Source organism: Micromonospora sp. NPDC085948, assembly GCF_040686315.1.
Taxonomy (GTDB): domain Bacteria; phylum Actinomycetota; class Actinomycetes; order Mycobacteriales; family Micromonosporaceae; genus Micromonospora.
Map to the genome: position 1 here is coordinate 1 of NZ_JBFBJW010000024.1, position 47,820 is coordinate 47,820.

General features: G+C 71.5%; 41 protein-coding genes, 1 tRNA gene and 2 pseudogenes. 14 read left to right on the forward strand and 30 right to left on the reverse strand.

The annotated features are described in order from the left end of the window. Positions 1 to 759 precede the first annotated feature (759 nt). A complete protein-coding gene (locus tag AB0O48_RS33835; RefSeq protein WP_357255797.1) occupies positions 760 to 1,473 on the forward strand; it encodes a hypothetical protein in 714 nt (237 codons plus the stop codon). Here AB0O48_RS33835 and AB0O48_RS33840 read toward each other — a convergent pair. After that, complete coding sequence (locus AB0O48_RS33840; RefSeq protein WP_357255799.1) at positions 1,417 to 2,733, reverse strand: ISL3 family transposase; 1,317 nt, start codon at positions 2,731 to 2,733, stop codon at positions 1,417 to 1,419. The two genes, AB0O48_RS33835 and AB0O48_RS33840, sit on opposite strands and share 57 nt — an antisense overlap. A 272-nt stretch (positions 2,734 to 3,005) precedes the next feature. On the opposite strand from AB0O48_RS33840, the gene AB0O48_RS33845 reads away from it, so the two are divergent. Next, positions 3,006 to 3,611 carry an SGNH/GDSL hydrolase family protein gene (locus AB0O48_RS33845; protein WP_357255801.1) on the forward strand — a complete coding sequence of 202 codons (606 nt, stop codon included), beginning with the start codon at positions 3,006 to 3,008 and terminating at the stop codon, positions 3,609 to 3,611. A gap of 616 nt (positions 3,612 to 4,227) precedes the next feature. Here AB0O48_RS33845 and AB0O48_RS33850 read toward each other — a convergent pair. Further along, on the reverse strand, positions 4,228 to 4,812 hold the full coding sequence (locus AB0O48_RS33850) for a hypothetical protein (protein WP_357255803.1): 585 nt from the start codon (positions 4,810 to 4,812) through the stop codon (positions 4,228 to 4,230). A gap of 159 nt (positions 4,813 to 4,971) precedes the next feature. Between AB0O48_RS33850 and AB0O48_RS33855 the strand changes: the two genes are divergently transcribed. Next, entirely contained in the window at positions 4,972 to 5,970 is a 999-nt protein-coding gene (locus AB0O48_RS33855) for an IS481 family transposase (RefSeq protein WP_365069998.1), read from the forward strand. 141 nt (positions 5,971 to 6,111) lie between these two features. Here the strand turns inward: AB0O48_RS33855 and AB0O48_RS33860 are convergent. Next, a pseudogene (locus tag AB0O48_RS33860) lies at positions 6,112 to 7,303 on the reverse strand (helix-turn-helix transcriptional regulator). A gap of 338 nt (positions 7,304 to 7,641) precedes the next feature. Here AB0O48_RS33860 and AB0O48_RS33865 point away from each other — a divergent pair. From AB0O48_RS33865 to AB0O48_RS33885, 5 genes are all read left to right on the forward strand, one after another. Beyond that, complete coding sequence (locus AB0O48_RS33865; protein ID WP_357255807.1) at positions 7,642 to 8,097, forward strand: nuclear transport factor 2 family protein; 456 nt, start codon at positions 7,642 to 7,644, stop codon at positions 8,095 to 8,097. Between the two features lie 42 nt (positions 8,098 to 8,139). Continuing rightward, complete coding sequence (locus AB0O48_RS33870) at positions 8,140 to 8,625, forward strand: hypothetical protein (protein WP_357255809.1); 486 nt, start codon at positions 8,140 to 8,142, stop codon at positions 8,623 to 8,625. Positions 8,626 to 8,739: 114 nt separating this feature from the next. Continuing rightward, the gene (locus AB0O48_RS33875) at positions 8,740 to 9,348 is read left to right on the forward strand and encodes a hypothetical protein (RefSeq protein ID WP_357255811.1); all 609 of its coding nucleotides are present in this window, start codon (positions 8,740 to 8,742) and stop codon (positions 9,346 to 9,348) included. After that, a complete protein-coding gene (locus tag AB0O48_RS33880) occupies positions 9,288 to 9,950 on the forward strand; it encodes a hypothetical protein (protein ID WP_357255813.1) in 663 nt (220 codons plus the stop codon). Before AB0O48_RS33875 ends, AB0O48_RS33880 begins: the two co-directional genes overlap by 61 nt. Before the next feature lie 74 nt (positions 9,951 to 10,024). Beyond that, complete coding sequence (locus AB0O48_RS33885; protein ID WP_357255815.1) at positions 10,025 to 10,444, forward strand: DUF6334 family protein; 420 nt, start codon at positions 10,025 to 10,027, stop codon at positions 10,442 to 10,444. Positions 10,445 to 10,578: 134 nt separating this feature from the next. Here AB0O48_RS33885 and AB0O48_RS33890 read toward each other — a convergent pair whose 3' ends face one another. Continuing rightward, complete coding sequence (locus tag AB0O48_RS33890) at positions 10,579 to 11,034, reverse strand: hypothetical protein (RefSeq protein ID WP_357255817.1); 456 nt, start codon at positions 11,032 to 11,034, stop codon at positions 10,579 to 10,581. 185 nt (positions 11,035 to 11,219) lie between these two features. Continuing rightward, positions 11,220 to 11,381: a hypothetical protein gene (locus tag AB0O48_RS33895; protein WP_357255819.1), complete on the reverse strand. Its 162-nt coding sequence runs from the start codon at positions 11,379 to 11,381 to the stop codon at positions 11,220 to 11,222. Positions 11,382 to 11,446: 65 nt separating this feature from the next. Between AB0O48_RS33895 and AB0O48_RS33900 the strand changes: the two are divergent. The 4 genes and pseudogenes from AB0O48_RS33900 (at position 11,447) to AB0O48_RS33915 (ending at position 14,784) form a co-directional block, all read left to right on the forward strand. Further along, positions 11,447 to 12,104: pseudogene (locus AB0O48_RS33900) on the forward strand (hypothetical protein). Continuing rightward, positions 12,097 to 13,341 (forward strand): DNA methyltransferase, encoded by a 1,245-nt coding sequence (locus AB0O48_RS33905; protein WP_357255820.1) that lies wholly within the window; start codon positions 12,097 to 12,099, stop codon positions 13,339 to 13,341. Before AB0O48_RS33900 ends, AB0O48_RS33905 begins: the two are co-directional and overlap by 8 nt. Beyond that, on the forward strand, positions 13,338 to 13,547 hold the full coding sequence (locus tag AB0O48_RS33910) for a helix-turn-helix domain-containing protein (RefSeq protein WP_357255822.1): 210 nt from the start codon (positions 13,338 to 13,340) through the stop codon (positions 13,545 to 13,547). Before AB0O48_RS33905 ends, AB0O48_RS33910 begins: the two co-directional genes overlap by 4 nt. A gap of 4 nt (positions 13,548 to 13,551) precedes the next feature. Continuing rightward, a complete protein-coding gene (locus tag AB0O48_RS33915; protein ID WP_357255824.1) occupies positions 13,552 to 14,784 on the forward strand; it encodes a tyrosine-type recombinase/integrase in 1,233 nt (410 codons plus the stop codon). An 87-nt stretch (positions 14,785 to 14,871) separates the two neighbouring features. On the opposite strand, the gene AB0O48_RS33920 is transcribed toward AB0O48_RS33915, so the two are convergent. From AB0O48_RS33920 to recN, 18 genes are all read right to left on the reverse strand, one after another. Beyond that, positions 14,872 to 14,945, reverse strand: a tRNA-Pro gene (locus AB0O48_RS33920). Between the two features lie 194 nt (positions 14,946 to 15,139). Then, positions 15,140 to 16,516, reverse strand: coding sequence for a ribosome biogenesis GTPase Der (der, locus tag AB0O48_RS33925; RefSeq protein ID WP_357255867.1), 1,377 nt, complete (start codon positions 16,514 to 16,516; stop codon positions 15,140 to 15,142). Positions 16,517 to 16,592: 76 nt separating this feature from the next. Next, the gene (gene cmk / locus AB0O48_RS33930) at positions 16,593 to 17,273 is read right to left on the reverse strand and encodes a (d)CMP kinase (RefSeq protein WP_357255826.1); all 681 of its coding nucleotides are present in this window, start codon (positions 17,271 to 17,273) and stop codon (positions 16,593 to 16,595) included. A 195-nt stretch (positions 17,274 to 17,468) separates the two neighbouring features. Further along, entirely contained in the window at positions 17,469 to 18,239 is a 771-nt protein-coding gene (locus AB0O48_RS33935) for a pseudouridine synthase (protein ID WP_357255828.1), read from the reverse strand. After that, positions 18,226 to 19,125 (reverse strand): SMC-Scp complex subunit ScpB, encoded by a 900-nt coding sequence (gene scpB / locus AB0O48_RS33940; protein ID WP_365070010.1) that lies wholly within the window; start codon positions 19,123 to 19,125, stop codon positions 18,226 to 18,228. The genes AB0O48_RS33935 and scpB overlap by 14 nt, the downstream gene beginning before the upstream one ends. Continuing rightward, complete coding sequence (locus AB0O48_RS33945; RefSeq protein ID WP_357255832.1) at positions 19,118 to 20,170, reverse strand: segregation/condensation protein A; 1,053 nt, start codon at positions 20,168 to 20,170, stop codon at positions 19,118 to 19,120. Before AB0O48_RS33945 ends, scpB begins: the two co-directional genes overlap by 8 nt. A gap of 41 nt (positions 20,171 to 20,211) precedes the next feature. After that, complete coding sequence (locus tag AB0O48_RS33950; protein WP_030487987.1) at positions 20,212 to 21,135, reverse strand: AAA family ATPase; 924 nt, start codon at positions 21,133 to 21,135, stop codon at positions 20,212 to 20,214. A gap of 181 nt (positions 21,136 to 21,316) precedes the next feature. Beyond that, positions 21,317 to 22,282, reverse strand: coding sequence for a site-specific tyrosine recombinase XerD (locus AB0O48_RS33955; RefSeq protein ID WP_365070015.1), 966 nt, complete (start codon positions 22,280 to 22,282; stop codon positions 21,317 to 21,319). 38 nt (positions 22,283 to 22,320) lie between these two features. Further along, the gene (gene ald / locus AB0O48_RS33960; RefSeq protein ID WP_357255836.1) at positions 22,321 to 23,436 is read right to left on the reverse strand and encodes an alanine dehydrogenase; all 1,116 of its coding nucleotides are present in this window, start codon (positions 23,434 to 23,436) and stop codon (positions 22,321 to 22,323) included. Between the two features lie 340 nt (positions 23,437 to 23,776). Then, on the reverse strand, positions 23,777 to 24,382 hold the full coding sequence (locus tag AB0O48_RS33965) for an NUDIX hydrolase (protein ID WP_365070019.1): 606 nt from the start codon (positions 24,380 to 24,382) through the stop codon (positions 23,777 to 23,779). Beyond that, entirely contained in the window at positions 24,379 to 26,130 is a 1,752-nt protein-coding gene (locus tag AB0O48_RS33970; protein WP_365070022.1) for a CTP synthase, read from the reverse strand. The genes AB0O48_RS33965 and AB0O48_RS33970 overlap by 4 nt, the downstream gene beginning before the upstream one ends. Positions 26,131 to 26,285: 155 nt before the next feature. Then, positions 26,286 to 28,739 carry a hypothetical protein gene (locus tag AB0O48_RS33975; protein WP_365070025.1) on the reverse strand — a complete coding sequence of 818 codons (2,454 nt, stop codon included), beginning with the start codon at positions 28,737 to 28,739 and terminating at the stop codon, positions 26,286 to 26,288. After that, on the reverse strand, positions 28,739 to 29,908 hold the full coding sequence (locus AB0O48_RS33980; RefSeq protein ID WP_357570686.1) for a glycosyltransferase family 4 protein: 1,170 nt from the start codon (positions 29,906 to 29,908) through the stop codon (positions 28,739 to 28,741). Before AB0O48_RS33980 ends, AB0O48_RS33975 begins: the two co-directional genes overlap by 1 nt. Then, entirely contained in the window at positions 29,905 to 31,584 is a 1,680-nt protein-coding gene (locus tag AB0O48_RS33985; protein WP_365070029.1) for a lipid II flippase MurJ, read from the reverse strand. The genes AB0O48_RS33980 and AB0O48_RS33985 overlap by 4 nt, the downstream gene beginning before the upstream one ends. A gap of 1 nt (position 31,585) precedes the next feature. Next, a complete protein-coding gene (locus AB0O48_RS33990; RefSeq protein ID WP_357570688.1) occupies positions 31,586 to 32,452 on the reverse strand; it encodes a hypothetical protein in 867 nt (288 codons plus the stop codon). A gap of 67 nt (positions 32,453 to 32,519) precedes the next feature. Further along, the gene (locus tag AB0O48_RS33995; protein ID WP_357255849.1) at positions 32,520 to 33,464 is read right to left on the reverse strand and encodes a copper transporter; all 945 of its coding nucleotides are present in this window, start codon (positions 33,462 to 33,464) and stop codon (positions 32,520 to 32,522) included. Positions 33,465 to 33,491: 27 nt separating this feature from the next. Then, positions 33,492 to 34,670: a putative cytokinetic ring protein SteA gene (steA, locus tag AB0O48_RS34000; RefSeq protein WP_357255851.1), complete on the reverse strand. Its 1,179-nt coding sequence runs from the start codon at positions 34,668 to 34,670 to the stop codon at positions 33,492 to 33,494. A gap of 119 nt (positions 34,671 to 34,789) precedes the next feature. Beyond that, complete coding sequence (gene recN / locus AB0O48_RS34005; protein ID WP_357255852.1) at positions 34,790 to 36,547, reverse strand: DNA repair protein RecN; 1,758 nt, start codon at positions 36,545 to 36,547, stop codon at positions 34,790 to 34,792. A gap of 89 nt (positions 36,548 to 36,636) precedes the next feature. Between recN and AB0O48_RS34010 the strand changes: the two genes are divergently transcribed. Beyond that, entirely contained in the window at positions 36,637 to 37,656 is a 1,020-nt protein-coding gene (locus tag AB0O48_RS34010) for a helix-turn-helix domain-containing protein (protein ID WP_357255854.1), read from the forward strand. Between the two features lie 76 nt (positions 37,657 to 37,732). Here the strand turns inward: AB0O48_RS34010 and AB0O48_RS34015 are convergent, their stop codons facing one another. The 5 genes from AB0O48_RS34015 to AB0O48_RS34035 all read right to left on the reverse strand — a co-directional run bounded on the left by AB0O48_RS34015 (position 37,733) and on the right by AB0O48_RS34035 (position 44,525). Further along, complete coding sequence (locus AB0O48_RS34015) at positions 37,733 to 41,455, reverse strand: S8 family serine peptidase (protein ID WP_365070034.1); 3,723 nt, start codon at positions 41,453 to 41,455, stop codon at positions 37,733 to 37,735. A 191-nt stretch (positions 41,456 to 41,646) separates the two neighbouring features. Then, positions 41,647 to 42,531, reverse strand: a complete 885-nt coding sequence (locus tag AB0O48_RS34020) for an NAD kinase (protein WP_357255858.1) — start codon at positions 42,529 to 42,531, stop codon at positions 41,647 to 41,649. A gap of 103 nt (positions 42,532 to 42,634) precedes the next feature. After that, positions 42,635 to 43,492, reverse strand: a complete 858-nt coding sequence (locus AB0O48_RS34025) for a TlyA family RNA methyltransferase (protein ID WP_357570690.1) — start codon at positions 43,490 to 43,492, stop codon at positions 42,635 to 42,637. Between the two features lie 38 nt (positions 43,493 to 43,530). Continuing rightward, the gene (locus AB0O48_RS34030; protein ID WP_357570691.1) at positions 43,531 to 43,866 is read right to left on the reverse strand and encodes a hypothetical protein; all 336 of its coding nucleotides are present in this window, start codon (positions 43,864 to 43,866) and stop codon (positions 43,531 to 43,533) included. Continuing rightward, positions 43,863 to 44,525 (reverse strand): hypothetical protein, encoded by a 663-nt coding sequence (locus tag AB0O48_RS34035; RefSeq protein ID WP_365070039.1) that lies wholly within the window; start codon positions 44,523 to 44,525, stop codon positions 43,863 to 43,865. The genes AB0O48_RS34030 and AB0O48_RS34035 overlap by 4 nt, the downstream gene beginning before the upstream one ends. Before the next feature lie 111 nt (positions 44,526 to 44,636). Between AB0O48_RS34035 and AB0O48_RS34040 the strand changes: the two genes are divergently transcribed. Further along, positions 44,637 to 44,975, forward strand: a complete 339-nt coding sequence (locus AB0O48_RS34040; RefSeq protein WP_088947517.1) for an SCP2 sterol-binding domain-containing protein — start codon at positions 44,637 to 44,639, stop codon at positions 44,973 to 44,975. Positions 44,976 to 45,007: 32 nt separating this feature from the next. Here AB0O48_RS34040 and AB0O48_RS34045 read toward each other — a convergent pair whose 3' ends face one another. Both AB0O48_RS34045 and AB0O48_RS34050 read right to left on the reverse strand, forming a co-directional pair. Continuing rightward, complete coding sequence (locus AB0O48_RS34045) at positions 45,008 to 46,039, reverse strand: HAD-IIA family hydrolase (RefSeq protein WP_365070043.1); 1,032 nt, start codon at positions 46,037 to 46,039, stop codon at positions 45,008 to 45,010. Beyond that, complete coding sequence (locus tag AB0O48_RS34050) at positions 46,036 to 47,067, reverse strand: hypothetical protein (protein ID WP_365070050.1); 1,032 nt, start codon at positions 47,065 to 47,067, stop codon at positions 46,036 to 46,038. Before AB0O48_RS34050 ends, AB0O48_RS34045 begins: the two co-directional genes overlap by 4 nt. Positions 47,068 to 47,820: the final 753 nt, after the last annotated feature.

Sequence of the window (47,820 nt, forward strand, 5' to 3'; positions counted from 1 at the left end):
TCCGAGACCACGTAGATGCTGGCGCCGAGGGCGAGAACCAGCACGGTCCCCGCGGCGGCCATCAGGCGACGCAAGCGTCTCTTCACATTCATCGGGTCCTCTCGGCGGTGAGGTGGAGCGTGGTGGTGGCGGGTTGAGCCTGTGTTGCCGGACCGATCCAGTTCGATACGGTTGGTGCCGTGGGCGGCGGTGGTTCGAGCCTCGTCTACCGACGCAGACCGACGTCACACGTCATACCTGTTTACATTAATGCCCGTCCATTCGTCGCGCCACCGGGTGCGGCCGTCGCATCCAACCCGGTCGACGCCCCACTGGCCGGGAACTTGCTGCCTCGGGGCTTGGGGCCAGGTGGATCGCTGGAATCGTCAGTGCGTTGCTGGCTGCGGTCGGCACGGTTGCCACCATCCTGGCGCTGCGCAGCGGACCGCCGGCCGACCGGCCCGGACCAACCTCGAACGGTCTTCTCAAGCACGTTGGGCGGGTACAAGATCATTGCAGGCGCTTAGAGTTCGGGGATGGTTCCCGCTCTCACTTACCAGGGCGCGCTGCGTCTTCTAGGCCGGCACGATTCGAAGGCGCTGACCCTTCTGGACAGTCTGCTCGGCGGCGTGATCCTAGCGGCAGGGCCGGCAGTGTTCGGCGGGGCGCAGGCCGCGGTGTTTCTGTCAGAAGAACGAGGCGGTTCGGCTACTACGCGGACTGGTTGCGGCCGGCGCCGGGCGGCTGTCGGGGGCGACCGGTCGCGACAGGTTCGAGCTGTTGCAGGCAGCGCACACGGCGATCGTGGGGGCAGCGCTGTTCGAGGCATGGCAAGCGCGGTTAGGTCCGGTGTGGGCAGAGCTGGAGGTCACCCGTGAAGAGCGGATCCGGCTGCTGACCGATCGGGACGGCGAAGACCTGGTGCAGGTGCTGGCCCGGTCGGAGATTCCAATGCCGACCGGGTTCGCGGGTCGGTCCGAACTGAAGCCGTACCTGAGCCGCGCAGTCGCCGCCGGTCACTCATTCTTCGCCGGGCTGGCCGTCGGCGAGCGGCGCACCTGGCTGGCTGCCCCGGAACTGGCTGACGAAGTGGTGGTAGACGCGCTCGACCGGTACCGCACGCTGTATCTCCAGCTCGCGGCAGACGTCAGGGAGTTCCTGATCTGGGCAATCCTGGCCGGGCAGGACTCGCTGCGCGCCGACCTCGCCCGTCAGGCCGGTGAGCAGTCGTCCGGGCTGGCGCGACTCACCGCCCTGCTGATGCCGCCCGAGCCCGGCCCGGGCCCGGCCGGACAGTCGGTCCTGTTGCACCAGGCGAACCTGGCCGTTCTGCGTCGGCCCCCGATCACCGCCGACACCCTGCGGTACGTGGAGGGTTTGCGCTTCCCGTCGATCGACGATGGCTACGTCACGCCGCACTATCGTGGCTCTTCGAAGTTAAGCGGGGTTGAGGTGTCCGCGGTGGCGTCGGGTGGTCGCGGTACGGGTCCGTAGCCGCTGATTCTCCGGATTCCGGAAGCCGTAGGCGTCGCGGGCGACGGTTTTGATGACGCGGTTGGTTCCTTCGGAGCCGGCGTTGGTGATCCCGGTGGTCAGGAACGCGTTGATTTGCGGCCACCAGGTCTCGATCGTGGTGGCGAGCCGGTGCAGTTCGGGCAGGTCAGAGGCGGCGCAGCGGTTGTAGAAGCGGCGCAACAGTCCGTGGACGAGTTCTCGGTCGGGCCGGGTGCGGGCGGTCGCGAGCAGGTCGAGCAGGTCTTCTTTCGCGTTCCACGCGGTCAGGATCGGAGCGCCGATCTTGGCCGGTAAGTTGTCGAGGATGTCGGCGAGACGGTCGACGTGTTTGCCGCTCATCCGGGCCGCCGAGCGAGTCAGCCGGTTACGGATGCGCCATTCGGAATCGGTGCTGCGGCCACGACGTCCGCGCTGGGTGAGGGTGACCCGGCGGCAGACCTCGGTGACGGCCCGATTGGCCAGTTGCACGACGTGGAAGTGGTCGACGACCAGCAGCGCGTGCGGCAACACCTGGCGGATCGCGGCCTTGAACACGGTGCACATGTCGATCGCGACCGCGGTGACCTGCTCGCGCCAGGCCGGTGAACGTGCGGCGAGCCAGCCGGTGACCGTAGCGGTGGTGCGGCCTTCGACCTGGGCCAGCAAACCTTGACCACCGGACAGGTCGCAGAAGCCGACATGCCACCGATCAGCGGTGACCGTCCACGATCCGGCCCGCTCGTCCCAGATCCAATGCGGCTTGCCGCGGCGGACCTCGTCGATGCCGAGGACCGCGACCGGCTCCGGCTCGGTCGGCAACACCGCGGCGGCATGGGCGGTGAACGCGGCGGCGACGATCGACCAGGAGACGCCGTGATCGCGGGCGGCTTGCACGATCGTGCGGCCGCGGTCGGCGACCGCCGCCCCGGCCGCCTGCCGCAACCGGGCGGTCAGCCGCGAGCGGGCTGGGACCTGGGCCACCTGCTCGGTGAACGACTTGCGAGGGCAGGCGAGTGTCGCGCAGTACCAGCGGCGTTTACGCCAGCGCAGCCGCACCGCCCTGCCGGCGACCGTCAGGTCACGCGGGCGGGTCGTGGTCCACTGCTTCACGCGTACCGCCCGCTGACCGCACTGCGGGCAGCATCGTGCCTGTTCACAACCGGTGGACAGGTCCACCACGGGAACGCCCGCGGCGTCCAGCTCGACCCGCTCGGCGACCAGGCCGTCCAGGCCCAGCAGCCGGGTCGTATCGTTGACCATGCTCGCAGCTCTTCACTTGTGACTGTCCGATCTAGACACTCAGATGATCACCGATGGGCTGCGAGCTCCTATATCCGGGTCGCCGTCAGCCGCGAACCCCGCTCAACTTCGAAGTTCCGCGATTCGCCGCCCTCCGAGGAGACGATATTGTGAACCCGCTTCTACTGCCCGTCGTCGCCGCTGAGGCGTTGTGGGTACGCCTTGTGACCAGAGGGGCACCCCCAGCTGCCGGCCCAACCACGGGAACTGTGGGGGACGCCTCGGGACCGCTGGTGCGCATCGGTGTCCTGGGCGAGTCGCCCGCAGCTGGCTGCGGAGTTGACACACATGACAACGGGTTCCCAGGCTGCTTCGCGCGTGAACTCGTCGCACGCACAGGCCGGCCGGTCCAGTGGGAAGTGGTCGGGCAGGACGCTGCGACCGCCCGCCGCATCCGCTACCGACTCCTACCACAGCTCGGCGATGACCTGACTCTTGCTGTGCTCATCGCGGGCACTAACGACGTCCTCGCCCGACGCGCCCCCGAACAGTGGGGCGATGATCTCGCTGCCATCGTTGACGATCTAACAGAGCGCGCGGAGCACGTTGTCGTGACCGGGGTCCCACCCTTCGAGGCTTTCCCGTCGCTACCGACCACCCTGGGTCGTTACCTCGCCCAGCGCGGGGCCGCAATCGATGAGGCCTCTCAGCAGATCTGTGCGGAGCGGCCGCGGGCAACGTGGATCAGCTCGGCGGATTTCCCCCCTGAAGGCCCGGATTTCCCGCCTGCAGGACCGGACTACTTCGCTGAAGACCGTTTCCACCTCTCGGCCTTCGGTTACCGTCATTGGGCGCGATATGTCGCAGGCCACCTCGCCCTCGGCGAGCTTTGCTCCTGATCATTCAATGTGGCCAAAACGAGGAGGAGACCTGCCCCTCGTGCGCCCAGAACTGGACAGTGATGGACAACGACCTTCCGTTCATCGACGAACATCGCCTGCTCGTGTCAGCCCCCGCGCTTGCGGTATGGCGTTCTCTCGCCACAGTGCTCCCAGGTCCTTCAGGCCTGAGCACGGGAATCTTCGCCTGTCTGCTAGGCGCAGCGCCGCGCCAAGCCGCTGGGACGCCTCTCGACGAAGGCGCGACCTGGCCCGGATTCGAGGTCTCACAAGCCACGCGCGCGTCTCGTGCGGCTCACCGGGCGTCATCGATTCTCGCGGTACGCCTTGGTTTTGACCCTGGATCCACAGCCTGAAGGAATGATGCTCAGCGCTCGAACGTACGCGAGATTTCCAGGAGTCCACGGATGGGTCTATCAGCAATTGGTCATAGGTTCAGGCGCCCATCGTATCGTGGTGGCGCGCCTGCTCCGCAAGGTACGTCGCCGGGCTGAGACCCACGGCGGACACTGAGCCATTCCACGCAACGCGTTGAATCAGCGGCTACGGACCCGCACCGCGGCCACCCGACGCCACCTCGGACACCTCAACCCCGCTTAACTTCGAAGAGCCCCTATTACGCGATTCGACCATCAACCGGTGGAGGGAAGCGGATCGGCTGGGTGGGCACATCGATCTCTTTGACCTCGACTGGAACAATCCAGGGCTCGTGGGTGCCGAACCGGCATTCCAGGACTAACTTGATTGGCGGCCGATGATGCGGCTTGGCCGTGACCCATGTGTCCGACATCTCGACCCCCAACCCGCGCCGCTCAGAGTGGAACCAATTCCGCCCGATTTGCTGCCAGGTATCCCCATGAAGTAGGCGGTACGGCTCGCCCGGATCCTCAACGCCAAAACGCGGCCAAAGGCGGACGACCACTTCATCGAGACAATGAAGGGCAAGCGGCCCGACCAATTCCAAACTGACGAAAACCATGTTGGAGCGAGCCGGAGGAATTTTCACTAGCCTCGCCGTCGCTTGAAATTGCGGCCGGAGTTCCGCGTGTAAGCGAGTCTCCTCGATCTTGGTTAGCGTCGATGTCGCATCAGCTGAACTCTTCGCGGTCCTGTATGCGAAGTACGCGACGAATGCAGTGGGAATCGCTAGGACTGCGCCGGCCACCTGGCCGATCGCGCTGGCGACTGCGGGTACATCCACGAGACCAACATAGCCATGACAGTCCAACATGGCCGCCCCCACGTTGACCGCTAGCTGTACTGACCACGGACGTTGGTGACGGGGAGATCTTGAAATAGGTGAGGGCCTTCGGGTTCGGTGTGGATTGCGACGTCCTACCCCGAACCAGCGGAGGCCCTCATGCCCCACCGTAATGCACCCTTGTCCGAGACCGGCCGGCTGCGGCTGGCTCGCTGTGTCGTTGACGACGACTGGCCGCTGCGCCGGGCTGCGGAACGGTTCCAGGTCAGCCCTACCACCGCGAAACGGTGGGCCGACCGTTATCGCGTCGAGGGCGTGGCAGGGATGGCTGACCGACCCTCACGCCCGCACCACAGCCCGACACAGACCCCGACGCGCACCGAACGACGCATCATCAAAGTGCGGATTCTGCGCCGATGGGGACCAGCGCGCATTGCTTATCTGCTCGGGCTGAACCTGGCCACCGTGCACCGAGTCCTGACCCGTTACCGGCTGGCCCGTCTGACACATCTGGACCGGGCCACCGGCCGCAACGTGCGCCGCTACGAGCACGACGCCCCCGGCGACCTGGTCCACGTCGACATTAAGAAACTCGGCAACATCCCTGACGGCGGCGGCCATCGCGTCCACGGCCGCGCCGACGGCAGCCGCAACCGTTCAGCCCACCGCGATCCGACCCGCCCCCGCAAACTGACCAACCGACCAAACCTCGGCTACCAATACCTGCACAACGCCGTGGACGACCACTCCCGGCTCGCCTACACCGAAATCCTGCCCGACGGGACCCGCGAGAGCGCCGCGGCGTTCTGGCAACGCGCGCACGCGTTCTTCACCAACGCCGGCATCACCGTCAAACGCGTACTCACCGACAACGGCGCCTGCTACCGCTCCCATCTCTGGCGCGACACCCTCGCCCACGCCAGGATTACCCACAAGCGCACACGGCCCTACCGACCCCAGACCAACGGCAAAGTCGAACGGTTCAACCGCACCCTGCTCGACGAATGGGCCTACGCACAGCCCTACACCAGCGAGACCGAACGCCGACAAGCCCTCCCCGGCTGGATCCACTCCTACAATCACCACCGCGGACACACCGCACTCAACGGCCTACCACCCGCAAGCCGCGTCCCCAACCTCACGGGTCAGTACAGCTAGCTATCCACGTGTCTGCCTTCGCGGCCATCGACGCAAGGGCCTGCACCCGCGACGACTGGGACCCCGCCAGAAGTGCACTCACATGGCCGCAATGCGCGCTGAACAAGCAGGCGGGTGTCCGCTGGTCGGGCGTGCCGTCCGCTATCGAGTCACGGGTCGGTACGCCTCGTACACCTCGCGGAACGCCGCGACCTCCGCCGTCCCGGTGTGCTCGACCCGCCGGAGCACCTCCCGCGCCCGCCACCAGTTCGAGGACACCACCCGCCCCGACCGAACGGCGTCGGCGGCGGCGGCGACGCTGGCCTCGTCCGGCTGGTCGGCGGCCGACAGGGCCATCGCGAGATCCAGACGGGCGGAAGCAGAGCGCCGTGGCCGCTCACCGCCATCGCCGCGCGGATCCAGATCCGCCAAGGCACTCCGGGCCATCTGCTCGGCAGCCGGGGTCCCCCGCCCATGCCAGCGTGGTGGCCGTGTACGCCAATGCCTTCGTCGGGTCGTACCGGTAATGGTGCTCGGCCCGCTCCGGCACCGGCAGGTTCGCCGTCAACCGCTCCAGACGATCCAGCGCCGCACGTGTCCGCCGCACGTCAGCCAACCGCGCCCACACCCGCGCCTCCTGGGCGGTCGCCTGGATGTACGCCGAACCACCCCGAGGAGCCACCCGCTGCGCCTGCCGCGACAGGTCCAGCACTCGCCGGTAGTCGCCCCGGGTGAGCGAGTCCCACGCCTGCGTCTCCAGACACCACGCCTGGATCTCCTGATGCTCAGCATGCTCGGCAAGAGCCATTGCCGTACACAGATGAGCGCCTGCGGCGGGCTGTTGCAGCAGATCAATGTGCACCGTCGCCCGCAGCACCGTCAGCCAACCACCGGCGACGACGAGCCGTCGGCGCTGCGCCAGTGTCCCGCGACCGTCGAGCAGCCGCCCCACATAGGCCAGCTGGCGACGCACGAGCGGCAGCAGATCATCCGGCAGCATCGTTGCGTACGTGCTTGCCAGGTCATCCACCCCCGCCTCGATCCGAGCGAGCGTCTCGGCACTGACATCGCTGCCCCGCACCCGAGCCAGCAACTCCCCGGCCTCGGTGTCGTGGTCGACGGGCTCGTCCACCAGACGGGCGAGTGCCCCGCCGGCTCGCAGCAGGTCGTCGAGGTGGCTTGCCGTTTCGGGGGTGGGGGCCTTCGCACCGGTCTCCAGATCGTGCAGATGGCTCTTGCCTCGGTGAGCAAGTCGGCCCAGCGCCCGCAACGACAGCCCACGTTCGGCCCGAAGCGCACGCAGTTGCACACCGAAGCGCGGATCAACATGCGACACGGCGACGCCCCAATCCACCACCCAGACACAGCTCACGCCGAATCCGAAACCCACTGCTACGGACGGTACATCGAGCAATCACAGTTCGTGCCGACCGCTCATCGTCGCCGCCGCACCTGGGGCCAGGACACGTCGCCCAGGCCCCGCCGGTGCCGCCCCGCCGGCGGGGCCTGCTGGCACGTCGCTGCACACGCTCATGGCCGATGCCAACGCACTCGATACGGCCGACGGAGCGCTTCGGGGCAGTCAGATCGGGGCTGCGGTCGGTAGGGTGCCGGCGATGGGATGCCGGCCATTCCCCGATGGAGTCCTCGGCATGCCACAGGTGACATCCACCGATTCGAAGGAAGCCCGGCATGAGCAGCCCACGCGAAACCTTCCTCCGGCTGGTGAACGGTGTCTGCGACGGTCCGTACGAAGACTTGGCTGACCTGTACGCCGAAGAAACCCATGTCACGCATCCGTTCCACCCGCTCGACCCGCCTGCGCTGCTCAGCCGCAGTGAGCTGCACGAGCACTTCACCGCGCCGCCTCCGGTCGCCCGGACGCTGAAGCGTCAGCCGGTCGACGTGACGATTCATGAGACCGCCGACCCAGAGGTGATCGTCGCCGAGTTCGCCTATCAGGGGCGGGTCGACGAGACAGGCGAGACGTTCCGAGTGCCGTGTGTCTTCGTGCTGCGTATCCGCGACGGGCTCATCATCGAGTCCCGTGACTACATCGACCACATCTCCAGTGCGCGGGCCTGGGGTCAACTCGACAGTCTGCTGACCGCGCTTTGTCCGCAGGAAAGCACCACCATGCCCGAGTGAGTGGGCAGCCTCGGCGATTCCATCCACTGTCAACGGAGAGCGATGATCACGGGTTCCGACACTGTGTTCGTCACCGGCGCACCAGTGGCGGCCGCCGTCCGGATGATGCTGGACGATCTTCATCGCCGCTGGCCCGACATGGTGGTGGCTATGACTGGGGCGGACGGGGAGCGTTTCCTGCCCTGGCCGGCGGTGCGCACGAACGTGCCGATCGGCATGGGTGAGATCCTCGTCGCTCGCGACACCCGGATGGAAGAGCGATGGGACGAGGTCGGCTACCGCCTCATGGAGCACGAAGAGGGACCATTCGCGATCCTGTATCGGCCCGCCGCTCGACCCGTGGTCGAGATCCAGCTCAAAGGCGATCCCTACGGCGGCGAGTTCGGCTTCCGCCCGTATCCGGCCACGTTGGTCGCTGCCGGGCTTTCCCTCGTCACGGCCGTCACGCCCGACCTTGAGAGTGCCTTCAGTAAGAAACTCCTCGAAGGACTCGGGCAGGCGCTGGTCGACCAGGCACAGCCCAGCTGACACGTACTCGCACAGGTACGTGATTCCGGCGTGCATGACGACGAGTTCTTGGCGTCCAGCCGCTCCGGCACAAACAGCTGGTTACCCCGCAGCCTGCCGGCTTAATGTGCACGCGTGACACTGACCGACGCGGATTGGTGGTCGAAGCTCCGGGCGCTGGACGAGCCGGTTGCGCCGGTGACGGCCCTCATCGGGCCGGAGTCGATCCTGCGGGCCTTGGTGGAGGGGGCCATGCCGGAGCCGATGCGGGTGGCGTTGGACGAGCGGGTGGCGCGAGGTGAAGGTGATGGCATCGAGGTGCCACGGCACTTCGACCACGCTGCGGCCCAGGCCCGGTTCGACCGGCTCGCCGAGCGGTTGAGCGAGGCCTACGGTTGCCCGTGCGATTCGGGGCTGGCCCAGGACTCCGCCTGTTTCGGCAGCATCTGGATTCCCGCCGAGGCCAGCCGCAGCCGCACGAAGCGCACACGGATCCCGCTGTCCGCGACCGTGAGTGTGAGCAAGTTCGGTGACCTCGCCACCTACGGGTCTTCCAGCCCGCACGGTCAGAAGCCTCACCTGCACCCCGACGACCGGCAGCGGATCGAGCCGGCGCTCACCGGGCTCGGCTACCTCATCGTGCCCGAGCACATCCTCGCCACGCCGTATGACGGGCCCAACGGATGGGTCTTCGTCTCGACGGACGACGCGACCTGGTCGACTCGATTCTTCGACTATCTGTGAGAGCGATGAAGCCCGCCTCCCACCGTGACGACGCGGTGCAATCAAAACGTGTGGAGCCGCCCGGCGTCGTGTGGGACCGTCCGGTGGTGGGGCAGATCGGACGGTACCGCTACGTTGGTCCGGCGGAGCTGAATGGCCAGGGGACCGCGGCCGTGGACGCCGTTGCCGTCGACACAACTGCCTCGCTCGACGGCTGGCTCGCCCAGCGGGATCGCGAAGACGTCATCGAGCCCTTCACGTTCGTCGTTGCTCTCGACGGCATGCTCAGGCTGGCGCCTCGTCGAAGCGAACACGTCGCCCTTGCCGAGGGTCAGGATGTCCTCGCCGCCGGGGAGACAAGGTTCGCTCCCGCAGAGACCGGCTGGCGCGTCGCCGAGGTGACAAATCAGTCGACTGGCTACTGCCCCGACCCGGACTCCTGGCCCGCAGTGGCCAGGGCACTCGACCGCCTGGACGTACCGCATCCCGGCACCTTCACCGACCAGGTCATCTTCCGTCGATGCCCCGCCTGCGGCGAGCGGAACATCGTGCGGGACGACGACTTCACCTGCGCCCTGTGCGACGGCCGCCTACCCGTGCGGTGGAACTTTCCGCCGGGCTGATCAGCACGTCGATGCACACACTCATGCCGAATTGCGGATACCTCGGCCGGCGCCGTCGATGTCATGATCGCCCTGTGGCGCATGACGTGTTTCCTTGCGGGCCTTCCGTGTTGACCGATCTGGCTGAGGTCGTCCATATGGCGCACATGGACGACCCTGCCTGGCTCGTGGGGGTCCAATTCCGCTTCCACGAGGGATACCTCCAGGTGGAAGTTGATCCGGACGACGACTCGGTCGAGATTTCCTTCGATCCGCAGCAACGGCCGCAGCTTCGTCACTGGGTGTCGGATGCGGTGCCCACCCGAATGGATCAGCATTACGCCGACCTGCTCGGCATGGCCTGCGCCTGGCGGTGGGTGCTTCGCAATCAGCAGGGATACGAGGACGCGTTCCAGATCGAGCTGGGCACACGGTCGTCAACCACGACGTTGCAGTACCTCGCGATGGCCTCGCGCCTCCACGTCCGCCAGGCGAAAGACGTGCCGGTCCCGTAGACGGCTTGGTCCTGAGACGCACCCACATGCCGCCGATCGCGCGCTACGCAGTGTCACGACAACCGGATCAAGCCGGCGCCCGGTCGGTCTCGTGGCCGAGGTAGAGCCAGAAGCGCAGGCCCGGGCTCATGCCATCAATCGAGGCAGTGGACGTGGACGACGATGTGCTGTGGCTGACCGCCTGTGTCTCGGTGTAGGACCTCAAGCTTGACCCGGTGCCGGTCCTCTGAGACGGGGTCGTCCTTCTCGCCGGCCAGGCAGGTTGGATAGGTACCGTCGTTGTGCAGTGTCCCGCTCACGTCCTGCCAGCTTTCGGCGATTACTGAGTAGATCGTGTCGCCATCGAGAGGGCCCCGTAAGGTCTCGTCTTCCTCAAAGGCGATGGACCTGATCTGGTCGTTCGACCAGGTGACCGTCCCAACGAGCAGCTCCGGCTTGGCGGTGTGCGGATCGTCGGCAAGCTTGGCCGCCCCGAAGCCGCCGACCAGCCCTACGGCGACCAGCGCTAGGGAGAACGCAATCGTTGCGAGGCGACGATTTGGCGGGGTAGCGACCGCAGCTTGCAGTGCGTCGGCGGATGCCACTGGCATGCCTGCAAGGTACGCGATCGGCGCCCACAGGGCTGGCCCGAAAGCGCACTCTCATGCCGCGATGCGCGCTGCGGCTCATGCGCCGAACAGTCACCCTCAGTTATCACGATCTTGGCTCGGCTCGGACAGCCGAGCGTCGCCGAAGCTGATGCCAGATCGACGGCAGGATGGCGGACCTGTGCACGTTAGGCCGTACCCAGTTGGGCACGTTGGCCCGTACGCCGACGGATGTCGTCGACAGTCGGCGTCTCGACGGGTCTGACCTGCGCGTTCAACTCGTTGAAGATCTTGTTCAACTGGGCGGCGTCGAGCGGAGCGCCCGGCTCGGCGGCGAGCGCGGTTTCCAATCCGAGGCTCGGATTTGTAATCCCCCTAGTGTCAGCGCTTGTCGGCGGACGTGGCCCACACGCCCATGCCGAAGCCCAACTCCACCGCCCCCGGTGACCGGCCTCAGCCGGCACCGGCCGGGCTGCTCCTTCCCCGAACCCGCCTCCCGAGCACGCCCCATGCGGGAGTGCCAGACTGGCACGGGCTATCCCCGAGCCACCTCGCCTACCTCATCCGCCGCTACACCCAAGCCGGCGACGTGGTGCTCGACCTCGACGCGCACCCCGCCGCCATCGCTGCGACCGCCTACCTGGACCGGATATCGGCCCGGCTGGTCACCGGTCGCCATGGCCTGCACGTGCGGCTCCTGCCGCACACCCCCGAACACCGGACCCGCCACGCCATGCGGCGCCCCGGCCCACGTGCCGACCTGATCCTGGCGGCCTCTGCTACGCCCCGGCGGGTTCCTGCTTGTCGGACTCACCGCCTCGCAGCCTCAGCGGGGTGAGTTCAGCCGCCGCGCCACGGTCATCGCCGCAGCCCGCGGCGTCGGTTTCTTCTACCAACAGCACATTCCCACTGTTGTCGTCCCACTGCCCGAGCACGAGCCACGCACCGCCCCGGAACACCCCGACGAGGCCGACAACGGCCGCCGCCTGCTCGCTGGCCGCCACCTTCCGACGTTCCGGGATCTGGTCGTGCTCGGGACCACCGCCACCGGCGAGGAGAGCGCCCATGCCTGAGTCCCGTCCGCCGTCCCACATCGGCGACCCCCACGACTCCGAAACGCCGCACCCCAGCGCGTCCCACCTGGCAGCACTGCTCGCCGAGGGCTACCTCGGTTCGGTCTGGCTCACCGGTCAAACCGCGTCGCGGGACCTGCGGCGCGGCCGATACACCCCGGAGTCGTTGACGCACCCCGGCAAGATGCTGCCGACCATTGCCCGCTACGCCATCCGCACCTACACCAACCCCGGTGACGTGGTCCTCGACCCCATGGCCGGCATCGGCACCACCATCATCGAAGCCATGCACCTCGGCCGCCACGGCGTCGGCGTCGAGTACGAAGCCGAATGGGTCGCCAAGGCCGCCGACAACATCCGCCACACCCTTCAGGCCGGGGCGCCGGGCCGGGGCGAGATCTACCACGGGGACGCGACCGCGCTTCCGGCACTGCTGCCGGCCAGCCTGCACGGCCAGGTCTCCCTCGTGATCACCTCGCCGCCCTACGGGTCGTCCACCCACGGTCACGTCCGCACCCCTGGCGCGAGACGCGGCAAGGTCCGCAAGATCAACCACAAGTACGGCGGCGTCGACAACCTCGCCTACCGCAGCCACGGCCAACTCGCCGACGGATTCACCGCGATCCTTGCCGGCTGCCGGGCTCTGCTACGGCGCGGCGGGCATGTCGTCGTCACCGCCCGGCCCTACCGCCGCCACGGCGAACTCATCGACATCCCCGGCCTGGTCGCCGCCGCCGGCATCAACGCCGGCCTCGAACTGGTCGAGGAGTGCATCGCCCTCATATGCGGCGTCCGCGAAGGCGTGATCATCCCTCGGGCCTCGTTCTTTCAGCAGAAGAACGTCCGCGACGCCATCGCCAGCGGTGACCCGCAATGGCTCGTCCAGCACGAGGACGTGCTGGTCCTGAGAGCCCCGGCGATCTCCGTCCCACACGACGCCGAGAGCAGGTCAGCGCGCACCACGGCGCACGCTGACCGGCTTGATGACTTCGCCCCGCACCGCGTGGATCGACGTGCACAAGTGATGCCCCCCGGAAACGCCAGTCCTGGCGGCAGCGCCATCGATCCCCGGTCCCACCCGGACCGGGATGGTGAAAGGACATCCGATCCGTGCCCGCCCTATCCGCACCCCACGCCAGGGGACGTACGGCCCGACCCCACCGCCCACCGGCGGTCAAGCGACCCCGACGGGCCACGCCCACCACTCGGTTCACCTACTGCTCCGGGCCGGCAATGAACACCCCGACGGCAGCCGAGTGGCGACCCGACCCTCTCCTGACCATCGATGACGTCGCGACCTGGTTGGGCAAGCCGAAGAACACCCTCTACGCCTGGCACAGCCGAGGCAAGGGACCCCGCGCCATCCGCGTCGGCAACACCCTGCGCTACCGGCGCAGCGAAGTCGAACGCTGGCTCGACGACCACACCGACGCGGAGCGCTGACCCCATGGCCCGACCTGAATTGCCCCTCGGCACCTGGGGCAAGATCCGCACCCAGAAACTCGGACCCAATCGGTTCCGCGCACGAGCACGGTTCCGCGACTACGACGGCAAGACCCGCGACATCGAGGCCACCGGCACCACCGACCCGGCCGCCGAACGAGCGCTGAAGGTCAAGCTACGTGACCGTGCCACCCCCAACGACGACGAGATCACCCGCGAGACCCACATCAACAAACTCACCGACCTGTGGATCGAAGAGATCACCGCCGAGGAGCGGATCGCACCACAGACCATCCAGCGATACCAGACCAGCATTCGGAACGCGATCCTGCCCGCCCTGGGAAACCTCCGAATTAGAGAAGTCAGCGTCGGGCGCCTGGATCGGTTCCTGCGCGACATCGCCAAGGACCATCCCTCGGCAGCCAAAGGCGCGAAAGTCGTCCTGAGCCAGATGTTCGCCCTGGCCGTTCGCCACGGCGCGATCCCCACCAACCCCGTACGCGACACCAGCCGGCTCCGCAAACCCCGCCGCACGGTCGTCGCCCTCACCGACGAGAACCTCCAGGCCGTCCGCACGGCCATCCGCGACTGGCAGCGACCGATCCCCGGAAAGCCTGGACCACGGCACAGCGGCGATCTGGCGGACATCGTCGACCTGATGCTCGCCGCCGGCGCCCGCATCGGCGAGATCCTTGCCCTGCGATGGGAGGACCTCGACCTCGCCGCCGAACGCCCCACCCTCACCATCTGCGGCACGCTCGTCTTCATCAAAGGCCAGGGCTTCTTCCGCCAACCCTGGACCAAGAGCGACGCCGGCTGGCGGATGGTCGTCCTGCCCAGCTTCGCCGTCGGAATGATCATGGCCCGCAAACTCGTCGCCGCCGACAACCCCCACGACGCGATCTTCACCTCCCGACGCGGCACCTGGCTATCCCCCAACAACGTCCGCCGTCAGTGGCGTGAGGCACGCGCCGACACCGACCTCGCCCGGGTCACCCCCCACACCTTCCGCAAGACCGTCGCCACCCTCATCAAGGAAGAGACCGACACGAAAAGCGCCGCAGCACAGCTTGGACACTCCAGCGAGGAGGTCACCGCCACGTACTACATCGCCAAGCCCGCCCAAGCCCCAGACGTCTCCGACATCCTCGAGCGACTCGGCACCGACCGCGAACGACGTCCCACACCCGCACTGCCGACGCGCAGGGATGACGAACCTGGTTGCCGACCCCGGTAAATGGGGAGTTTTCGGGGACGGTTCAAAACCCCATAGACAAACTTAAAGCCCTGACCAACGTTTCCGCTGGTCAGGGCTTTTTGTCTGTCGGGACGGCCGGATTCGAACCGACGACCCCTTGACCCCCAGTCAAGTGCGCTACCAAGCTGCGCTACGTCCCGCCCCCGCGCGGTTTCCCCCGCGGCAGCCGGTACAGCTTAGCGCAGCTGCCCCAGGCCCTCCGCACAGGCCCCACCCGCGTTGCGAGGTGACCGAACCACCGCACAACCCCTACAGCGTCCTAGGAGGGTGGGGTGGAAGAAATGCCGGATGGGCGAGTACCACCCATCCGGCATTTCGGGAGAACAAGAACGGGTCAGCCGTGCGCCTTGCCTCGGCCGCCGGGGCCGAGCTTCTTGCGCGGGCGGACCGAGATCTCGATGGGGCTGCCCTCGTACCCGAACTCCTCGCGGAGCTTGCGCTCGACGAAGCGCTGGTAGCCGGCGTCGAGCGGGCCGGTGGTGAAGAGCACGAACCGCGGTGGCGCCACGCCGGCCTGCGTCGCGAACAGGATCCGCGGCGCGCGACCGCCACGCACCGGGTGCGGGGTGGCCTGCACCAGCGCGGTCAACCACTGGTTGAGCTGCGCGGTCGGCACCCGGGTTTCCCAGCTGGCCAGCGCCTTGTTCAGGGCCGGGGCCAGCTTGTCCACGGCACGGCCGGTCATCGCGGACAGGTTCAGGCGGATCGCCCAGGGGATGCGACGCAGTTCCCGGTCGATCTCCTTGTCCAGGTAGTACCGGCGGTCGGCGTCGACCAGGTCCCACTTGTTGAACGCGATGACCATCGCCCGACCGGCTTCGGTGACCATCGACAGGATCCGCTGGTCCTGCTCACTGATCGGCTCGCTGGAGTCCAGCAACACCACGGCCACCTCGGCGGCCTCGATCGCGCCGGCGGTGCGCAGGCTGGCGTAGTACTCGGTGCCGCTGGCCTTACCGACCCGCTTGCGCAGCCCGGCCGTGTCGACCAGTTGCCAGGTCTGACCGCCGATCTCGACCAGGCTGTCCACCGGGTCCACAGTGGTGCCCGCCACCGAGTCGACGACCGCCCGGTCCTCGCCGGAGAACCGGTTGAGCAGGCTCGACTTGCCCACGTTCGGCCGCCCGACAAGTGCCACCCGGCGGGGTCCACGCGGCCGGTTCTCCACGATCGCCGGGGCTTCCGGCAGCGCGGCGAGGATGGCGTCCAGCAGGTCGCCGGAGCCGCGCCCGTGCAGCGCGGAGATCGGGAACGGCTCACCGAGGCCGAGTGACCACAGCGACGTGGCCTCCATCTCGATGGCGGTGTTGTCGGCCTTGTTCGCGATCAGGATCACCGGCTTGGCGCTGCGCCGCAGCATCTTCACCGCGGCCTCGTCCACGTCGGTGGAGCCCACCATCGCGTCGACCACGAAGAGCACCACGTCGGCGGTGACGACGGCGGTCTCGGCCTGCGCCGCGATGGCCGCGGCGCGGTCCTTCGCGTCCGGTTCCCAGCCACCGGTGTCCACCACGGTGAACGCCCGGCCGTTCCACTGCGCGTCGTACGGCACCCGGTCGCGGGTCACGCCCGGGACGTCCTCGACGACCGCCTGCCGGCGGCCGATGATCCGGTTGACAAGTGTCGACTTGCCCACGTTGGGGCGGCCGACCACGGCCACCACCGGCTGCGGGCCGCTCGGTTCCTCGACGGCGACGTCGGGCTCACGCAGCTCGACCCATCCCGCACCCTCGCTCACGCCGCTCCTCCGCTGCGCTCCGGACCGACCTGAGACCCAATCGCGCTACTCATGCCACGCCCCGCTCCGTGAGCAGCTCGCGCAACCGCGCCACGACCTCGTCGATGCCCAGCTCGGTGGTGTCCAGCACCACCGCGTCGGGTGCCTGCGCCAGCGGATTGACCTTGCGGGTCGAGTCGAGCCGATCCCGACGGGCCAGGTCGGCCGCGGTGGCCGCCAGGTCAGCGGCGTCCTCGGCGCTGCGCCGGGCGGCACGGGCCGCCTCGGAGGCGGTCAGGAACACCTTCAGGTCCGCGTCCGGCGCGACGACCGAGCCGATGTCCCGACCCTCGACGACGATCCGGCCAACGTTGGCGATCATCTCGCGCTGCCGGGTGACGAGCAGCTCACGGACAGCCGGCACGGCGGCGACGGCCGAAACCGCGCCGGTCACCTCCGGGCCGCGGATGTCGGCGTCCACGCCCACGCCGTCGACGGTCACGGCGTACCCCTGCGGGTGGGTGCCGATGTGCAGCTTGACGTCGCCGGCGACCTTGGCCACCGACGCGGCGTCGGTGAGGTCCACGCCGGAGCGCAGCACGGCCAACGTGATCGCCCGGTACATCGCTCCGGTGTCCAGGTAGCGCGCACCGATCGCGACGGCGAGCCGCCGCGACACGGTGGACTTACCCGAACCGGACGGCCCGTCCACAGCGACCACACATCGCCTGGCCCGTACGTTTTCCTCCACCGTGTCCTCCTCAGCCCGTACCTCACGGATCGCCCGGTGATCTGGCGCCGCAAGCGGTTGGTCAATCGTCATCAATCATGCCCGCGGTCCGTGGCGGACCCGCGCGCGACGCCGCCGGAGGCGACCCACGCCACCCCGGCGGCCGCGTCCCGGCCGTTGTGGAGCCTACCGGCAGCCGTACCCCGAACCCGGGGGTCAGTCACCCACCGCGGTGAACAGGGCGGCGACCTCGGCGTTCGTCAACCGCCGGATCCGCCCGGTCCGCAGGTCACCGAGCCGGATCGGCCCGATCGAGGTACGCACCAGCCGGGTGACCGGGTGGCCGACCTCCTCCATCAGCCGCCGGACGATGTGCTTGCGCCCCTCGTGCAGGCTCAGCTCCACCTGGGCGGATTTGCCCAGCGTGTCCACCACCTTGAACGAGTCGACCTTGACCGGCCCGTCCTCCAGCTCGACCCCGGCCAGCAACCGCTTGCTTAGGTTGCGCGGGATCGGCCCGACCACCTCCGCGAGGTAGGTCTTCAGCACCTGGTACGAGGGGTGCATGAGCTTGTGCGCGAGCGTGCCGTCGTTGGTGAGCAGCAGCAGGCCCTCGCTGTCCGCGTCGAGCCGCCCGACGTGGTAGACCCGCTGCTCCAGCCGGGCGCCGATGAAGTCGGACAGCTCGTTGCGTCCCTTTTCGTCCGCCATGGTGGTGACCACCCCGCGCGGCTTGTTCATCGCCACGTAGACCAGGCGGACGTCGACCTGGAGGCGCTCGCCGTCCACGTGGATCACGGCGATGGCCGGGTCGACCTTGTCGCCGAGCTTGGCGACCCGCCCGTCCACGGTGACCCGGCGGCGGAAGATCAGGTCCTCGCAGGCACGCCGGGAACCCACGCCGGCGGCGGCGAGCACCTTCTGCAGGCGCTCAGCCCCCTCGAAGACAGGGGCGTCGGGTTTGGGGGAACGGTTATCGGGTCGCATCAGCAAGCTCTTCTACGTCGTCGGGCAGGAAAGGTGCGAGGGGCGGCAGCTCGGCAACGGTGTTCAACCCGAGCTTCTCCAGGAACAACGTGGTGGTCCGGTAGAGGAACGCCCCGCTGTCCGTTTCGGTGCCACACTCCTCGACGAGGCCGCGGGTGACCAGCGTACGGATGACCCCGTCGACGTTCACACCCCGGATGGCTGAGATTCGCGAACGGGTCACCGGCTGCTTGTAGGCGACCACGGCGAGCGTCTCCAACGCCGCCTGGGTCAGCCGTACGGACTGCCCGTCCAACACGAACCGCTCAACGTACGTAGCGTATTCCGGCCGGGTGTACAGCCGCCACCCGCCGGCCGCCCGGCGCAGCTCGAACCCGTACCCGGCGGCGGTGTAGCCGGCGGCGATCTCGTCGAGCATCGGCCCGACCCGTTCGGCGGGCTGCTCCAGCACCTGCGCCAGGACCAGCTCGCTGACCGGCTCGTCGACCACCAGCAGGATCGCTTCCAGGGCGCCGCGCAGCTCACTGTCGGACATGTCGGGCGCAGGCTCCGGCGCGACGGTCACCCGCCGCCGCCCCGCCAGCTGCCGCCGGGGTACGTCCCCAGCGCCCCCCGACTCCCCCGCCGCCGAGCCCGAGGCGTTCGCGCCCGGCTCGTCGGAGATCTTGGAAGGTTCCGGCCCTTGGAGGGGCACTTTCTCTCCAAGATCTTCCTGGTTCGATGGTGGCGCCGCGACGAACTCGTCTGGCTGCTCGATCGACTCGTTCGGCGCGGCTTCGGGGTTGTCGGGGGTGGCTTCGGCGGCGGGCGGGCGCGGGCGGTCCCACGGGGGGACCCAGGCGGCGGCCTGGTCGGCCAGTGAGTCCCGGCGTTGCTCGTCACTCATCCCGCGCACCCTCCGTCATTCCCGTCCCGTCCGGCCCGCCGCTCTCCCCCGCCGACTCAAGCTCAGCCACCGCCAACTCAGGCTCACCCTCCGCCAGGGCAGGCCCAACCCCCACCGGCCCAACCCCCACCGGCTCGGGGGCGGCGCCCGGTGAGCCGGGGTCGGCCGGGGTGCCGGCGTACTCGTCGACGTGCAGCTCGGTGTCGCCGTCGACCGGGCCGGTCCAGCGCACGGTCAACTCCTCCAGGGCCTGTTCCTGCACGAAGGCGACCAGCCCCTCCCGGTACAGCTCCAGCAGCGCCAGGAACCGCGCCACCACCTCCAGGGTGGCCTCGCAGTCCGCGCAGAGCAGGGAGAACGTGGCCGTGCCGGCCCGCCGCAGCCGGGCGGCGAGGATCGCCGCGTGTTCCCGGACACTGACCCGGACCATGTGCACGTGGGCGATGGACACCTCCGGCACCGGTTTCGGGGTCATCGCCTTCACGGCCAGCTTCAGCAGCCGCTGCGGGCCGATGCCGAGGACCAGGTCGGGCAGCGCGTCGGCGTAGCGGGCCTCCAGGCTGACCGCCCGCGGGTACCGGCGGCCACCGACCGACTCCAACTCGGCGATGTACGCCGCCGCCTCCTTGTACGCCTTGTACTGCAGCAGCCGGGCGAACAGCAGGTCCCGGGCCTCCAGCAGGGCGAGGTCCGCCTCGTCCTCCACCTCGGCGGAGGGCAGCAGCCGGGCCGCCTTCAGGTCGAGCAGCGTCGCGGCGATCAGCAGGAACTCGCTGGCCTCGTCCAGGTCCCAGTCGTCGCCCATGGCCCGGATGTAGGCGATGAACTCGTCGGTGACCGTGTGCAGGGCCACCTCGGTGACGTCGAGCTTGTGCTTGCCGATCAGTTGCAGCAGCAGGTCGAACGGGCCGGTGAAGTTGGCCAGCCGCACCGTGAAGCCGGTGGCCGCCGCGGCGGGCAGGTCGGCACCCGGTTCGGCGAGCGGCACACCGTCGACCTCGCCCGGAGCAGCGGTGTCGGGTGGGTCGAGGGGTGGCGCGGTCACCGCACGACCGTAGTCCACGAGGCGGGCACCGGGCGGTCCGGCTACCGCTCCGACTGGGCGGCGATCACCTCGCGGGCCAGCTGACGGTAGTTGCGTGCCCCGGAGGAGGCCGGGTCCATCGTCGTGATGGGGGCACCGGCCACGGTGGACTCGGGGAACTTCACCGTCTTGGTGATGACCGTCTGGTAGACCTTGTCGCCGAACGCCTCCACCACCCGCTGCAACACCTGACGGCAGTGCGTGGTGCGGCTGTCGTACATGGTGGCGAGGATGCCCTCGAGTTCCAGGTCGAAGTTGAGCCGCTCGCGCACCTTGTCGATGGTGTCCAGCAGCAGTGCCACCCCGCGCAGGCTGAAGAACTCGCACTCCAGCGGGATGAGCACCCCGTGCGCCACGGTCAACGCGTTGATCGCCAGCAGGCCGAGCGACGGCTGGCAGTCGATCAGGATGTAGTCGTACTCCTTGCGGACCGTGCGCAGCACCCGCGCCAGGGCCATCTCCCGGGCCACCTCGTTGACGAGCTGGATCTCGGCGGCGGAGAGGTCGATGTTGGCCGGCAGCAGGTGCAGCCCCGCGACGTCGGTCTTGATGACCACGTCCTCGGCGATGATGTCGTCCTGCATGAGCAGGTTGTAGATGGACAGGTCGAGGTTGTGCGGGTTGACGCCCAACCCCACCGAGAGCGCGCCCTGCGGGTCGAAGTCGACCAGCAGCACCTTGCGGCCGTACTCGGCGAGCGCCGCACCCAGGTTGATGGTGGTGGTGGTCTTACCCACGCCACCCTTCTGGTTGGCCATCGCGATGATGCGCGCCGGCCCGTGCCGGTCGGTGGGCATCGGCTCCGGGATGGGCTTGCGCATCGTGTAGGCAGCCGGATCCGCCGGACCGAGGTCCGCGCCGAGCGTGGCCTGCTGCTCGCGGAGCTCCGACGTCCAGGTCTCGGCACGGTCACCGTTGCCAGCCATGTGCTCGTTGCCCCCTCCCGACGACCCCACCCGGCGTCGGAGCCGTCCGACGTCCTTCGCGGCGCCGCTGCGCACCCCGGTCGTGTCGCTCCAGGAGGTCCGCGCCGATGCCGACTGTACGCCACCGACCAGCAGGGGGTTGGGCACCGGCCCGGCGTGTCGGCGCCGACCGCGACCGGGTTCAGTCCCGGGCGCGCGGATGGGCGGTGGCGTACACCTCGCGCAGCCGCTCCACGGTGACAAGTGTGTAGACCTGGGTGGTGGTCACCGACGCGTGGCCGAGCAACTCCTGGACCACCCGGACGTCGGCGCCGCCGTCGAGCAGGTGCGTCGCGTACGAGTGGCGCAGGGTGTGCGGGGAGACGGCTGCGGGCCCGTCGACCGGCAGCCCGGCCCGGCCGGCGGCGGCGCGCAGGATGCCCCAGGCGCCCTGGCGGGTCAGCGCGCCACCGCGGGCGTTGAGGAAGACCGTCGGGGTGCCCCGACCGGTGGCGGCCAGGCCGGGACGGGACCGGACCAGGTAGGCGCGCACGGCGTCGACGGCGTACCCGCCGATCGGCACCAGCCGCACCCGGCCGCCCTTGCCGCGCAGCAGCACGGTGCCCTCGTCGGTGTCGAGGTCGTCCACGGCGGCGCCGACCGCTTCGGAGATCCGCGCGCCGGTGCCGTACAGGAACTCCAGCAGCGCCCGGTCGCGCAGCGCGAGCGGCGCGTCGTCGCCGGCGGCGGTGATCGGGCCGGCGGTCTCCAGCAGCCGGACCACGTCGTCGACCGGTAGTGCCCGGGGCAGCCGGCGCGGTGGGGTGGGCGGGCGCACGTCGCGGCTGGGGTCGGCGCCGGCCAGCCCCTCGCGCAGCGCGAAGCGGTGCAGGCCGCGGACCGCGCTGGCCGCGCGGGCCGCGGAGGAGACGGCGAGGGGCGGGTGCGCGTCGTCGCCCGTGCGCAGCCGGGCCAGGTGCGTCTCGACGAGGCCGGCGCCGACCGACGCGAGGTCGGTGACACCGGCGTCGGCCAGCGTCGTCAGATAGCGGTCCAGATCCCGGCGGTACGAGGTGAGCGTGTTCGCCGACAGTCCACGTTCGACGGTGAGGTGGTCGAGGTAGCCGCGTACGGCACGGCGCAGGGCCGGCGTGGGCTGGGCGCCCACACCGGCCGGGTCCGTGCCGCCGGTCAGCCCGCCACCGCTCAGGCCAGCGCGTCGGTCAGCGGGAGCACGTCCATGCCGTGCGCCTCGGCGACCGGGCCGTAGGTGACCTGGCCGGCGTGGGTGTTCAGGCCCAGCGCCAGCGCCGGGTCGCGGCGCAGCGCCTCCTGCCAGCCGTGGTTGGCCAACTCCAGGGCGTACGGCAGGGTGACGTTGGTCAGCGCGTACGTGCTGGTGTTCGGCACCGCGCCGGGCATGTTCGCGACGCAGTAGAAGATCGACTCGTGCACCTTGTAGACCGGGTCGGCGTGGGTCGTGGGGCGCGAGTCCTCGAAGCAGCCGCCCTGGTCGATGGCGATGTCGACGAGCACACTGCCCGGCTTCATCCGGGAGACCAGCTCGTTGGAGACCAGCGTCGGCGCCTTGGTGCCGGGCACCAGCACCGCGCCGATGACCAGGTCGGCGTCGAGCACGGCCCGCTCGACCTCGTAGGCGTTGGACGCGATGGTCTGCAGGTGGCCCCGGTAGATGGCGTCGGCCGAGCGCAGCCGGGCGACGTTCTTGTCCAGCAGCAGCACCTCGGACTGCAGGCCCAGCGCGATCGCGGCGGCGTTCATGCCGGACACGCCGGCGCCGATGACGACGGTCTTGGCCGCGTACACGCCGGAGACACCGCCGGGCAGCACACCGCGCCCACCGCCGGTGCGCATCATGTAGAAGGCGCCCATCTGCGGGGCGAGCCGGCCGGCGACCTCGGACATCGGGGCGAGCAGCGGCAGCGACCGGTCCGGCAGCTCGACCGTCTCGTACGCGATGCCGGTCACCTTGCGGTCGATCAGCGCGTCGGTGCACTCCTTGGAGGCGGCCAGGTGCAGGTAGGTGAAGAGCACCTGCCCCTCGCGCATCCGGTGGTACTCCTCGGCGATCGGCTCCTTGACCTTGAGCACCAGCTCGGCGGTCTCCCACACCTCGTCGGCGGTGGCGAGGATCGTCGCGCCGGCGGCGGTGAACTCCTCGTCGGTGATGCTGGAGCCGACCCCCGCACCGGCCTCGACGAAGACCTGGTGACCACTGCGGGTGAACTCGTTGACGCCCGCTGGCGTGATCGCCACGCGGTACTCGTGGTTCTTGACCTCGCGTGGGATTCCGACCTTCACGATGCAGACACCTCTCTTCGGGGCTGCTCTCCCCCGACTGCTCGGTGCCGCGGTCGCCCCTTTGCCACCACGGTCCACCGGTCCCGCCGGCGGCAGTCTAGGCGCGCCCGGTGCCGCCGTGAGCCAGCACAGTGGCATCCGGTGCCCGGGTGTCCTGACGGAGTGTCAGGGCACGCGGGCGGATTCGCCGGTGCGCGGTCGCCTCCGCCGCCGGGACGGGGTTCGACCATTATCGCCCCATCTGCCGCATGCCGCTGAGGACAGCCGGCAAGGGGCCCCGCGGTTGACCGCCGGGCCCCTTCGCGCGTACTCCCTCGCCGGGGTGGACCGGCGGCGTCGCTCAGCGGGGCAGCGGCGCGTCCGCCCGGCGCAGCGCCGCCCAGCCGGTGTCCCGGGCGCGGGCCGCGGCCAGCAGCCCGGCCACCGCGGACGCGTTGGTGATCTCACCGGCCAGGACCATGGCCACCGCCTCGTCCAGATCGATCCGGACGACCTGGAGGTCGGCCTCCTCGTCGCGGCGCTCGTGCCGCTCGTCGGCCGGCACCTCGGCGAGATCCCGGGCCAGGAAGACCCGCACCAACTCGTTGGTGAACCCGGGTGAGCTGTGCAGGTCGACGAGCACGTCGACCTGCCCGGCGGTGAGGTCGGCCTCCTCGGCCAGCTCCCGCAACGCGGCGGCCGGCAACTCCTCGCCGGAGACGTCCATCAACCCGGCCGGCAGCTCCCACAGGTGCCGGCCGACCGGGTGCCGGTACTGCCGGATCAGCACCACCTGGCCGACGTCGTCGAGCGCCACCACGGCCACCGCCCCGACGTGCCGGACGAGGTCACGCACCCCCGTCCCGCCGCCGGGCATGGTCACCTCCTCGGTGACCACGTCGAAGATCCGCCCCCGGTACCGCTCCTCGCGCGAGCGCACCTCGTAGCGGTGCTCAAGGTTGCTCACGAGGTGGACGCCGCCTTCGTCGCGGCGCCGTTGCGGGCGGCCTTGCGCGTCGTCGGGGCCTCCGCCGCCGCGTCCAGGTCGACCGGCAGTTGGTCGGCCTGCGAGTACGTCACCGCGGCCTTGACGAACGAGGCGAACAGCGGGTGCGGGCGGGTGGGTCGGCTCTTCAGCTCCGGGTGCGCCTGGGTGGCCACGAAGAACGGGTGCAGGCTGCGGTCCAGCTCGACGAACTCGACCAGCCGACCGTCCGGCGACGTGCCGGAGATGTGCAGGCCCGCCTTGGTCAGCGCGTCCCGGTAGGCGTTGTTCACCTCGTAGCGGTGCCGGTGCCGCTCGCTGATCTCGGTGCTGCCGTACGCCTCGGCGACGATCGAGCCCTCGGTCAACGTCGCCGGGTACGCCCCGAGGCGCATGGTGCCGCCCAGGTCACCCTTGCCGGCGACGATGTCCTCCTGGTCGGCCATGGTGGCGATGACCGGGTGCGCGGCCTGCTCGTCGAACTCCAACGAGTTGGCGCCGTCCAGCCCGGCCAGGTGCCGGGCCACCTCGATGGTCATGCACTGCAGGCCGAGGCAGAGGCCGAGCAGCGGGATGCCGGTCTCGCGGGCGTACCGGGCGGTGCCGATCTTGCCCTCGATGCCGCGCACGCCGAAGCCGCCGGGGATGAGGATGCCGTCCACGCCGGCCAACGCCGCGGCGGCGCCGGCCGGGGTGACGCACTCGTCGCTGGGCACCCAGCGCAGCTGCACCCGGGCCCGGTGACCGAACCCGGCCGCGCGGATCGCCTCGCTGACCGACAGGTACGCGTCGGGCAGGTCGACGTACTTGCCGACCACCGCGACGGTGACCGTGTGCCGGGGGCGGTGCACCCGCTCCAGCAGGTCGTCCCAGCTGGCCCAGTCCACGTCGCGGAACGAGAGCCCGAGCCGGCGCACCACGTACGCGTCGAGCCCCTCGCGGTGCAGCACCTTCGGGATGTCGTAGATGCTCGGGGCGTCCGGGGCGGCGACGACCGCCTCGGTGTCCACGTCGCAGTACAGCGACAGCTTCTCCTTGAGCTTCACCGGGATCTCCCGGTCGCAGCGCAGCACGATCGCGTCCGGCTGGATGCCGATGTTGCGCAGCTGCGCCACCGAGTGCTGGGTCGGCTTGGTCTTCAGCTCACCCGAGGGCGCCAGGTAGGGCACCAGCGAGACGTGCAGGTAGAAGCAGTTGTCCCGGCCCAGGTCGTGGCGGACCTGACGGATCGCCTCCAGAAACGGCAGCGACTCGATGTCGCCGACGGTGCCGCCGACCTCGGTGATCACCACGTCGGGAAGCTGGCCGTCCTCGTCCGGGTCCGCCATCGCCAGGATCCGCGACTTGATCTCGTTGGTGATGTGCGGGATGACCTGGACGGTGTCGCCCAGGTATTCCCCGCGCCGCTCCTTGGCGATCACGTCGGAGTAGATCTGGCCGGTGGTGACGTTCGCCTTGCCGGACAACGCCCGGTCCAGGAAGCGCTCGTAGTGCCCGACGTCGAGGTCGGTCTCGGCGCCGTCCTCGGTGACGAAGACCTCACCGTGCTGGAACGGGTTCATCGTCCCGGGGTCGACGTTCAGGTAGGGGTCGAGCTTCTGCATCACCACCCGCAACCCGCGCGCGGTCAGCAGGTTGCCGAGGCTGGAGGCGGTGAGGCCCTTACCCAGCGAGGAGGCGACGCCCCCGGTGACGAAAATGTGCCTGGTCGTCCGTGCTGATGGGGCCAAGGCCTGCTCCCGTGTCGTCTGTCGCGGTCATGGCAGACCGCCGTGCTTGATCAGCAAAAGTGATCACGCGATCCACGGGATTCGACGGTAACACCTCCCGGGCGGGTACCCGCAGGCCGCACCCCGGCTGCGACACCACCGGGTCGTGCGGGCGCTCAGGACGCGGCAACCTCGGTCGATGACCGGTTGACCTGTCGGGGCGGCACGGGCACCGTCGAGGCGGTCTCCGGAGTCGTCCCGCCCCGGGTCGGCCCCGCCGGCTCGTCGGAGTCGACGGAGGAGTCGTCGGCGTCGGCCGAGGGGTCCGCGGAGTCGGCCGAGGGCTCGTCGGCGTCGGTCACAGGGCCGTCCGGTGTCGCCGGCGGTGCGCCCGCGGGCGGTCCGCTGATCGGACGGGGATGGACCGCGCCCAGCGGCCCGCCACCCCCGGTCGGGCCGTCACCGTCACCGACCGGACCGACCCCGCCGGACCCCGGGTCGCCGGCGCCGTCCGCGCGGGAGCGACCCGGCAGCGGGCGGGTCCGGTCGGCGGCATGTCCGAGGACCCGCAACGACGCCAGGGCCGCCATCGGCACCACCAGCGCGGCGGCAGCACCCAGCACGTCGAGTGCCGCGCCGTCGAGCACACCACCGAGCACGGCGGCGACCACGGTGCCGGCCATCGCGGCCCGGACCGCCGGGTAGATGCCGAACAACCGCATCAGCCCACCCCACGGCTGCAACAGGGCGAACCACACCAGCAACCCACCCACCAACGCCAGCACGGTCAGCGGGCTGTTGACCAACGTCTCGAAATTCTCCGTGCTGGACCGGTGCACGGTGAACCCGCCGGTGCCGTCGCCGAGCGCGGAGAGGAACCTGCCCAGGCTGCCCCGCTCGGCCGCCGAACGCCGCAGGTCCACCACCGCGAACCCGATACCGACCGCCAGGGCGGCCATCGCGGCCCAGGCCAACCGGCTGACCGTCAACCAGCCACCGGCGCTGATCACGGCGGCGACGCTCACCCCGGCGGTGAGGGCGATCGCGCCGACCGGGTCGGCGCCCAGGAACGGGCTGCCCACCACCACCACGGCCAGGCCACCCACGGTCACCATCACCGCGGGCCGCCAACCCCGGTGCAGCCGCTGGGCGAACCAGCCTCCGGTGAGCAACGCCCCGGCGAGGAAGACGCCCAGCCCCACGGTGCTCAGCCCGGCGTACCGGCCACCCTGCAACGCGGAGTAGCCGACCACGCCGTTGAGCTGCAGTCGGGCCCCGGTGAGCACGTCCAGCCCGACGACGAGAGTGGTGAGGCCGGCCACCGCACCGAGGGGGCCGAGGGTGCTCGCGTACCCGGGCACGAACCGGACCGCCGTAGTGCCGGCGGCCACCAGCAGCCCGGTGATCCCGGCGAACAACCAGCCGGGGTGATCACCCCGCCACCAGGGCACCGCGTCGGCCAGCAGCGCCGCCGGCACCGTCAACGCCACGGCGACCAGCAGCAACTCCGCCACCGCCACGACCCGCCCGGAGACCGCGGTCGGGCCGGTCGGCCCGGCGTGCGGGCGGGCACGGCGCAGCAGCGGCAGGACCGCCAGCGCCAGCAGCACCTGCACACCGGCGAGCAGCGTGAAGAACCGACCGGAGACGGTCCGCTGGGCGGCCGCCTCCCGATCGGCGTTCGCCGGGGCGCTGATCGCGTCAGCGAGGTCGGCCGGACGACCACCGGTGCTGACCGCCGGCCGGCCGAGGAAGAGCCGTTCCGGCATCGGCCGGCCCAACGCGGCGAGGGCGGTCGGCGCGAGGTCGACAAGTTGCAGGTAGCCGTCGCGGCCGGTGCTGGCCGAAGTGAGCCACCCCCGCTCCCAGCCCGGACCGTCGGCGACCGCCACGTGCAGCCGCGACGGCTGGGCGGTGTCGGAGATCCCCGCGACCAGCACCAACGACCGTGGTGGGCGCGCCGCCAGCACCCGGGCCAACTGGGCGTCCGCCGCTCGGGCCTGCCCGGCGCGCGACGCCGGGTCGGTCCCCTCGACCGTGCCGAGGTCGACGATGCTCAGCACGCACGAGCCGAGCAGCACCCGCGGATCGGCCGGCAACGCCGAGGCGTACCTGTCGACGCGGCCGAACGGTCGGGCGGCCGCCACGGCCGCGCCCGGACCCACGGCGACGGAACAGCGGACCGACTCCGACAGCGAACCGGGCATGGCACCCCAGGACAGGCGCTGCTGGTTGTACTGCACCACGCTCTCCTGGTCGGGCAGGTTCGCGCCGATGCCGTCGGGTTGGTCCACGGCCACCCCGGCCGGCGGGCAGCCGTCGGGCGGCCGGCTGCCGTTCCATCCGGCGAAGCTGCCCGCGCCCAGGGTCAGCCAACCGTCCACCGGGCAGGTGGGTCGGTGCGCGGAACGCACCGACAGCGATCCGATCGACCCGTCCTGGGCCATCCGCCACAACGTCGGGGTGCTCTGCGGATCGACGTCCTCCCAGCGCAGCCCGGCGATCCCGGCGAGCACCACGAAGTCGGCGGTGCGTTGCGGGGCGCTCCGCGGTGGGCGGGCGGCCAGCGCGGTGACGCCGAGCGCCACCACGAGCACGGTCAACAGGGCAGGGGCGATTCGGCGCAGCATCACCGGTGTCCCGTTCTCGGGGCGTCGGAGTCGGGGGTGGCCGCCGGACCGGTGGATTGCCCGGTCAGCTCGGCGTACAGGGCGGCCAGCGTGGCGACAGTGTCCGTCTCGGTCGGCCACGTCGCCGCCCGCCCGGCGCCCCGCCGGCCCAGCTCGGCCCGCGCGGCCGGGTCGTCCAGCAGCGCACGCACCGCCGCGTCGACCGCGTCCACGTCGCCGGCGGGAACCAGCGTGGCGGCGTCGCCGACCAGCTCCGGCAGGCCGCCGACCGCGGTGGCGACCAGCGGTACGCCGGCGCGCAGCGCCTCCTGGGCGAACAGCTGCCGGGCCTCCCAGTCGCTGGTCACCACCGCGAGGTCGGCGCCGGCGAGCAGGTCGGCCACGTCGGTGCGGTGCCCCAGCAGGGTCACCGGTGCGCGGGCCGCGGAGGTCCGCGCGGCCAGCGGCAGATACGCCGGCCCACTGCCCGCGATCACCACGACCGGCGGTGGGGTACGCGTGCGCCAGCGGGCAGCCGCGTCGATCAGCACGTCGTAGCGCTTCTGCGGGTGCAACCGGCCCACCGAGACGATCAACGGCTGGTCCGGCCGTACGCCGAACTCGGCGCGGACCGCCGCCGGGCGTCGGCGCGGCGGGGGAAGCGTCGGGGCGGCGACCGGGGCGAGTCGGGCATCGGTGGCGCCCAGCGCGGCGGCCCGGCGCACCAGATCCGTGGAGGCGCCCAACGCCACCCGTGCGCTGCGGGCCACCACTCGTTCCGCGAGGCGGGACATCCCACCCCGCAGTCCGCCGGAGAGCACCGCGTTGTGCCAGGTCACGATCAGCGGGGCGGCGGGACGGGCCAGCACGGCGACCAGCCCGGCCCGCAGTCCGTGCGCGTGGACCACGTCGACGCCGGCGGCGGAGAGCACCCGCCGCAGGGTCAGCACCGCACGGGCGTCGGCCGGAGTCGGGCTGGCCGGGATCTCCACCGGCTCGAACCGCGCACCCACACCGGCGAAGTCGAACTGCTCCTGGGTGGCGGCCGGCCCGCAGACCAGAACGGTCGCGCCGCCGGCGACGAGACCGCGGGCCGCCGAACGGACGTGCTGGCCGACCCCGCCGGTGCTGGACGCGAGCACCAACGCGACGCTGCCCGACCAACCGGCAGGCTGAGGTGGCTCAGTCATCGCGCTGCCGTCTCCTTCCCGTCGCCCCGCTGCGGGGAGACCGGCGTCGGCCCGCCGCCCCGTGGCCCCCGCCGACCCAGACGCCGCAGCACCCCGGCGAGCAGCGGCTGCACGTCTCGCCGGTCGACGAACCAGACCACAGCGAGGAACACCGCCCCGACCAGAACCCCGGACAGCATGCCCTGACCGAGTGCCGCCGCCGTCGTCGGGGTGCCGCCGCCCGGTGTGTCGAGCCAGCGGGTGAGGCCCAGCCCGGCGAGCGCGGCGAGCACCCCGGCGAGGCCACCGGCCGCCCCGGCACGGGCCGCGCCGGCCAGCGCCGGACGGCCGGCGCTGCGCCCCACCGCCAGGAGCAGCAGCGCACCGAGGACCAGCATCCCCACCGAGTTCGCGGACGTCACCGCGAGCACCCGGTCGGCGGTGGGGAGCAGCGCCGTCAACGGCAGCGCCACGGCCGGAACGACCAGCCAGCCGAGGGTGATCGCCACCGTCGCCGAGCGGGTGTCGCCGCGGGCGTACAGCGCGCGGGACAGCACCGCGAACAACCCGTAGCCGAGCAGCCCCGGCGCGAACCCGCTGATGGCCGCCGCGGTGGACGCCGGGTTGTCCGGGTAGAAGAGGGCGGCGATCGGCTGCGCGGTGCCGACCAACGCCGCGACGCCCAGGCAACTGAAGAGCAGCACGCCCCGCACCGCGCCGGAGAGGGTCCGTCGATAACCGTCCTCGTCCCCGGCGGCGCTGGCGGTGGCCAGGGTGGGATAGGAGGCCACCGCCAACGGCACGGCGAGGACCGCCCACGGCAGCAGGTAGATCGCCTGGGCCAGGTTGAACACCTGCGGGGAACCGGTGGGTCCCCCGGAGACCCGGTTCAGCACCACCAGGAGCGCGATCTGCTGTGCGGCCACCGTCACCGCACCGGCCGTGGCGAGCCCGCCGACCCGCTCCCGCGCGTCAGGGGTGAAGGCGTACCCGAAGCGGGGCCGCACCCGCAGCCGCCGCAGCGGGATCAGCAGCGAGAGCGACAGCACGACCACGCCCAGGGTGGTGCCGCCGGAGAGGAGCAGTTCGCCGCTGCGGCCGACCTGGGCCACGGACATGCCCCGCCCCTGAGCGGCGCCGAAGGCCACGTAGACGACCACCACGGTGAGGCTGGACAGCAGCGGCGCGATGACGGGCCAGGCGAAGCGTCGATGTGCCTGCAGGACGCCGGTGAGCACGATGCCGATCCCGTAGAGCGGCAACTGCGGGGCGAACACGCGCAGCATCCGCGCGCCGGCGGCGAGTTCGGCCGCCGATCGTCCCTCACTGATCAGCGAGATGATCGGGTCGGCGAACAGGACGACGAGCACGGCGAGGGGAACCAGCAGGCTCACCGTCCAGGTGAGCAGGGCGCCGGTGGTCGCCGCCACCGTCCGCCGGTCGTCCGCCGCGACCGCCCCGGCGAGCAGTGGCACGACCAGGCTGGCCAACGCCCCGCCCGCGACGATCTCGAAGACGATGTTCGGCACCGTGTTGGCGATGACGTACATGCCGCCGAGGTCGCTCTGCTCGACCACCCAGGTGAACACGGCGGTGCGGCCGAAGCCGGCGAGGCGGCTGGCCACGGTGAGGACGGCGATGAGCGCGGCTGCCCCGGCCAACCGGCCGGCGCCGGCGAGGGGTACCGGTCTGCTCACGTCAGTCGGCGCGCCGGCCCAGAGCGTCGAGCTCCCGCAGCCCCGGGGTCCGCTGGATCACCGCGGTGAAGCTGACCTTCTCGCTGGTGGCGGTGAGGCCGGCGAGCAGCGCGAGCAGACCGGCGCGGCCGAGCGGGCCGCTGCGGGCGGCGAGCGCGACCCCGAGCAGCGCCCCGAGCGCGTTCGCGCCGCTGTCGCCGAGCATCACGTCCTCGGCCAGGTCGTCGCGGAGCAGGCCGGCGGCGGCGCCGGCCACGCCGGCGGTGATCCCGCCGTGCGGGCCGCCGGTCAGCGGCGCGGCGAGCAGCAGCCCGGACTTGAGGGCGCGACCCGGCCGCAGGTCGAGCAGGTTGAGCAGGTTGGCCGTGCCGGCGATCACGCCGGCGCCGAGCAGCACGTCGACGCTGCGGCCGAACGCGCCGTGACGCTGCCGGCGGGGGTGCGCGGCGACGCGGGGGTCGGCGGCGAGCAGCGCGGCGGCACCCAGCCCGGCGGCACCCACGCCGACGACCTTGACCAGGCCCGCGGTGATCCGACCCGCGCGCAACGCGGCGAGGTGACCGGCGAAGCCCTTGGCCGCCTTCTGCTCCGGCCGCGCGCCGACCACGTCGTCGTAGAGGCCGACGCCACCGGCACCGAGGCCGGCGACCAGGGCGGCGGCACCGGAGGCGCCGCTGGTGGCACCGAACGCGCCGGCGGCGCTCGCCCCGGCGGCGAGCGCCGGGCCGGCGGCCAGGGTCAGCGTGCGGCCGCGGAAGTTGGTGCGTTCCAGCGCCGGTCCGGCCGGGGAGGTGCGCACCTCGCGCAGCGCGTACCGGGCCGCCGCGGCACCGGCGCCGGCGATCAGCAGCCGGCCCAGCGCGCTCACGCCGCCGCCCCGCGGGGCCGCAGGCTCGCAGAAGCGTCGGTTACGGACACGGGGGTACGTCGTTCGCTCACTGGGGCAGTGTAGGCACCAGGCCGGAGGCGGCGTTGTCGCCGACGCCGTACTGGCCGGCCTTCTTCTCGGTGAGCTGCTGCACCAGGGCGAGGGCGGTGACCAGTTGGCCCTGCACGGTGTTGGCGTTGTCGACGGTGGAGATGGTCTGGGAGAGCACCGGGTCACCGCGGACCACGGACACCAGGTTGCCGCCGGCGGAGCCGTTGCCGGCCACCACGATCGAACCGGTCCGGTCGAACTGCTCAGCGATCTTGACGACCGACTCGTCCCGCTTGTCGGAGTCCTTGTCGACGTACGGCTGCCCGCTGACCACGACGACCGCCTCGGCCGAGCCGGTGACCTTGTTGTTGTCGGTGGTCAGGTAGCCGGCGTTGTTGTACGCGGCGAGCACCGCCCGCCGGTCGGCGTCGCTGACCGGCGCGGTGCCCTGGGCCCGGTCCAGCAGGACACTGGCCAGCAGCGCGCTGGAGGTCTCCACACCGTGCCCGTTGCCCGGCAGGCCGGTGGTCTGCGCGGTCGGGCGGGCGGCGGTCACGGCCAACTCCAGCAGGTTGGAGTTGTTGTCCGGGTTGACGAGCTTGTCCTGCAGATCGACCCGGCCGGTGATGGTGGCCCCGGCGAGCTGAAGTTTCTTGAGCACACCATCGGTGTGGTCGCGCCCGTTGGGCAGGGTGAGCAGCAGCACGCGCCGCCCGGTCAGGGTGCTGGGGAGGACGACCTGGGACATCTTGTCGGCGAACTCCTCCTCCAACCCGAGCTGCTTCTCCATGTTGTTGACCTGCTGGCGCCAGTACTGGTTGTCCTTGCGCAGTCCGGTGACCTGCCCCTCGAGCGAATCGGCGACCGGACCGTTGAGGGCGGCCGTGCCGACCACCAGGCCGATCGCCAGAGCCAGGAACACCGCGGTGAGCGACACCACGTGGTAGCGGAAGTTGATCACGCTTGCAGCCTCTTGATCGGTCGGGAACTAGAAGAGCCGGTACAGCTGGAACACGAAATTGTCCCACCACTCGGCGACCACGCCCAGGTACGCCTTCCCGACGGTCGAGACAGCCACCGCGGACGCCATCGCCGCGATCGCCGACAACACCAGCAACAGCAAGGAGGACCCGGAGATGCTCTGCCGGTAGAGCCGGCTCACACCCTTGGCGTCGACCAGCTTGCCACCGACCTTCAGCCGGGTCAGGAAGGTCGAGGCCATCCCGCCGCGACCCTTGTCGAGGAACTCGACGAGCGTGGCGTGGGTGCCGACCGCGACCAACAGCGAGGCGCCCTTCTCGTCGGCCAGCAGCATGGCCAGATCCTCGCTGGTCGCCGCCGCCGGGAAGGTGATCGCCGGCACGCCGAGACCGTTGACCCGGGGCAGACCGGGCGCCCGCCCGTCCGGGTACGCGTGCACGATCACCTCGGCGCCGCAGCGCAGCACGTCGTCGGTGACCGAATCCATGTCCCCGATGATCATGTCCGGGGTGTACCCGGCCTCGACCAGCGCGTCGGCCCCGCCGTCGACGCCGATGAGCACCGGCTTGAACTCCCGGATGTACGGGCGCAGCACGTCCAGGTCGGCCTTGTAGTCGTAGCCGCGCACCACGATGAGGCAGTGCCGCCCCTGCATCTGCGTCTCGATGTCCGGCACACCCACACCGTCGAGCAGCAGATCGCGCTCCTGACGGAGGTAGTCCATCGTGTTGGCGGCGAACGCCTCCAACTGCACCGACAGGCCCTCCCGGGCATCGGCCATCGCCTTGGCGACCGACTCGGCGTCCTGCAGGCTGCCGTGGGCCACCGGCTCGTCGCCGGAGAAGACCGTGTTGCCCTCGATGCGGACCTGGTCGCCCTCGCGGATCTGCTCGAAGACGCCCTCCCCGAGGTCGTCGAGGAGCGGAATGCCGGCGGCGATCAGTACCTCCGGGCCGAGGTTCGGGTAACGGCCGGAGACCGACGGCTTGGCGTTGAGCACGCCGCCGACCCCGACCGCGACCAACGAGTCGGCCGCCACCCGATCCAGGTCGACGTGGTCGATGATCGCGATGTCACCAGGGCGCAGCCGACCGACCAGGCGTTTGGTCCGGCGGTCAAGGCGCGCGGTGCCGAGGACTCTGCCCGGTTCGGAGTTCCGATTCCGGCGCAACGTGGGTAGACGCATCGTGACCATCCTGGCATGTGAGGCAGGCTTTTCTGTCGCGACATGCCTGAGCAGGGCCGCCTACCCAGGGAAGCACACGACGGCACAAGCCGGTGTGCTTGCGCTCACAATACGCGGCGTCACAGCCGCCTTTCCTTGGCGGCCACGGCCAAGAGCTCCTCGGCGTGAGCGATACCCAGATCGGAATCGGGCAAACCCGCAAGCATCCGGGCCAACTCCCGGGCCCGCTCGGTGTCCTCCACGACCCGCACCCCGCTGGTCGTCACCGCGCCGCCGGTGTCCTTCGCCACCACGAGATGCCGGTCGGCGAACGCGGCCACCTGCGGCAGGTGTGTGACGACGAGCACCTGGTGGCTGCGGGCCAGCCGGGCCAGCCGCCGACCGATCTCCACCGCCGCCTGACCGCCGACGCCCGCGTCGACCTCGTCGAAGACCAACGTGGGCGGGCCACCCGAGCCGGCGAAGACCACCTCGATGGCGAGCATCACCCGGGACAGCTCACCGCCGGAGGCGCCCCGCTGCAACGGCAACGACGGCGCGCCCGGGTGGGCCAGCAACCGCAACTCCACCTCGTCGCCACCGTCCGGCGCGACACCCACCTCCACGCCGTTGACCGACAGCGTCGGCTCGGCGCGACCAGCCGGGCGGGGCAGCACCGCCACCTCGATCCGCGCGTGCGGCATGGCCAACCCGGCCAGCTCGACGGTGACCTGGTCGGCGAACCGGACCGCCGCCTCCTGCCGGGACGCCGACACCCGCCCGGCCAGGTCGGCCACCTCCACGGCGAGCCGCTGACCGTCGCGCTCCAGCTCGTCGAGCAGGTCGTCGGACGTGTCCAGGTCGGACAGTCGGGTGCGCGCCCGGTCGGCCCAGGCGATCACCCCGTCGACGTCGTCGGCGTACTTACGGGTCAGCGCCCGCAGCGCCGCCCGCCGCTCGTAGACGTGCTGCAACCGGGCCGGGTCCGCGTCGAGCGTCGCCAGGTACGCCGACAGCTCCGCCGACACGTCGGTGACGAGCGTGGCCGCCTCCTCCAGGCGGGCCGCCAGCTCACCCAACGCCGGGTCGGTGCCGGACTGCGCCTCCAACGTCCGTCGGGCGGTGCCGAGCAGCACCGTCGCGTCCGGTGCCTCGTCGGCGGCCTCCGCACCGCCCGCCACGCACTGCTGGGCGATCTGCGCGGCGGTCCGCAGCCCCTCGGCGTGCTCCAGCCGCTGCGCCTCGGTCTTCAGCTCGTCGTCCTCACCGGGCTGCGGATCGACCCGGGTGATCTCGTCGAGACCCAGCCGCAGCAGGTCGGCCTCCTGGTTGCGCTCGCGGGCGTTGCGCCGCCGGTCGGCCAGGTCGTCGACCACCCGCCGCCACCCGGTGTACGCCTCGCGCAGCGCGTCGAGCAGCTTCTCGTGCGCGGGGCCGGCGAAGCGGTCCAGTGCGGCGCGCTGCTCGGCGGGGCGCAGCAGCCGCAGCTGGTCGGACTGGCCGTGCACGGCCACGGCCTGCTCGCCGACCTCACCGAGCATCGACACCGGCATGCTCCGGCCGCCGACGTGGGCGCGCGAGCGCCCCTCCACCGTGACCGTGCGGCTCAGCAGCACCGAGCCGTCCTCGTCGGGCTCGCCACCGGCCTCGGTGATCCGCGCGTGCACGGCGTCGGCGACCCGACCGCTCAGGCGCAACCGCCCCTCGACCACCGCCCGGCCGGGTTGGGCGCGGACCCGCCCGGCGTCGGCCCGACCTCCGAAGAGCAGGCCGAGGCCGGTCACCACCATCGTCTTGCCCGCACCGGTCTCGCCGGTGATGACGTTCATGCCGCCGGTCAACGGCAGCGTGGTGTCCTCGATGACGCCCAGTCCGGTGATGCGCAGCTCTTCCAGCACAGCCACCGACAGTAGACGCGAGGCCCGACAGTTGACCAGCCGACGGGCCCGGGTGCGGCCGACACCCGGCCGCCGTACAGTTCTGCCCCGTGTTGGATGTGATCGGCCTGACCACGGCTGAGGAGGAGCTCTACCGCTGCCTGCTCCAGCTCACCACGGCCCGCATCGACGAGTTGGTGCGCCGGCTGAACCGACCCCGCGACGAGGTCGTCGCCCAGGTCGAGGCGCTGCGCGCCAAGGGCCTGGTGCAGCCCACCGACAACGACCCGGACGCGTCGCTGCGCCCGACCGCCCCGGACGTCGCCCTCGGCGGGACGCTCCTGCGCCGCCAGGAGGACCTGGAGGCGGCCCGCCGACGGGTCACCCAACTGGCCGAGGAGTACCGCTCCGGGCTGCGCCGGCAGCACGTCGACCACCTCGTCGAGGTGATCGCCGGCGCCCGGGTGCTCCGCGACCGTCTGCGCGATCTGCAGAATGCGGCACGCACCGAGGTCCTCTGGTTCTGCCGCGCCAACCCCCTGGCGATGGCCGGCCCGGAGAATGTCGAGGAGTTCGACGCGCTGGCCCGCGGGGTGAGCTACCGGGCCATCTACGAGCGTGACCTGCTGCTGGAACCGGGCGCGTTGACCGACCTGGCCAAGGGCGTCGCCGCCGGGGAGCAGGCCCGGGTCCTGGACCGGCTGCCGGTCCGACTGGCCATCGTGGATGCCCGCATCGCCATCTGCCCGTTGGTGCCCGACCGCGACGGCGGCGAGCCGAGCGCCGCCGTGATCGGCCGCAGTCAACTGCTGGACGCGCTGCTCGCCCTCTTCGAGAGCCACTGGCGGGTGGCCACCCGGTTGCGGCTCGACGATCCCCTGGCCGTCGCGGCCCCCGAGGCTCGACGGCCGGGGCCCGCGGACCAACCGGGCGACGGTTACCAGCCCGACGCCGACGAGGCGCGGCTGCTGTCGCTGTTCGTGGCGGGCGTACCGGACAAGTCCATCGCCTCCCAGCTCGGGGTGAGCCGGCGGACCGTGCAGCGGCGCGTCGCCGACCTGATGGCCGCCGCCGGGGTGGACACCCGGCCCGGGCTGGCGTTCCAGGTGGCCCGACGCGGCTGGCTCTGACGCGGCGGGGTCCGCCGTCGAGTGACGGCGGACCCCACCCGGGCGGGACGGCCCCCGCCGCCCCGCCCGGCGCGCGTCAGCGCAGCCCGTACGCCGAAAGCACCGTCTGCTCGACGGTGTTCCCGGCCCGGTCGGCGGCGCGCACCCGCAGCGACACCGTTCCACGCCCGGCCGGCACGGTCGCGGTGTACCGGGTGCCCGACCCCCTGGTCGGCGCGGTGCGCCAGGTGACGCCCCCGTCGAAGGAGACCTGCACGCGGACGCTGGCGCCGGTCGGCGCGGGCACCCCGGCGGGCTGGCGCAGGGTCAGCGCCAGCTGGTGCGGCCGGTCGCCGCGGACCGTGCCGAGCAGGTCGGCCGGCACCCGGTAGTCCACCTGCAACAGCGACAACGGCGTGGCGGCGTCGCCCGTCGGTCGCGCCGAGGTGAACTCCCAGGCCGTGTCGGTCCGGGTGGCGTAGCGCCACTCGTCCGAGGACCGCTTCGTGGTCACGTCCAGCCGGTAGCGGGCCTGACCCGCCGTGGTGGGCACCGGGACCCACCCACCGGACAGGTCGGCGATCTGCTGCCCGTCCCGGCTGACCCGGGCCTCGACGGTGTCCGACTCCTCACTGCCGCCGGCCACGCTGTAGTGCCCGTCGGCGTCGACGAACTCGGGCACCCGCAGAGCCAGGGTGTCACCGGTCCGCGTGGGAACCGGCACCCCGCTGGCCGGCACGGCCGGGCGGACCACCGGGGCGTGCCAGGCTTCGGTCTCCCGATCGTCCGCGCCGTAGCGCCGGGGCTCCTGGTTCAGGCCGCCGGCCAACTGCCCCCACTGCAGGTACATGAGCTTGTGCTGCACCCGGTGCTGCCACCAGTTGTCCCCGGCGCTGACGAACTCCTGCCGGGTGGTGCCGTTGCGGACCATCCGCTGGTCGTCGTTCCAGGAGTACTCCTGCCACGGACGCCAACCGAAGCGCTGCTCACTGGCCCAACCCGCACCCGTGTCGCCGTAGCTCGCGCTCACCTCGGCGGTGTTCTTCGCGGTCACGGTGTGCACGATCCGCTCCGGCACCCGACCCTTCGACACCTGCCACACGTCGTACAGGTACGGGCTGTCCACGGTCAGCGTCAGGTCCAACGTCGCCCGGCCCTTCCCGGCCGCCGCGATGAGCCGCTGCCCGTCGTCGTAGGCGACCGCCATCGACGGGATCGGCAGGCGGTCCCCGAGGGGGCGCCACACCGTCCACGCGGAGAAGTCCGGCGACCGAACGACGAGCACCGCCGCCGCACCGGCGGCCGCCGCGGCGGCGATCTGCTCGTCCTCGGAGCGGTTCGGGTCGGTGGCGAGCAGCGCGGCGGCGCCCCGCACCCGGGTCAGCTCAGCGGGAGTCCCCGTACCGGCCCAGACCAGCGCCAGCTTCCGCCGGCCGGCCGGCGCCGGTGACGAACCCATCAGGTTGATGTCCAGCGGACCGGACACGCCGCTGATCTTCGCATCCACCATCGGGGCGACGAGCTGCCAGCGCGAGGCGAACTCGAACTCACCCCGGCGCACCTGGCGCGTCGGCGTGACGTTGACCTGCTGAACGGTGCTGTACGACATCACCCCGTGGTCGACCTGCCGGCCGTTGCCCATCGCCCGGTGCACGTAGTAGCTGAGCGTCGCCTGCTGCTCGCTGGGCTTCGGCGTCTCGATCCGCACCGGCGTGCCCTTGCGGGCGTCGAGCACGACGGTCAGGTCCCGGTCGACGGTCAGCTCCGGCTCGACGACCTCGGTCAGTTGCTCGTCCAACGGGGCGCCGTGCTCGACCATCGCGGTCAGCAGGTACGCGCCCTCCTCGACCTGCAGGGTGCCCTCGCCCGGCCACCAGCCCCAGTAGTCCGACTCGGGCTGCTCACCGAAGAGAGTCAACCCCGGCGACACGGTCAGCCGACCCTGCCGGTCCAACACCTTCACGGTCACCTGGTGCATCGGACCACTGACGGTCAGCCCGACCGGGGTCCGCACGGCGACGCCGTCCGTACCGGTGGCCACCAGCCAGCCACCGTGCGGGCCGCGGGCCAGCTTCGCCGGGTCGGCACGCAGCGGCACGGCCACGCTGCCGCCCGCAGGCACGGTCACCTCGCCGGAGCTCACGGCGACGCCGTCGGTCTCGGCCGCACCACTGTCCAGGTTGCGCAGGTCCACGGCCAGCCGCAGGGTCCGCGCAACCGTCGTGCCGTTGGTGTACGTCACGGTCCGCTCGACCGCCGCACCGCCGGTGGAGATCCGGCCGAAGTCCGCGGTGGCCGAGGCGACCACCTGCTGCGTGAGCGCCCGGGCCACGTCGACGCGACCGCCACCCTGCTCGAAGACGGTCAGCGCCGGGTTGGCCTTCGTGGTGCTCACCAGCGCGTCCTTGAGCCTGCCGGCGTTCCAGTCCGGGTGCTCCTGGGCGAGAATCGCGGCCGCCCCGGACACGTGCGGGGTGGCCATCGAGGTGCCGTTCGCGGTCGTGTAGGCGTCGCCCACCGGCGTACCCATGGTGGTGCCGGCAGCCCGCGCGGCGATGATCCCGACGCCCGGGGCGGTGATGTCCGGCTTCAGGCCGTTGTCGGCGAGCCGCGGGCCGCGACTGGAGAACTCGGCCAGGTTGTCGTCGCGGTCCACCGCGCCGACGGTGAGCGCCGCAGCGGCCGCGCCCGGCGAGCCGACGGTACGCGCCGCACCCGCGTTGCCCGCGGCGACCACGAACAGCGCGCCGGTCTCGGCGGTCAGGTCGTTGACGGCCTGGCTCATCGGGTCGGTGCCGTCGGTCGGGTCGCCGCCGAGGCTCATGCTGACGACCTTCGCGCCGGAGTGGGCGGCCCACTCCATGCCGGCGATGATGGACGAGTCGTAGCCGGAGCCACCGTCGTCGAGCACCTTGCCGATCAGCAGCTTCGCGCCGGGGGCCACGCCCTTGCGCAGCCCGGCGGACGCCGCGCCGCTGCCGGCGATGGTGGACGCCACATGGGTGCCGTGGCCGTGCCCGTCGCGGGGGCTGCCGCTGTTGGAGAAGTCCCGCGCCTCGGCGATCCGATCGGCCAGGTCGGGGTGGGTGGCGTCGACACCGGTGTCGAGCACCGCCACCTTCACGCCGGCACCGTCGCGGCCCGCTGCCCAGGCCGCCGGGGCGCCGATCTGCGGCACGCTGTGCTCCAGCGTCGGGCGGACCTTCCCGTCCAGCCAGATCCGCGCGATGCCGGCGCCGAGCGCGGCCGGCGTCCCGCCGGCGACACGCTGCCCGGGCGTACCGGCGAGCGTGGTCCACAGGCCACCGAGGTCGCCCTTGCCCACCCGCAACGCCGCGCCGTTGATGCTCTCCAACGGCCGGGCGTCGGTGGCACCGGCGAGCGGCCTGACCCTCCCCTTGGCCTGCTCCTGGTAGCGCACGATCAGCGGCAACGCGCCCTGCTCGGCGTCGCCGTAACCGTCGGCCGCCAACTCCTGCACCTCGAAGAGGTTCGCGTCGAGAACCCCGCTGGAGACGTAGGGCAGGACGTCGCTGGGCAGGACCCGCAGCCGGCCGTTGACCTCCAGAGTCTGGAAGATGACCCGCTCACGCCCGGGTCCCGGGCGGACGGTGGCGGCGACCCGGCCCGGCGCCGCCGGCGCGAGCTCGACCTGGTCGCCGGTGATCAGGGTGACGCGGACGGGTGCCGCGAGCGGGGTGGGCGTGCCCGAGTTCGGGCCGGTGGGCCGGACGGGCGGGTCGGCGGACGCCGGTGCGGCGAGGCCGACCACCAACGCGCCGACCGCGCCGACGGCGAGCCAGCGGGGGGACCAGTGCATGCGATGTGCTCCTCTACTCCTCCAGGCCCACCATCCGTGGATGAGGGCCGATCGGAGTCTGCGACGGAGCCTGTCACCAGGTCACTAGTCACCAGCCGCCGCAGCGGCGACATGTCGTCAGGTGGACAACCGCCGTCCACCCACGGTGCACGCCGCGATCACCGGCGGCTGCCGCGCCAGCCGCGCAGCGATCACCGGCGGCTGCCGCGCCACCCGTGCACGGGAAGGCCGAACTTGGCGACCAACCGGTCGGTGAACGGACGGGCCCGCAACCGCACGATGCGCACCGGCAGGGCGCCCCGACGCACCGTCACCCGGGCACCCGGTGGCAGGTCGTAGACGCGCCGCCCGTCGCAGGACAACACGGCGAGGGTGGTGAACGGGTCGACGGTGATCACAAAGGTGGACGTCGGGGCGGTGACCAACGGGCGGCTGAACAACGCGTGCGCGCTGATCGGCACCAGCAGCAACGCCTCCACCTCCGGCCAGACCACCGGCCCGCCACCGGAGAACGCGTACGCGGTGGAGCCGGTGGGGGTGGCGCAGACGACACCGTCGCAGCCGTAGCGCGACAGGGGCCGCCCGTCCACGTCGACGAGCAGTTCGAGCATCTGCGCCCGCTCGCCCTTCTCGATGCTGATCTCGTTGAGCCCCCAGGACTCGATGGTCGGCCCACCGTCGAACTCGGCGGTCACGTCCAGCGTGAGCCGCTCGTGAACCGTGTAGTTGCGATCGACGACGTCGCGCACCGCGCTGTCCAGGTCGTCGATCTCCGCCTCGGCGAGGAAACCCACCTTGCCGAGGTTGATGCCGAGCAGCGGCGCCTTCGCCGGCCGGGCCAGCTCGGCCGCGCGCAGGAAGGTGCCGTCCCCACCGAGCGCGAAGACGATCTCGGCGCCCTCGGCGGCCTGTGGACCGGCGACCGGCACCACACCGGGCAGGTCGAGGTCGTCGGCTTCGTCCGCGACCACCCGTACCTCGAAACCCGCGGAGATCAGGTCGGCGGCGACCGACCGGGCGTGCTCGGTGCTGCGCCGTCGGCCGGTGTGGGTCACCAGCAGCGCGGTCCGGCTCATCGGGCCACCCGCCCGACCCGGCCCGAACCGTGCCACGCCACCGTCGCTCCGACCCGGCCGCGTGTCCTCCCGCGGACCGTCGCGGCGCCCTCGCTGCGCGCGTTCACCCTGCGACCTCCTCCGCCGCCACGTCCGGCACATCGCCGACCGTCGGGCCCTCCGGCCCGGCCGCCACCACCGCCCGTACCCGCTCCGGGTCGGCCGGTGGCGCGCCCCGGCGCAACCATACGAAGAACTCCACGTTGCCGCTCGGCCCGGGCAGCGGACTGGCCGCCACGTCGGCCAGGCCGAGACCGAGCCGCGCGGCCGCCGCCGCCACGTCCAGCACCGCTTCGGCGCGCAGCTGCGGATCGCGCACCACACCACCGGCGCCGACCCGGTCCTTGCCCACCTCGAACTGCGGCTTCACCATCAACGCCAGGTCACCGTCGTCCCGGGTGCAGCCGGCCAACGCCGGCAGCACCAGCCGCAGTGAGATGAACGACAGGTCGGCCACCGTGAGCTCGACCGGCCCGCCGATCACGTCCGGCTCGAGGGTACGGACATTGGTGCGCTCCAGCACCCGGACCCGCTCATCCGTACGCAGTGACCAGGCGAGCTGCCCGTAGCCGACGTCCACCGCCACCACCTCGGCGGCGTCGGCGCGCAGCAGCACGTCGGTGAAGCCACCCGTCGACGCGCCGGCGTCCAGGCAGCGCCGGCCGGCGACGCGCAGCCCACCGGCCCCGAACGCGGCCAGCGCGCCCGCGAGCTTGTGCCCGCCCCGGGAGACGTACTCCTCGGTCGGGTCCTCGCCGGTCACCAGCAGCGGATCGGCGGGGTCGACCATCGCGGCGGCCTTGCGCGCGACGACCCCGCGCAGTTGGACGCGGCCGGCCTCGACCAACGCGGCGGCCTGCTCCCGGGAGCGGGCCAGACCACGGCGGACGAGTTCGGCGTCCAGCCGGTTGCGACGTGCCATGGGTGGTTCTCCGGTCTGCTCAGGCCTGGTCGTCCCACTCAGGTCTGGTCGATGGTGGCGAGGGTCTCGCGCAACGTCTCGTAGGCCGCCTCGTACTGGGCGATCTGGTCGGCCGGGGCCAACGTCGCCGCGTTGGCCATGGCCCGCACCGCGGCGTCCACCGCCGGATGCCGCGCCTCGTCGTCTCCGACGTCGGGCAGCGGGCCGGGCCGGACGCCCACCGGCGGGCCGGGCCGGACTGCGCCACCGGCTGGTGGGCCGGGCCGGGCCGCACCGCCGGCCGGTGGGCCGGGGCGGTCTGGGAACGCCGCGTTCGGTGGAGGGCCGGGGCGGGCCGGGAACGACCCGCCGGCCGGTGCGCCTGGCTGGCTCATTCGGCGTCGTCCGGAGGCTGTTTGCGGACGGCCTTCTTGGCCGGCATGACCGCGGGAGTGGGAGCCTCGTCGGCGTCGCCGAGCGGCGCTGGCGGCTTCTTGGCGATGGCCTTCTTCGCGAGGGCCTTCTTCGCCACGGCCTTCTTCGCGACGGCCTTCTTGGCCACCGGGGCACCGGCCGAGGCGTCGGAGGGCACGAGACCGCTGACGGGCCGCGCGGCCAGCGCGGGGTCGGGTTGCGCCGTGCTGCCGCCGGTGGCCGGATCGGCGGTGCTCGGCGCGGCGGTGGTCGGCTCAGCGGTGGTCGGAGTGGCAGCGGCGGTCGGCGCGGCGAGCGGTGCGGTGGTCGGCTCGGCGGCGCGCGCCTCGCGGAGCTGCCGTTCCAGGTCGTGCACCCGTCGGGTCAGCTCGGCCACCTCGTCGGCGGTAGCCAGCCCGACCGCGCCGAGTGCCCGGTCGACCTCGAATCGGACCAGCTTGGTCAGCGCCTCCCGGTTGGCGGCGCCGGTGGTGACCAGCTCCTCGCCGAGGGCCTGGAGCTGGGCGGCGGTCGCGCCGCCGGAGCCGACGAGACGACGGGCCACGTCCTGGGCCTTCTTCCGGGGCGCCTCCGCGAGGCCCATGGCCAGCTCGAGGTAGGCGCGCCACGCGTCCTGCATGCCTGAGTCCTTCCACGGGGCGGGGTGTGCAGGTGTCACGCTACCGGGCACCCCGGACCAACCCGTGCGGTACGGTGCCGAGGACGGCGTGGCGATCAACGAGGGGGAGATGTGGCCAGCGTGGACGAGTGCCGGCAGGCTTTGCAGGAGCTGGCCGCCCGGCTGGATCGCAACGCCGAGACGGTGCGCGAACGGATCGACCTGGACCGGACACTGGCCTGCCGGATCACCGATCTGGACACCGCGTTCCACGGCCGGATCACCGGCGGTCGACTTGTCGAGTTGACCGACGGCGACGATCCCAAGGCCAAGATCGCGCTGAGCACGTCCAGCGATGACCTGCTCGCCCTGGTCCGCGGCGACCTGGACGTCACCAGCGCGGTGACCTCCCGCCGGGTGTCGATCAAGGCCAACCCGTTCGATCTGCTGAAGCTGCGCAAACTGCTCTGACGAGCCCCGTCAGGCTGCTCTGACAAGCCCCGTCAGGCGGCGGCGGTCACACCGAAGCTCTCCACCGCGTGCGTCGCGTCCGGGCCGATCGGGCGGATCTTCGGCAGCGCCGGCTCCGACGCCGACCAGACCACCGCGCAGAGCGCCGCCACCGCGTCCAGCGGCCGACCTGAGCCGGCCAGCTCCAGGGTGCCGTCGCGGTCGGTCACGGACCAGCCAGCGGCGTCCGCCGCGCCCGGGACCCGCACGGCAGCCGCCGGGTCGAAGAGCCCCGCCAGGTCATTCGCCACGTACGTGGGACGGCGTTGCGGAGGGGCGGCCAGCAGATCCGGTACGCCGTGGACGCCGGTGAGCACGAGCAGGCTGTCCAGCCCGGCACGGCGGGCACCCTCGATGTCGGTGTCCAACCGGTCACCCACCACGAGGCTTCGGCCACCTCCCGCGCGCCGAGCGGCGGTCTCGAACAGCGCCGACTCCGGCTTGCCGACCACCACGTCCGGGTCCCGTTCCAGCGCCGTCCGCAGCACCGCCACCAGCGACCCGTTGCCGGGCAGCGGACCTCGCCCACTGGGCAGCGTCCGGTCGGTGTTGGTGGCGATCCAGAGCGCTCCGGAGCGCACCGCGATCGACGCCTCGGCCAGTTCGACCCAGCCGACCTGCGGCCCGTACCCCTGCACCACCGCGGCCGGATTCTCGTCGGCCTTGCTGACCGGGGTCAGGCCCACGGCGCGCAGCTCCGCACGCAGCGCTTCCGCCCCGACCACCAGCACCGGCGCGCCGGCGGGCAGCCGATCCCGCAGCAACTCGGCCGACGCCGCCGCGGAGGTGAGCACCTCCTCCGGCCGGGCCGGCACACCCATCCCCGTCAGCAGGTCGGCGACCTCGCTGGACCGGCGGGACGCGTTGTTGGTGGCGTACGCCACCGCCCGTCCCTCGTCGTGCAGCCGGGCCACCGCCTCGACGGCGCCGGGGATCGGCCGGTCGATCAGGTAGATCACCCCGTCCAGGTCGAAAACGACAAGGGTGTACCCGTCGACCAGCCGCTCCCCCGCGCCCCCGTTCACCGCTGCGTCGGCTCCGACTCGTCGCCCCGGGTGGGGGCGGTCTCGTCGGCGTTCACCGTGTCGCCGGACGTCACACTGCCGTCGGCGGCGGTGTCCACCTCGGCGTTGCCGGCGTCGTCCGGGTGACGGTCCTCGTCCTCGTCGACGGAGTCCTCGTCGTCGCCAGGACGGCCGACCGCACCGTCCCGCTCGTCGTCGTCGAAGTCCTCGTCGTCGTCTTCGTCTTCGTCGTCTTCGTCTTCGTCGTCTTCGTCTTCGTCGTCTTCGTCGTCCTCGTCGTCGTCGAAGTCCTCTTCGTCGTCGTCGCGGTCGTCGTCGTCGCGGTCGCGGTCGTCGTCGTCGCGGTCGTCGTCGTTCGCGCCGGTCAGGTCGGCGTCCGGTTCCGCCGGAACCGCTCCCGGAGCGCCCGGGCCCGCGGCGATCTCCTCGGCGGCCTCGTCCTCGTCGTCGCCCTCGATGACCACGCCGTCGAGTTCCAGCAGCCGCTCGGCGGCGTCCGTCTCACCCTCGGTGTCCACGTCAGCAGCACGGGAGAACCACTCGCGGGCTTCCTCACGCCGACCCACCGCGAGCAGCGCGTCGGCGTACGCGTAGCGCAGCCGAGCCGTCCACGGCACCGTCGCCTCGCTGGTGAGGTCCGGGACCTGGAGCATCGCGACCGCGGCGTCCTTCTGCCCGAGGTCACCGCGGGCACCCGCGGCCACGATGAGCAGTTCGATCGCGACGGCCTGGTCCAGCTTCTCCCGGTCGGCACCACGGAACAGGTCGATGGCCCGTTCCGGCCGGCCGAGCGCCCGCTCACAGTCCGCGAGCACGGCCAGGTGGCTCTGCAGACCACTCATCCGGTGGTACGTGCGCAGCTCGGCGATCGCCGACTGCCACTCCCCCGCGTGGTACGCGGCCAGACCGACCGCCTCACGAACCGCGGAGATGCGCGACGCGAGCCGCCGGGCGGCCAGCGCGTGCGCCAACGCCTCGGCCGGGTCCTCGTCGATGAGCTGACCCGTCGCCACCAGGTGCCGCGCCACGGTCTCGGCGACCGGCTTGTTCAGCGAGAGCAGCTCAGCGCGAACGTCCTTGTCGAGGTCGGTCGCGACGATGTCGTCCGGCAGGGCCGGGGCCGAGCTACGCCCACCGTCGTACGAGTCGGAGCCGCCAGCACGGTCGTCACGGCGGAACTCGCCCTCACGACGCGGCCGATCGTCGGCCCGGGGAGCACCCGCCCGGTCGCCGCCCCGGTAGCCACCCTCACGGTCGCCACCCCGGTAACCACCGCCGTCACGCGGCCCACTCGGCCGAGAGCTGTCCCGGTCACCACCTCGGAAACCGCCCTCGCGGGGAGCACCGCGGTAACCGCCTTCGCGAGACGCGCCGCCTTCCCGACGGTCACCGCCGCGGAAGCCGCCCTCGCGGTCACCACCGCGGAAACCGCCCTCACGCGGAGCGCTGGAGCGCGAACCATCGCGGAAGCCGCCCTCACGACGGTCACCGCCCCGGAAGCCACCCTCACGGTCGCCACCCCGGAAGCCACCCTCACGCGGAGCGCTGGAACGCGACCCATCGCGGTCGCCGCCACGGAAGCCGCCCTCACGACGGTCACCGCCACGGAAGCCACCCTCGCGGTCGCCGCCGCGGAAGCCGCCCTCACGAGGCGCGCCGCCGTCACGCGGTCCACTCGGCCGGGAACCATCGCGGTCGCCGCCACGGAAGCCGCCCTCACGACGGTCACCGCCACGGAAGCCACCCTCGCGGTCGCCGCCGCGGAAGCCGCCCTCACGAGG

Coding starts and splice junctions, on each gene's coding strand:
- AB0O48_RS33840 (WP_357255799.1), bottom strand. CDS start 2,733: ATGGTCAACGATACGACCCGGCTGCTGGGCCTGGACGGCCTGGTCGCC.
- AB0O48_RS33855 (WP_365069998.1), top strand. CDS start 4,972: ATGCCCCACCGTAATGCACCCTTGTCCGAGACCGGCCGGCTGCGGCTG.
- AB0O48_RS33865 (WP_357255807.1), top strand. CDS start 7,642: ATGAGCAGCCCACGCGAAACCTTCCTCCGGCTGGTGAACGGTGTCTGC.
- AB0O48_RS33870 (WP_357255809.1), top strand. CDS start 8,140: ATGATCACGGGTTCCGACACTGTGTTCGTCACCGGCGCACCAGTGGCG.
- AB0O48_RS33880 (WP_357255813.1), top strand. CDS start 9,288: ATGGGTCTTCGTCTCGACGGACGACGCGACCTGGTCGACTCGATTCTT.
- AB0O48_RS33890 (WP_357255817.1), bottom strand. CDS start 11,034: ATGCCAGTGGCATCCGCCGACGCACTGCAAGCTGCGGTCGCTACCCCG.
- AB0O48_RS33905 (WP_357255820.1), top strand. CDS start 12,097: ATGCCTGAGTCCCGTCCGCCGTCCCACATCGGCGACCCCCACGACTCC.
- AB0O48_RS33910 (WP_357255822.1), top strand. CDS start 13,338: ATGAACACCCCGACGGCAGCCGAGTGGCGACCCGACCCTCTCCTGACC.
- AB0O48_RS33915 (WP_357255824.1), top strand. CDS start 13,552: ATGGCCCGACCTGAATTGCCCCTCGGCACCTGGGGCAAGATCCGCACC.
- AB0O48_RS33935 (WP_357255828.1), bottom strand. CDS start 18,239: ATGCGACCCGATAACCGTTCCCCCAAACCCGACGCCCCTGTCTTCGAG.
- scpB (WP_365070010.1), bottom strand. CDS start 19,125: ATGAGTGACGAGCAACGCCGGGACTCACTGGCCGACCAGGCCGCCGCC.
- AB0O48_RS33950 (WP_030487987.1), bottom strand. CDS start 21,135: ATGGCTGGCAACGGTGACCGTGCCGAGACCTGGACGTCGGAGCTCCGC.
- AB0O48_RS33975 (WP_365070025.1), bottom strand. CDS start 28,739: ATGCTGCGCCGAATCGCCCCTGCCCTGTTGACCGTGCTCGTGGTGGCG.
- AB0O48_RS33980 (WP_357570686.1), bottom strand. CDS start 29,908: ATGACTGAGCCACCTCAGCCTGCCGGTTGGTCGGGCAGCGTCGCGTTG.
- steA (WP_357255851.1), bottom strand. CDS start 34,670: ATGCGTCTACCCACGTTGCGCCGGAATCGGAACTCCGAACCGGGCAGA.
- AB0O48_RS34015 (WP_365070034.1), bottom strand. CDS start 41,455: ATGCACTGGTCCCCCCGCTGGCTCGCCGTCGGCGCGGTCGGCGCGTTG.
- AB0O48_RS34020 (WP_357255858.1), bottom strand. CDS start 42,531: ATGAGCCGGACCGCGCTGCTGGTGACCCACACCGGCCGACGGCGCAGC.
- AB0O48_RS34025 (WP_357570690.1), bottom strand. CDS start 43,492: ATGGCACGTCGCAACCGGCTGGACGCCGAACTCGTCCGCCGTGGTCTG.
- AB0O48_RS34030 (WP_357570691.1), bottom strand. CDS start 43,866: ATGAGCCAGCCAGGCGCACCGGCCGGCGGGTCGTTCCCGGCCCGCCCC.
- AB0O48_RS34035 (WP_365070039.1), bottom strand. CDS start 44,525: ATGCAGGACGCGTGGCGCGCCTACCTCGAGCTGGCCATGGGCCTCGCG.